The 57,671-nt window shown below is 40.1% G+C and carries 49 protein-coding genes; 21 read left to right on the top strand and 28 right to left on the bottom strand.

Annotated elements, in window-relative coordinates; all coding sequences use genetic code 11:
• Positions 1-43 precede the first annotated feature (43 nt).
• The 7 genes from susR (at position 44) to NXS00_RS20230 (ending at position 15,694) form a co-directional block, all read left to right on the top strand.
• Complete coding sequence (gene susR / locus NXS00_RS20260) at positions 44-1,651, top strand: SusR family glycan utilization regulator (RefSeq protein ID WP_258101098.1); 1,608 nt, start codon at positions 44-46, stop codon at positions 1,649-1,651.
• 432 nt (positions 1,652-2,083) lie between these two features.
• Positions 2,084-5,521 (top strand): alpha-amylase family glycosyl hydrolase, encoded by a 3,438-nt coding sequence (locus tag NXS00_RS20255; protein ID WP_258101097.1) that lies wholly within the window; start codon positions 2,084-2,086, stop codon positions 5,519-5,521.
• A gap of 615 nt (positions 5,522-6,136) precedes the next feature.
• Complete coding sequence (locus NXS00_RS20250; RefSeq protein WP_258101096.1) at positions 6,137-8,128, top strand: glycoside hydrolase family 97 protein; 1,992 nt, start codon at positions 6,137-6,139, stop codon at positions 8,126-8,128.
• 48 nt (positions 8,129-8,176) lie between these two features.
• Complete coding sequence (locus NXS00_RS20245) at positions 8,177-11,170, top strand: SusC/RagA family TonB-linked outer membrane protein (RefSeq protein ID WP_258101095.1); 2,994 nt, start codon at positions 8,177-8,179, stop codon at positions 11,168-11,170.
• 19 nt (positions 11,171-11,189) lie between these two features.
• Positions 11,190-12,764 carry a RagB/SusD family nutrient uptake outer membrane protein gene (locus NXS00_RS20240; RefSeq protein WP_258101094.1) on the top strand — a complete coding sequence of 525 codons (1,575 nt, stop codon included), beginning with the start codon at positions 11,190-11,192 and terminating at the stop codon, positions 12,762-12,764.
• A gap of 36 nt (positions 12,765-12,800) precedes the next feature.
• Positions 12,801-14,243, top strand: a complete 1,443-nt coding sequence (locus NXS00_RS20235; RefSeq protein ID WP_258101093.1) for a SusE domain-containing protein — start codon at positions 12,801-12,803, stop codon at positions 14,241-14,243.
• Between the two features lie 101 nt (positions 14,244-14,344).
• Positions 14,345-15,694: an alpha-amylase family glycosyl hydrolase gene (locus tag NXS00_RS20230; RefSeq protein ID WP_258101092.1), complete on the top strand. Its 1,350-nt coding sequence runs from the start codon at positions 14,345-14,347 to the stop codon at positions 15,692-15,694.
• 1 nt (position 15,695) lies between these two features.
• On the opposite strand, the gene NXS00_RS20225 is transcribed toward NXS00_RS20230, so the two are convergent.
• Together NXS00_RS20225 and NXS00_RS20220 are read right to left on the bottom strand one after the other, a co-directional pair.
• The gene (locus NXS00_RS20225) at positions 15,696-16,292 is read right to left on the bottom strand and encodes a CPBP family intramembrane glutamic endopeptidase (RefSeq protein ID WP_258101091.1); all 597 of its coding nucleotides are present in this window, start codon (positions 16,290-16,292) and stop codon (positions 15,696-15,698) included.
• Between the two features lie 285 nt (positions 16,293-16,577).
• Positions 16,578-17,291, bottom strand: coding sequence for a hypothetical protein (locus tag NXS00_RS20220; protein WP_258101090.1), 714 nt, complete (start codon positions 17,289-17,291; stop codon positions 16,578-16,580).
• Between the two features lie 175 nt (positions 17,292-17,466).
• Between NXS00_RS20220 and NXS00_RS20215 the strand changes: the two genes are divergently transcribed.
• Entirely contained in the window at positions 17,467-18,519 is a 1,053-nt protein-coding gene (locus tag NXS00_RS20215; RefSeq protein WP_258101089.1) for a DUF4407 domain-containing protein, read from the top strand.
• A 10-nt stretch (positions 18,520-18,529) separates the two neighbouring features.
• Here NXS00_RS20215 and NXS00_RS20210 read toward each other — a convergent pair whose 3' ends face one another.
• Positions 18,530-18,823, bottom strand: coding sequence for a hypothetical protein (locus NXS00_RS20210; protein ID WP_258101088.1), 294 nt, complete (start codon positions 18,821-18,823; stop codon positions 18,530-18,532).
• Positions 18,824-19,068: 245 nt separating this feature from the next.
• Between NXS00_RS20210 and NXS00_RS20205 the strand changes: the two genes are divergently transcribed.
• The 9 genes from NXS00_RS20205 to NXS00_RS20165 all read left to right on the top strand — a co-directional run bounded on the left by NXS00_RS20205 (position 19,069) and on the right by NXS00_RS20165 (position 28,652).
• Complete coding sequence (locus NXS00_RS20205) at positions 19,069-19,491, top strand: DUF2147 domain-containing protein (RefSeq protein WP_258101087.1); 423 nt, start codon at positions 19,069-19,071, stop codon at positions 19,489-19,491.
• Between the two features lie 3 nt (positions 19,492-19,494).
• Positions 19,495-20,268, top strand: coding sequence for a hypothetical protein (locus tag NXS00_RS20200; protein ID WP_258101086.1), 774 nt, complete (start codon positions 19,495-19,497; stop codon positions 20,266-20,268).
• Between the two features lie 61 nt (positions 20,269-20,329).
• Positions 20,330-21,655 (top strand): TolC family protein, encoded by a 1,326-nt coding sequence (locus tag NXS00_RS20195; RefSeq protein ID WP_258101085.1) that lies wholly within the window; start codon positions 20,330-20,332, stop codon positions 21,653-21,655.
• Positions 21,656-21,665: 10 nt separating this feature from the next.
• Positions 21,666-22,721 (top strand): efflux RND transporter periplasmic adaptor subunit, encoded by a 1,056-nt coding sequence (locus NXS00_RS20190; RefSeq protein WP_258101084.1) that lies wholly within the window; start codon positions 21,666-21,668, stop codon positions 22,719-22,721.
• A gap of 6 nt (positions 22,722-22,727) precedes the next feature.
• Positions 22,728-25,832 (top strand): efflux RND transporter permease subunit, encoded by a 3,105-nt coding sequence (locus tag NXS00_RS20185; protein WP_258101083.1) that lies wholly within the window; start codon positions 22,728-22,730, stop codon positions 25,830-25,832.
• Positions 25,829-26,725 carry a DUF6268 family outer membrane beta-barrel protein gene (locus tag NXS00_RS20180; RefSeq protein ID WP_258101082.1) on the top strand — a complete coding sequence of 299 codons (897 nt, stop codon included), beginning with the start codon at positions 25,829-25,831 and terminating at the stop codon, positions 26,723-26,725. The genes NXS00_RS20185 and NXS00_RS20180 overlap by 4 nt, the downstream gene beginning before the upstream one ends.
• Before the next feature lie 93 nt (positions 26,726-26,818).
• Positions 26,819-27,886 carry a sensor histidine kinase gene (locus tag NXS00_RS20175; RefSeq protein WP_258101081.1) on the top strand — a complete coding sequence of 356 codons (1,068 nt, stop codon included), beginning with the start codon at positions 26,819-26,821 and terminating at the stop codon, positions 27,884-27,886.
• Positions 27,883-28,056 (top strand): response regulator, encoded by a 174-nt coding sequence (locus NXS00_RS20170; protein ID WP_258101080.1) that lies wholly within the window; start codon positions 27,883-27,885, stop codon positions 28,054-28,056. The genes NXS00_RS20175 and NXS00_RS20170 overlap by 4 nt, the downstream gene beginning before the upstream one ends.
• Before the next feature lie 32 nt (positions 28,057-28,088).
• The gene (locus NXS00_RS20165) at positions 28,089-28,652 is read left to right on the top strand and encodes a LytR/AlgR family response regulator transcription factor (protein WP_258101079.1); all 564 of its coding nucleotides are present in this window, start codon (positions 28,089-28,091) and stop codon (positions 28,650-28,652) included.
• 17 nt (positions 28,653-28,669) lie between these two features.
• Here the strand turns inward: NXS00_RS20165 and NXS00_RS20160 are convergent, their stop codons facing one another.
• A complete protein-coding gene (locus NXS00_RS20160; protein WP_258101078.1) occupies positions 28,670-29,221 on the bottom strand; it encodes a GNAT family N-acetyltransferase in 552 nt (183 codons plus the stop codon).
• 133 nt (positions 29,222-29,354) lie between these two features.
• Here NXS00_RS20160 and NXS00_RS20155 point away from each other — a divergent pair, with 133 nt between their 5' ends.
• Entirely contained in the window at positions 29,355-30,833 is a 1,479-nt protein-coding gene (locus tag NXS00_RS20155) for a TlpA family protein disulfide reductase (RefSeq protein WP_258101077.1), read from the top strand.
• A gap of 184 nt (positions 30,834-31,017) precedes the next feature.
• Here the strand turns inward: NXS00_RS20155 and NXS00_RS20150 are convergent, their stop codons facing one another.
• The 7 genes from NXS00_RS20150 to NXS00_RS20120 all read right to left on the bottom strand — a co-directional run bounded on the left by NXS00_RS20150 (position 31,018) and on the right by NXS00_RS20120 (position 38,105).
• On the bottom strand, positions 31,018-32,232 hold the full coding sequence (locus NXS00_RS20150) for a hypothetical protein (protein ID WP_258101076.1): 1,215 nt from the start codon (positions 32,230-32,232) through the stop codon (positions 31,018-31,020).
• Positions 32,233-32,390: 158 nt separating this feature from the next.
• Positions 32,391-32,975, bottom strand: coding sequence for a hypothetical protein (locus tag NXS00_RS20145; RefSeq protein ID WP_258101075.1), 585 nt, complete (start codon positions 32,973-32,975; stop codon positions 32,391-32,393).
• Between the two features lie 154 nt (positions 32,976-33,129).
• Positions 33,130-34,050: a helix-turn-helix domain-containing protein gene (locus NXS00_RS20140; RefSeq protein WP_258101074.1), complete on the bottom strand. Its 921-nt coding sequence runs from the start codon at positions 34,048-34,050 to the stop codon at positions 33,130-33,132.
• 65 nt (positions 34,051-34,115) lie between these two features.
• Positions 34,116-34,952 carry an SDR family NAD(P)-dependent oxidoreductase gene (locus NXS00_RS20135; RefSeq protein ID WP_258101073.1) on the bottom strand — a complete coding sequence of 279 codons (837 nt, stop codon included), beginning with the start codon at positions 34,950-34,952 and terminating at the stop codon, positions 34,116-34,118.
• A 109-nt stretch (positions 34,953-35,061) separates the two neighbouring features.
• Positions 35,062-35,979, bottom strand: a complete 918-nt coding sequence (locus tag NXS00_RS20130; RefSeq protein WP_258101072.1) for a helix-turn-helix domain-containing protein — start codon at positions 35,977-35,979, stop codon at positions 35,062-35,064.
• A 72-nt stretch (positions 35,980-36,051) separates the two neighbouring features.
• The gene (locus NXS00_RS20125) at positions 36,052-36,948 is read right to left on the bottom strand and encodes an SDR family oxidoreductase (RefSeq protein ID WP_258101071.1); all 897 of its coding nucleotides are present in this window, start codon (positions 36,946-36,948) and stop codon (positions 36,052-36,054) included.
• Positions 36,949-37,112: 164 nt separating this feature from the next.
• Positions 37,113-38,105 (bottom strand): alpha/beta hydrolase, encoded by a 993-nt coding sequence (locus tag NXS00_RS20120; RefSeq protein WP_258101070.1) that lies wholly within the window; start codon positions 38,103-38,105, stop codon positions 37,113-37,115.
• A 161-nt stretch (positions 38,106-38,266) separates the two neighbouring features.
• On the opposite strand from NXS00_RS20120, the gene NXS00_RS20115 reads away from it, so the two are divergent.
• Positions 38,267-39,235: a hydrogen peroxide-inducible genes activator gene (locus tag NXS00_RS20115; RefSeq protein ID WP_258101069.1), complete on the top strand. Its 969-nt coding sequence runs from the start codon at positions 38,267-38,269 to the stop codon at positions 39,233-39,235.
• A gap of 19 nt (positions 39,236-39,254) precedes the next feature.
• Here NXS00_RS20115 and NXS00_RS20110 read toward each other — a convergent pair whose 3' ends face one another.
• The 3 genes from NXS00_RS20110 to NXS00_RS20100 all read right to left on the bottom strand — a co-directional run bounded on the left by NXS00_RS20110 (position 39,255) and on the right by NXS00_RS20100 (position 41,194).
• Complete coding sequence (locus NXS00_RS20110; RefSeq protein WP_258101068.1) at positions 39,255-39,476, bottom strand: DUF4287 domain-containing protein; 222 nt, start codon at positions 39,474-39,476, stop codon at positions 39,255-39,257.
• 101 nt (positions 39,477-39,577) lie between these two features.
• Positions 39,578-40,702, bottom strand: coding sequence for an AI-2E family transporter (locus NXS00_RS20105; protein WP_258101067.1), 1,125 nt, complete (start codon positions 40,700-40,702; stop codon positions 39,578-39,580).
• A gap of 84 nt (positions 40,703-40,786) precedes the next feature.
• The gene (locus tag NXS00_RS20100) at positions 40,787-41,194 is read right to left on the bottom strand and encodes a hypothetical protein (protein ID WP_258101066.1); all 408 of its coding nucleotides are present in this window, start codon (positions 41,192-41,194) and stop codon (positions 40,787-40,789) included.
• A 251-nt stretch (positions 41,195-41,445) separates the two neighbouring features.
• On the opposite strand from NXS00_RS20100, the gene NXS00_RS20095 reads away from it, so the two are divergent.
• On the top strand, positions 41,446-41,820 hold the full coding sequence (locus tag NXS00_RS20095) for a BlaI/MecI/CopY family transcriptional regulator (protein WP_258101065.1): 375 nt from the start codon (positions 41,446-41,448) through the stop codon (positions 41,818-41,820).
• Positions 41,813-43,522 (top strand): M56 family metallopeptidase, encoded by a 1,710-nt coding sequence (locus NXS00_RS20090; protein ID WP_258101064.1) that lies wholly within the window; start codon positions 41,813-41,815, stop codon positions 43,520-43,522. The genes NXS00_RS20095 and NXS00_RS20090 overlap by 8 nt, the downstream gene beginning before the upstream one ends.
• Positions 43,523-43,601: 79 nt before the next feature.
• Here NXS00_RS20090 and rlmF read toward each other — a convergent pair whose 3' ends face one another.
• The 14 genes from rlmF to NXS00_RS20020 form a co-directional block, all read right to left on the bottom strand.
• On the bottom strand, positions 43,602-44,561 hold the full coding sequence (gene rlmF, locus NXS00_RS20085; RefSeq protein WP_258101063.1) for a 23S rRNA (adenine(1618)-N(6))-methyltransferase RlmF: 960 nt from the start codon (positions 44,559-44,561) through the stop codon (positions 43,602-43,604).
• A 249-nt stretch (positions 44,562-44,810) separates the two neighbouring features.
• The gene (locus tag NXS00_RS20080; RefSeq protein WP_258101062.1) at positions 44,811-46,328 is read right to left on the bottom strand and encodes an OmpA family protein; all 1,518 of its coding nucleotides are present in this window, start codon (positions 46,326-46,328) and stop codon (positions 44,811-44,813) included.
• A 263-nt stretch (positions 46,329-46,591) separates the two neighbouring features.
• On the bottom strand, positions 46,592-47,404 hold the full coding sequence (locus NXS00_RS20075) for a formylglycine-generating enzyme family protein (protein WP_258101061.1): 813 nt from the start codon (positions 47,402-47,404) through the stop codon (positions 46,592-46,594).
• Between the two features lie 46 nt (positions 47,405-47,450).
• On the bottom strand, positions 47,451-49,439 hold the full coding sequence (locus NXS00_RS20070; RefSeq protein WP_258101060.1) for a serine hydrolase: 1,989 nt from the start codon (positions 49,437-49,439) through the stop codon (positions 47,451-47,453).
• Positions 49,440-49,788: 349 nt separating this feature from the next.
• Positions 49,789-50,310, bottom strand: a complete 522-nt coding sequence (locus tag NXS00_RS20065) for a hypothetical protein (protein WP_258101059.1) — start codon at positions 50,308-50,310, stop codon at positions 49,789-49,791.
• Between the two features lie 245 nt (positions 50,311-50,555).
• Positions 50,556-50,987: an energy transducer TonB gene (locus NXS00_RS20060; RefSeq protein WP_258101058.1), complete on the bottom strand. Its 432-nt coding sequence runs from the start codon at positions 50,985-50,987 to the stop codon at positions 50,556-50,558.
• Between the two features lie 245 nt (positions 50,988-51,232).
• Positions 51,233-52,057: a hypothetical protein gene (locus NXS00_RS20055; protein WP_258101057.1), complete on the bottom strand. Its 825-nt coding sequence runs from the start codon at positions 52,055-52,057 to the stop codon at positions 51,233-51,235.
• A gap of 258 nt (positions 52,058-52,315) precedes the next feature.
• Positions 52,316-53,083, bottom strand: a complete 768-nt coding sequence (locus NXS00_RS20050; protein ID WP_258101056.1) for a hypothetical protein — start codon at positions 53,081-53,083, stop codon at positions 52,316-52,318.
• Between the two features lie 277 nt (positions 53,084-53,360).
• Positions 53,361-53,804 carry a hypothetical protein gene (locus NXS00_RS20045; RefSeq protein WP_258101055.1) on the bottom strand — a complete coding sequence of 148 codons (444 nt, stop codon included), beginning with the start codon at positions 53,802-53,804 and terminating at the stop codon, positions 53,361-53,363.
• Between the two features lie 162 nt (positions 53,805-53,966).
• Positions 53,967-55,133: a hypothetical protein gene (locus NXS00_RS20040; protein ID WP_258101054.1), complete on the bottom strand. Its 1,167-nt coding sequence runs from the start codon at positions 55,131-55,133 to the stop codon at positions 53,967-53,969.
• A 263-nt stretch (positions 55,134-55,396) separates the two neighbouring features.
• Complete coding sequence (locus tag NXS00_RS20035; RefSeq protein WP_258101053.1) at positions 55,397-55,984, bottom strand: toll/interleukin-1 receptor domain-containing protein; 588 nt, start codon at positions 55,982-55,984, stop codon at positions 55,397-55,399.
• A 78-nt stretch (positions 55,985-56,062) separates the two neighbouring features.
• Positions 56,063-56,206, bottom strand: a complete 144-nt coding sequence (locus NXS00_RS20030) for a tyrosine-type recombinase/integrase (protein WP_258101052.1) — start codon at positions 56,204-56,206, stop codon at positions 56,063-56,065.
• Positions 56,139-56,774, bottom strand: coding sequence for a tyrosine-type recombinase/integrase (locus NXS00_RS20025; RefSeq protein ID WP_258101051.1), 636 nt, complete (start codon positions 56,772-56,774; stop codon positions 56,139-56,141). Before NXS00_RS20025 ends, NXS00_RS20030 begins: the two co-directional genes overlap by 68 nt.
• Before the next feature lie 169 nt (positions 56,775-56,943).
• Positions 56,944-57,339: a hypothetical protein gene (locus tag NXS00_RS20020; RefSeq protein ID WP_258101050.1), complete on the bottom strand. Its 396-nt coding sequence runs from the start codon at positions 57,337-57,339 to the stop codon at positions 56,944-56,946.
• Positions 57,340-57,671 lie beyond the last annotated feature (332 nt).

The following is a 57,671-nucleotide window of genomic DNA, read 5'->3' as shown; positions in this document are numbered from 1 at the left end:
ACTTTTTCATGTGGGAGTTTTCCTTAGCTTTAGGCAGCGATAGTTGAAGAAGTATACCTCGATGCCCAAAGGATTTATTATTATCATATTGCTTGGATTGCAGATTGTAGCGCATGCTCAATTGGCTGACCTTGATGTGCTTTTAGAGAAGAAGGAGCAGTTCGTAGCTCAAAAAGAACAATCCATTTTGATGCTCAAAAAGCGGTTGGCTGCCAACCCTAATGCTTCCCTTGAGTCAAGATTTCAGATTGTAGACAATCTCTACAATGAATACCGCAGTTTCATTTATGATTCAGCGTTTGCTTATGCCAAGCGTTTAATTGATCTGGGGTATGAGATCAATGATCCTGAGAAGATTGGTTACGCTAAAACGCAGATGGGTTTCACCACTTTGTCTGCTGGGATGTTCAAAGAGACTTTTGATACACTCAATACAGTAAAAGTAAGTCAGCTCGATGATAGTACTAAATTGGAATATTATTCACTAATGGCTCGGGCACTTTATGATATCAGTGATTTCAATAGAGATGCTTTTTACTCTGACAACTATGTGGCGATGGCTGACAAGTACATCGAGTTTGCAACAAGCATGTCTGAGCCTGATTCTTACACATTTTTATACCTCAATGGATTGCATAACCTCCGAGTGGAACGCACAGACGAGTCAGTCAGGTATCTGAATAAATTGATGGCCAAAAAGGAGCATTTGACCAATCATGAGTTTGCGATAACTGCCTCTACCTTGAGTTACCTTCATTTGAAGCTTGGTGATACGACTAAAGCAATTAATCTATTGGCTGAAGCATGTATTTCGGATATTGAATCGGCGATCAAAGAAACTTCTGCAATGACCAGTTTAGCTAGTTTGCTTTATCAACAAGGAGATATTGATGCAGCTTACCGTTACATCAATCACTCTATGGAAGATGCGAATTTCTATGGAGCTAAACAGCGTAAAAGTGAAGTAGGAGCGATACTTCCGATTATTGCTTCGGCCAGATTGAATTATGTGGATGGTCAACGAAAAACATTGCTGTGGTATTCCATTGGATTAACTGTCTTAGCGATTTTGACCATCTTTTTTGGGGTAAGTGCCTTCCTCCAGTTCCGAAAGCTTCGTAAAAAGGATAAGGAGATTAGTGATAAGAATATCATCCTGACAGAGAGCAATAATAAGCTTTCTGAAGCGAATAAAATCAAAGAGGAATACCTGGGTTACTATTTCAATATCAATTCAGACTACATCGAGAAAATAGAAAAGTTCAAGCGCTCTGTAGATCAAAAACTCATTCAGAAGAAGTATGACGATATACGTTTTGTGATGAGTAAAATCGACTTGAAAAAGGAACGTGAAGACTTATACCAATCATTCGATAAAGTGTTCTTAAAGCTCTTTCCGGACTTTGTTGAGATTTTCAATTCGTATTTCAAAGAAGAAGATCAAATTATCCTGGAAAAAGATCAATTGCTCAATACCGAGTTAAGGATTTTTGCATTGATCAGAATGGGTGTTTCCGACAGTGATAAACTGGCGAAGATTCTTGGGTATTCTGTCAATACGATTTATGCTTACAAGAATAGAGTGAAGAGCAAATCCATTCTACCGAACGATGAGTTTGAGCGTCGCATCATGGAGATAGAGGCGATCTAGGTTTGTTATTTTTTTACTATTCTGTTTTATCATTAAAAATATGATATAATCAGTCTGATTATTTATAGGTAATTCATGAATATGGCAAAATTTGGGTCAAAATACCCTTATATAGTGTTTATATTTTACTGAATACATAATTCTCCTAACTGCCATTGATTCAGTGGGTTAGGTGTATTTGGGTCTTAATATTTTCTATATTCTACGACTTCATTTTGGGATTGCTTCAGCATGTTGGTTGCTTTGAAGTATTGATTGGTAACCGCGGACCAGTCAATCATTATTGATAACCAAAACCAGATGTGAACATGAAGCAAACAACCAATTACCGAGACTTCAGACAATTGAGCTCAACGTAACTTCCACTCCATTTCACGCAACCCCAAACTCCACGCGTGTATAAAGAAGTATTAACCAATTAACCATTTTCAAATGATGAAAACTCGACCAACTCAACTCGGAGGTTTCCGAGCGAAGAGAGCGATGATTACGGCATTTTTATTGCTGCTTCTATCCCTCCCTCAATTAGTACAAGCGCAGGATCCACCTCAATACGGAACACCATTCAATGGAGTGCCTAATCGAATGGATGCCAATATCTATCAAATGAATTTGCGGGAATATAGCAGTTCCCGAAATATTGCCGGAGCAAGAGCAAAACTGCAACGTGTCAAAGATCTGGGTATCAATGTGATTTACCTGATGCCTATTTTCCCGGTTAGCACGGCTTCTCAGGCTTCAGGGTCACCATATTCCAATACAGATTACAAAGCTGTTGCTCCAGATCTGGGTACATTGAATGATCTACGTGGTTTGGTGCAAGACGCTCACAATTTAGGCATGGCAGTTATCCTGGATTTCATTGTCAATCAAACAGGATTTGATCATCCATGGATCAATCAGCATCCAGAGTATTATTTCCAGGATGGTAATGGAAATATCCAGCAAGCAGGTCCATTTCCAGATGTTGCAGGTATTGATTTGAACAACACAGGAGCTGCTAATGCCATGATTGATGCGATGCGTTACTGGGTGTTTGCAGCCAATGTTGACGGTTTCCGTTTCGACTGGGCAGATCAACCACCGCAGGCTTTTTGGAACACCGCAATCAGCAACCTGCGAAGCATCTCTACTCATGACTTATTGCTACTGGCAGAAGGAAGTAATGAAGGCACACAATCTGGATGTCAAACATGTGGAAACAATCAGCCAGGAGCGCACTATGCTCAGGGATTTGATTACATCTTCGGGACGAACTTCTATTGGAATGTAATGAAGAAAGTATGGGATTCAGGAGAGCCAGTAACTAACCTTGACGGAGTAACAGCCGGAGAATACAATGGTGCTAGCTCAACGCAGTTGGTGACGAGGTTCCTATCCAATCATGATGATTACAATGCAGAGGGTTCTCCTTTTTCATTCTTACAAGGCGGTAGAGCTGGAGTGATGGCTGCTTTTGTACTGGCAACTTATCATCGAAGTGTGCCATTCATTTACAATGGAATTGAAGTTGGAAATACAAATCCACTTCCATATCCATGGAATTCTGGTAACATCAACTGGTCACAGGATTTGACAGTGTACACTGAGATGCAGAAAATATTGAATGCGCGAAATGGCAGCGTAGCATTGAGAAGAGGTCAACCAACCTCTTACATTGATCCAGCTAATACCAATCCGGATGTTTTTGCTTTCACCAAAGAATCTGGTGGCGAGAAAGTGGCGGTTTTGATCAATCCAAGAGGAGGTAATAGATCTTTCACGATTCCTTCTGGCATGGCGGGTACTTATACAGATATTTTCAATCCTGGCAATTCTGTAACGTGGACTGCTGGCCAGAATGTAACTCTTAATGCATACCAATACATCGTTCTGAGTAATGGAAACGTGCCTCAAGTAGACGTGACTGGTGTTGGCGTAAACCCAACTAGTAGTTCCATCATTGCTGGGTTGACTCAGCAATTGTCTGCATCGGTTCAGCCTTCCAATGCAACAAATCAAAGCATGAACTGGAGTTCTAGCAACACCAGTGTGGCAACAGTAACTGCATCTGGCCTGGTAACAGCTATCAGTGCAGGTACTGCTACTATAACAGCAACCACTGTAGATGGAGGTTATCAGGCCTCTGCTAACATCACCGTTAATCCAGCGCCTACCTTTACAGTTCATTTTTATAAGCCTGCTGCGTGGGGTACGAACATCAATATCTATTGGTGGGACGCACAGCCAACAGGATTATTAGCTGATGGGTCCTGGCCTGGTGTGGCTATGACCAATGAAGGAGGTGGTTGGTATAGCTATACGTTTAGTAATATAACATCGACTAATCTGATCTTTAATGATGGTTCTTCTCAGACTGACAACTTGAGTCGAAATGGAACGGATGGATGGTATCAAAATGGAATTTGGTACAACAGTAATCCAGGTGGATGTTCGCCATCTGCCATTACTCCATATGTGAATGTGAATGGTGGAGGTTGGAACCAGTCAAGTACTGCTACCCTGGATGCTGGTGGTTCTTTGACTTTCGGTCCTCAACCGACCGGAGGAAGCTGGAGCTGGTCAGGACCAAATGGTTATTCTGCTAGTTCAAGAGAAATCACTTTGTCTAACATGCAGCCTAGCCAGTCAGGAACCTATACTGCATCTTATACCAATTCATGTGGTGCGGTCACTACGCAAAATTTCTCGGTTACTGTGAATTCCCTTGGTCAGACGCCTTACAATGGAGTGATCAGCTTGCCTGGTACTGTAGAGGTTGAGAACTTCGACAATGGTGCTGATGGAGAGTCTTATCATGATAATGATGCGAGCAATCAGGGAGGTCAATACCGAACAACTGGTGTGGATATCGAAGCATGTTCCGAAGGTGGATATAGCGTTGGTTGGACCAATGGAGGTGAATGGTTGGAATATACAGTGAATGTTGCTGCTTCAGGCAATTATGATATTGGAGTGCGTGTGGCAGGTGCTGTTGGCGGTACTTTGCGAGTGGAATTCGATGGAGTGAATAAGACTGGACCCATCAATGCTCCAAACACTGGAGGATGGCAGTCCTGGCAAACGGTCACTGTGACTAATGTATCTCTAAAGGCAGGCCAGCAAATCATGCGAATCTACATGATAAGTGGTAGTTTTAACTTGAACAATGTGTCAATCACTGCCAGTTCAACTGGTGGAGGCGGATCTGGCTCACAATTCTACATCAAGAATAGATGGCAGGGAACATACCTCTACGATGCAGGAACCAATGTTTCTTATGGATCATTTAGTAGTGCGTCTAACTACAAATGGGAATTGGTGACTGTTGGAAGTTATCAAGCGATTCGTAATGTAGCTACTGGCGATTATATGAATATTGAAAGCCTGAATGGAACTGTACAAAGTACTAATATTGGTACAGGAGCATGGAGTGCACAGTGGGCGATTGAAGATTATGATGGTCATAAACGAATTCGAAACAGATGGCAGTCTGGAGATTATGTGCACGTTGAAAACTTAACAGGAAATGCTCAGCATGGAGCAATTAACGCTGGATGGCATAGTAATCACTGGTCATTTGAATCTGCTTCCGGATCTAGAGTGGATATTGGTTTGGAGACTGTGATGAATAAAAGTGAAGTAACGGTCTATCCAAATCCTGTGATTGAGTCAGTGCAGATTAACATGACTGGATTGTTTGCAAATGAGTTGGTGAACCTGGATGTGGTTGACATGTCTGGAAGAAAGATACACTCAATGTCTTTCAGTACTTCTTCAGATGGGAATCTAAAGGAGCAGCTAGATCTAAGTAGTTTGAAAACAGGTATTTACCATCTGCAGATTACATCTGATGGAGAAAAGATTACTAAGAAGATTATAAAGCGTTAGTATTCTCTTCATATTTTTTTGTTTGATTGATAAACCGAGGCCCTGGGTCTCGGTTTTTTTATGCGCAATTGATTGAAGCTGTTGTAATTTGTGAGGAAGGTACAATATTGGTTTTAAGGCTAATTAATCAACTAAGTCGTATGACAGTCCAGGTGATGTAAATAAATCAATTTGCTCCCTTCAGGGTATAGGGGCAAACAAATTGATTTTCGAATAAGGAAATGAATTGAGTTTTGAGGCTACAATCTTATTAGCGTGGCTGTTTATACTCTGCTTTAAAACCTAATTCTTCAGTTTATAGTCTAAAATCTATCATCTCCCATCTAAAAGAATCCTTAGAAATGTGCTATTCCTTTCTGTAAGTAGTTTCGATAGCTTAATTGGGGTTAGAAATACCTTAATTCAGACTATATAACGTCTATATTTTTAATGATTAAGAAAATATTTAACTGATTGATAATAAGATGTTTAATGTGTTTTAGTGTTAAATATTTTCTATACAAAATGCATGTTTTTTGAAATTCCTTTGCAAGACTGACTCTTTTGTGAAAACGAATTTCTGAGTGATCTAATTCACCCTGATAGCTCGGAATAGTGATGTTTTCAAAACCCTAAATGATGCTAAGAGCAAAGACTTTTGTAGCAGGACTATTGATCCTGATTTTGGCTACTGCATGTTCATCTGAAACAGTAGTGCTTTCTCCTGATGGTTCTATAGAGCTACAGTTCAAATTGGTCAATGACCAGCCCTTCTATCAAGTAAAGAAGGATGGTGCAGTGTTGGTAACTGATTCACAACTCGGTTTTGAAATTCAGAATCAGTCAGCTATTAGAGACAACCTCCAAATCATTGACGTGCAGCAATCAACTTTTGATGAAACCTGGTCTCAGCCCTGGGGAGAGGTGAAGAATATCCGCAATCATTACAATGGGTTGGTGGTCACTCTTCAGGAAAAGTCAAATCTCCAGCGAATCGTTAAACTCAATTTCAGAGTGTTTGATGACGGACTTGGTTTTCGATATGAGTTTCCAGAGCAGGAAAACCTGAAAGACTTTGTGATCACCAATGAGCTTACTGCTTTCAACATGTGGTCTGACTTAAAGGCCTGGTGGATTCCTGCTTATGGAGATGAGATTGACTCAGAGTTTTTGTTTTCGCAAAACAATTTGAGTGAGATCGGACAGAAAGTGCATACTCCATTCACAATGGAAGCTGGAGACAGTTTGTTCGTCTCCATTCATGAAGCTGCTCTGGTTGACTATGCGGGGATGACTTTAAATCCAGTAGGGAAAGAACTTAAATGCGATTTGGTTCCCTGGTCAACTGGTGAGAAAGTGAAAACCAGTGCTCCAATGAAGACTCCCTGGAGAACCATTCAAATTGCGAAAAGCGCTGGTGATCTGATCACTTCATATCTGGTGCTGAACTTAAATGAGCCAAACAAACTGCAAGATTTGGGCTATGTGAAACCTGAGAAATACAATGGTATTTGGTGGGGAATGCATTTGAATAAATACACCTGGAAAAAAGGGCCTAATCATGGTGCCGCTTCTCCTGTAGTTAAACAATACATTGATTTTGCTGCAGCGAATGGTTTGTCAGGTGTCCTTGTGGAAGGCTGGAATGAAGGTTGGGATTATGACTGGAGCTTAGGTCGATTCAACTTTACCACACCTTATCCGGATTTCGACCTTGCGGATTTGAGTCAATACGCCCAAGAGCATAATGTAGGTTTAATTGGTCACCACGAAACAGGTGGCAACATTGAGAACTACGAAAGTCAATTACCGGAAGCTTTTGCCTTTTATCAAAAGCATGGTGTACATAGCGTCAAGACAGGTTATGTGACCAGACAACCATCTGGCGAGTTTCATCAAGGGCAGTACATGGTGCGGCACTATCAGCGAGTAGTAGAGATGGCTGCTGCGCATCAAATAGCATTAGACATACATGAACCAGTAAAAGCAACTGGTTTAAGAAGAACCTATCCAAACCTCATGACCAGAGAAGGTGCACGAGGTACGGAGTACGAAGCGTGGAGCGCGGGTAACCCGCCGGAGCATACGGTGATATTACCATTTACCAGATGCCTGGCGGGTCCTTTAGACTACACTCCTGGGATTTTTGATATCCTCATCGAAGAGCGTCCGGAAAATCGAGTGCATACCACGTTGGCGAAGCAGCTAGCACTTTATGTGACGATCTATAGTCCATTGCAAATGGCTGCCGATTTGCCAGAAAACTACGAAGGTCAACCGGCATTCCAATTCATACGGGATGTGCCGACAGACTGGGAAGAAACTCGGGTACTTAATGCGAAAATCGGTGACTATCTGACCATTGTCAGGAAAGATCGAAACAGTGACGACTGGTATCTGGGAAGTGCTACAGATGAACAAGCGAAGGAATTGTCCATTGATCTAGGGTTCTTATTGCCTAATAGAAAATATCAGGCCGAGATCTATGCAGATGCCGCAGATGCTGATATGGAATCCAATCCAACAGCGATTGAAATTACTTCCAGTACTGTGACAGCCACTGATCAGCTCGAACTCAAGCTCGCTCCGGGAGGAGGACAAGCGATCCGATTCCATTTATTGGAATAATAAGATGACTACAAATTGAATTTCCACCAACTCAAAATAACAATGTAAATGAAACTAACAGACTTGAAAATGATGAAATACATTTTACCTGTATTGCTGATTTTGTCCGTCCTTGGTCTGAATGCCCAGGGAGATATTACCCTTACCGGACAAGTCACAGATGCAGATTCAGGTGAAGGACTACCGGGAGCCACAGTGCTGGTGAAGGGGACGTCCAATGGGACTATAACGGATATGGATGGTAATTTTTCTATCGCCGTGCCTTCGTGGCAAGGGGATGCGGTTATTGCCGTTTCTTTTGTGGGCTTTGTCTCTCAGGAGATTAAAGTGAATGATCAAACAACGATCAAGGTGGCGATGGCTCCAGATATCGCTGCTTTAGATGAAGTTGTGGTAGTGGGTTATGGTTCTGTCAAGAAATCAGATGCTACGGGTTCTGTTGCTGTTGTAAGCAGCAAGGATTTCAACAAAGGTGCTGTCAACTCACCTCAGGAATTGATTCAAGGGAAGGCTGCCGGAGTGACCATCACATCCAATAGTGGCGCACCAGGAAATACTTCTACTATCCGTATTCGTGGAGCTTCGTCGATCTATGCGAGCAACGATCCATTGATTGTTGTGGACGGAGTGCCGTTGAACAACAAAGGAGTTGGAGGAGCACCAAACATCTTATCAACAATCAACCCGAACGACATTGAGACTTTCACTGTCTTGAAAGATGCCTCTGCAACAGCTATCTATGGCTCCAGAGCTGCAGGTGGTGTGATCTTGATTACCACAAAGCGTGGTGCTAGCAAGAAGCTTCAAGTGGATTACAATTTCACAGGTTCGTTCTATACAACACCGAATAAACTAAATGTTTATTCTGGAGATGAATTTCGAGCGCTGATAGAGGAGCAATATGCTGCTGATCATGATGCAAGAAACTATTTAGGAGATGCAAATACCGATTGGCAGGATGCGATTTACAAAGATGCATTTGGTCAGGACCACAACCTTAGCTTGTCTGGCTCTACAGATAATTTGAAATACCGTGCTTCTGTTGGTTACAACAATACCGATGGTGTGCTGAAAACCTACAACTTCGAACGAACAACGGTTGCCTTGGGTCTAGATCCAAGTTTCTTAAACGGCAAGCTGAAGATGCAGCTCAATGTGAAGGGAATGGTGAATAACAACAATTTCGCTGATCAAGGAGCAATTGCTAATGCTGTTGCCTACAATCCGACTTTTCCTATCTACAATGGCAATACTCGCTACCGAGGTTATACTACTTTAACGGATAATCCTGAAAATGTCAATGGTAATCCGATCACACTGGGAACGGCCAATCCGGTTGCACAATTAGCCCTGACAGATAATACTTCTCAGGTATTGCGAAGCATAGGAAATGTAAAAGCAGATTATGAGATCTTGGATGGCTTGGTTGCGACGTTGAATTTGGGATATGACTATGCTGTTTCTGAGGGTCACAACAATGTTGCTGACAGCACGCAGTGGATTTATATTCCCGTACCAGAGGGAGGTAGAACTTCCATTTATGAAAATGAGCGTCAGAATGAATTGCTTGACTTCTATGTGAACTACAAAAAAGATCTGGAAGGGTTGGGAAGTAATCTTGATGTAATGGCAGGTTATTCCTGGTCACATTTTTACAGTCATGATACAGACTCTACCTGGAGTGGTGATAAAACGGTTTTTCAGCGTGGTAATGACTTTCCTACTGAATATTACCTGATATCCTTCTTTGGTCGGGTAAACTATACCTTAAAGGATAAGTATTTGCTGACCGTTACCTTGAGAAACGATCAAACTTCTCGTTTCGGACCGGATCAGCGTTCTGGATGGTTCCCGTCTGTGGCTTTGGCATGGAATATCAAGGACGAGAATTTTATGAAGTCCAGTCCATTATTCTCTGATTTGAAACTTCGATTAGGATATGGTGTCACAGGTCAACAGGATGTGGTAAGCAACGATTATCCTTACATTCCAACGTACACCTTAAGTAATCAAACGGCGCGTTATCAGCTAGGAAATACCTTTTACAATACGCTTCGTCCGGATGGATACGATGCCTACTTGAAATGGGAAACGAATACCACGATCAACGCAGGTGTAGATTTTGGCTTCTTGAATAACCGATTGTCAGGTAGTGTAGATGTTTACCAAAAGGAAACAACTGATTTGCTGAACCTGGTAGATATTTCTCCAGGAACAAACTTCGTGGCAACGCTCATTACTAATGTGGGAGATATGGTCAATCGAGGAATGGAAGTAAACCTAAACTGGATTGCGATAGATGAGGGTGATTGGAGATGGAAATTGAACGCCAATGCTCTCTACAATCAGAATGAAATCACCAAACTCAACAACAGCGATGACCCGGAATATACGGTGAACGAATCTGCGAGTAGCGTAGGTGGTACCACAGATGGAACAGCTCAAGTGTATCGTGTAGGATATCCAATTAGATCTTACTACGTCTATGAGCAAGTTTATGGTGCGGATGGTCGTATGATTCCGAATGCATTTGTTGACAGAAACGGCAATGGGATTATTGATAACGGCGATCGTTACTTATTCCAAAATCCTACACCCGATGTGACATTAGGTTTTAATACCTGGCTGACTTACAAACAATTTGACTTTGCGATCAACGCCAGAGCAAATCTCAATAACTACGTCTACAACAACGTGGCTGCAAATAGTAACTATTACAACCTGTATGATGGAATGGGCTATTTGAGAAACATGTCTACTCAGGCGGATGACACGCAAATAACCGAAGCTGGTGAGTTTACAAGGCTCTCTGATCACTATGTAGAGAATGGGTCATTCTTCCGAGTAGACAACGTGAACCTGACCTACAATTTGCCAGGAGCATTCAATGAACTAATGGATTTTAGTGTGACACTCGGAGTTCAAAACGCGCTACTTATCACCAACTACAAAGGTCTTGATCCGGAGGTAAGCGGAGGAATGGATAACAATTTCTACCCACGCTCCAGAGTCTACATGCTCGGTCTAAAAGCAAGTTTCTAATCCCAAAATGAATAAGATCATGAATAATAAAATAATCATAGGAATGCTCAGTTTACTGATGATCACTTCACTGACTTCATGTCTTGGGGATCTGGATACCGAGCCACTTTCCAAACAAATAATAAACGGTAATAACGTTTTTGATACTGAAGAAGGGTACAAGCAATTCTTGGCTAAACTCTATGCAGGATTGACTTTGACCGGTCAACAGGGGGAATTTGGTGATCCTGAAATTGATAATCCTGATGAAGGAGAAACTTCCTTCTTAAGAACCTACTGGTCCGTGCAGGAATTGACTACCGATGAAGCTTTGTCTTCATGGAACGATCCGAAAATCAATAGTTTATATGAGCAAAATTGGGGTGATCAGAATGCTTTGATATCACTCTTGTATCAACGTATCTATGTCAATATCGCTTTTTGCAACGAGTACCTCAGAGCTGTTGATGAGCGAATTGATGGCTTGAGTGGTGGTTTTCAGCAGGAAGTGATCACCTACAGAGCGGAAGCTGCAACGCTGCGAGCGCTATACTATTATTTCGCTTTGGATCTATGGGGTAACGTGCCTTTCATTTTGGAAGAAGATGGTGTGGGTGCTTATCAACCACAGCAAATTTCACGTGCCGATCTATTCACTTTTATAGAAACCGAATTGCTCGAAGCACTGCCGGATCTGGTAGATGCTGGTCAAAATGAATATGCAAGAGTAGACAAAGGAATGGCGTGGACACTTCTAGCCAAAATGTATCTGAACGCCGGTGTATACACTGGTCAGACTCAGTATGATAAAGCGGTAGAATACAGTAAGCTAGTCATCGAATCTGGAGCTTATTCTTTGGTAGATACATACAGTGATTTGTTCCGAGCGGATAACCATGGCTTGAGACAGGAGATCATTTTCCCTGTTGCAGAAGATGGGGTGAATACCAGAAACTATGGTGGAATGACTTTCTTGATCCATGGAGCAACAGGTGACGGTCCAGCTAATGGTGTCAGCGGAGGATGGTATGGCCATCGCCCTACAACGGCTTTTGTGGAAAATGAGTTTGCTGATGCCAAAGATACGCGTGCCTATTTCACTTCCAATGGACAAACCACCACGACCATCAACAATCCGGTAGAATTTGGTCAGGGATATAAGTGTACCAAATTTCAAAATGTAACTGCTTCTGATGCTCCTGGTCAGGACCTCACTTTCGTAGATACAGATTTTCCAATGTTCCGCTTGGCAGATGTGTACTTAATGTATGCAGAAGCTGTGCTACGAGGAGGTGCTGGAGGAAGTGCGGAACAAGCTTTGATTTATGTAAATGACTTGAGAGCGCGCGCTTATGGTGATGTCTCAGGTAATATTTCTGCTGCGCAATTGACACTGGATTTTATTCTGTCAGAACGAGGTAGAGAGCTTTACTGGGAAGCGCACCGCAGAACAGACCTTATCCGATTTGAACAATTCACAAGTGGTGATCTGAGATGGGACTGGAAAGGTGGTGTCCAGGCTGGGGCTGCTACACCGGACTATTTAGAGCTTTTACCAATTCCATCATTTGACCTTGGTCTCAATCAAAATCTTAAACAAAACGATGGCTACTAATCATCCATCAACCCTTAACAATTAACCAATTTAAAAATGAAAACGATGAAGCAAATTAAACTAATGGCTGCATTGCTGACACTTCTGTTTGTGGTGGCTTGTGGCGATGATAATGGAGGAACTGAAGTGACTGATCCAGTTGCACCAGTAATATCTACTCCAACAGATGGTTCTGCCATAGTGGTGACGGAAGCTAACCTGACATCTAACCTGGAAATTACCTGGGCTGCAGCTGATTTTGGAGCTGAGGTGGCAGTGAATTATGCAGTGCAGCTAGATGCTGAAGGAGGCGATTTTTCAAGTCCTGTTGTGTTAGAGTCTAGTGTTACTGGAACATCCATCACTTTGACTAACACTGTATTAAACTCAGCAATTATCTCTGATTTAGGAATGGAAGGAAACGCTGAAGCCTTGATAGATATCAGAGTAGTAGCGAGTTCACAAGGATTTGAAGATTTGGTTTCAGGTGTTGTAGGTATGAGTGTAACGACTTTCTTGCCGGATCAAACAACAGCAGCTGTCGTAACACTTTCTACTTCGACAATCGCTGTTACTGCTGAGTCTTTAAGTGATAAATTAACAGTTACGTGGACGCCAGCAGTGGTTGGTGCGGGTGATACTATTATCTATTCTGTTCAGTTAGCACTTGCTGGAGAAGGTGTAGATGCTGCCAAAACGGTTGGTTTGACTGGTGGAGTTGAGTATACTTTAAGCCACGAGGCATTGAACTTGTACCTTGATCAGGAATTTGGTCAGGATCCGGAAGCAGAAGTTGCTGTTGAGTTATTCATTACTGCTACTTCAGGCACTGAAACCATCACATCAGAAGCTGCGGCAGTTGCTGTGACAACTATGGCTAGTCAATATTATGGTGATGTAATGTACATGACAGGAAGTTTCACTGATCCAGGATGGGAGCCATGGAACAACGCTGTTGTTTTGAAGCCGATGGATGTAGATGGAACTACTGTTTACGAAGGTTTTGCATACTTCAATGCTGCACATGAAGTGAAGTTTACTGATCAGGCAGGCTGGGATGGAAACAACTATGCTTTTGCTTCTGAAGGCGTATTGACAACTGAAGGTACGGATAACATTCCTGTTGCTGCCGGACATTATCGAGTGGTTGTAGATCCTACTAATCTGACTTATTCATTCACTGAAGTGCAATGGGGAATCATCGGTACGGCTACTCCAGGTAGTTGGGATGCATCAACAGCGATGACTTACAACGAGGAAAACAATAGCTGGGAAATCACGGAAGATTTAATTAACGGGGCACTGAAATTTAGAGCGAACGATGGTTGGGATATCAACCTTGGACCTAGAGATAGCTTCACCAAAAGAGGTGCTTTGGTTCACACGGACGGTGCAATTGACTTTGGTGTTGGAAGTGATGGAAACTATACCGTAAGAATTAGTTTAGATACTTCTGTGAGTCCATATGTGTGGAATTTTGAAGTAATCAGAAATCAATAAGGAGGCCATCAACCTCATAGTTTACAACTAGCATCACCTTGGGAGTTGGATATGAATGGTGTCCGCTCTCAGGGTGTTTTACATAAAAACGAAACAACCCTATGAGATACCTTTTTCTTCTTTTGATCACCATATTAACCTCTTGTCAGGATGATGGATTGACTCCACCAAAACCTTCTGGATCGGGAGCTACAGTCATTGTAGAATCATTCACAAACATTCCATCCATGGAGGAAATGGTAGTATATCAGGTGAATATGCGTGCTATGAGTACGGTAGGGACATTCAAAGGTGTACAAGGTAGATTGGATAATATTGAAGAAATGGGAGCTAATGTCATCTGGCTGATGCCCATCTTTCCTGTTGGGATAGAGAAAGGGATTAATTCACCTTATGCTCCAAAAGATTATGTAGCTGTAGGCTCAGAATATGGGACTTTGGATGATTTGATACGTCTGGTCAATGACGCTCACAGCAGAGACATTGCTGTTATTTTAGATTGGGTTGGTAATCATACTTCCTGGGATCATGATTGGGTAACCAATCACCCTGACTGGTATGCAAAAGATAGCAATGGAAACATGATTCCACCTCCAGGAACCAACTGGACAGATGTAGTGGAGTTAGACTTTACCAATGCTGATTTGCGAGCTGAAATGATTAGCTCCATGCAGTTTTGGTTGGATGATGCAGGAATCGACGGGTTTCGGTGCGATGCTGCAGACTTTTTACCAACTAGTTTCTGGACTCAGGCTTTGAATGAGTTGAATGCATCTTCCGATAAAGATTTGATCTGGCTGGCTGAAGGTGGTGAGACTTCCAATTTTACAGCTGGGTTCGAAATGAACTATGCCTGGAATTTCAATTCAGCCATCCGCAACGTGTTTTCAGAAGGAAGCTCTGCATTGAGTATCATCAATACCCACAATCAGGAATATGCAAGTATTCCATCTGGAGGAGAAAAGTTGCGCTACATCACCAACCATGACGTTTATGCGTGGGAGAGTAGTGTGGTGGATGATTTTGGCACTCAAGGATCATTAACCGCTTTTGTGATCACAGCTTATTTAGGTGGTGTTCCGCTAATTTATGATGGTCAGGAAGTTGCCAGACCAAACACGATTAATTTCTTGATCAATGACCCGATCGATTGGTCACAGAATGCCAGTATTTATAATGGTTATGCAGAAGTGATGTCAGCAAGAAAAGAATTGTCAGCTGTTCAAAATGGAGATATGACCTCTTACAGTACAACGGATGTTGTCATCTTTACACGATCTAATTCTCAACAAGAAGTGTTGGTCATAGCGAACGTTAGAGCTAATCAAGAAGGAATAACTATTCCGACTGAAGTAGCAGGTGATTGGACATCAGCGATATCCAATGAAAGTGTGAATTTGTCTGGAGAATTGACTCTAGACTCTTATGAATACCTGATTTTGAAGCGATAAATCATACCAAATAGAAAATGCAATAGATCATGCCCAGGTTAAAACCAGCATGGCAAAGAACAGCTCCGAGTATCGAACCGGAGCTTTTTTTCATTTGGAAGAAAGCGATACTTACCAGAAACATTCCGATTACCCATAGAAGTGTTGGTACAAAGTAGAAATTCCAATTGCCATTGATAAATACCAATCCAAAGTGGGCGATGTGAGTAAATGCAAAAGCTAGACTGTCTACAATGGATGCTTTTTGATCACCAATAGATTTGGCAAAACTTCCATGAACAACACCCCTAAAGAAAAGTTCTTCTCCAATTGGGCTGAATATCATTCCTGTGATCGCCATGACCAGGAACAGAGTGATTTTATCTGAAGCTGAAATGACCTCTGGAATATTGTAGGACTTACCAATGTATGCATACCAGTTTTGAAAAGAATCCTCATACAACAACTTGCCAATCACATGTAAGAACAAGCTCAAAGCAATCCCGATGATAAAGGCAGCGATGAGCATGCCATATGCATTCGATTTGATTAACCCTATTTGGGCTCTCCCTGCTTTGCTTAAAAATATAAAAGGAACTAGGGCTGATATGATCATCATGGCCCCTATGAAACCATAGTTACTGGTTTGGTTGGCTTGTAAGACCAATAAAAACCTGGGAATGCATAAAGCAAGGATTAAGAATAGCCCAAATTTCCAGTTGAGCTGAAAAAAATTACGCCAAAATGGGCGTAATGAAGAATCAATCATGGCAGTGATCGCTTTTAAAACGCATTCAATATAGCGGTTTTAATTAACAGCTCACAGTACAAAATTTGATAATGTCGAGTTGAAAGGCTTTAAAACAAAAACAGTGAGCTTTTGGGCTCACTGTTTTCTAATTTCTTAATCACAAAGTTTATCATAAAACAGCACGTGTTCTGAGAAGTTGCTCCACCAGAAACGCTCTCCAGAATAAGCTTCTTCAAAGTCTGGACAGTCAGTATACAGTTCAGTTAGAGCGGTATCATTGTAATTCTTTTTCTTAAAGATCTCTGCCCTTTCGCCATCTTTCACTACCAAATAAGAGGTGTCATCTCCACCATCCTGAATCGAAAAACCAGAGACTTCTATTTGAGCAGATTCGCCAGCGTTAGGATTGATGTAAACTTTGATTTTGCTATCGAAACCAGGGTTTAATAACTGCATCAGAGCATATTTGTCTTTCTTAGGAAGTAGTGCCTGATCAAAAATGATCCACTCGCGATTCATGATTTTTTTGAAATCCTGATCCATTAATCGTGGCATATTGGGTGCAGACATGGCACTGGTTCTATTCATGAAGTTGGTTGCTTTTACACCTACCACTTTCACTTCAGCAGCTTTGAATTTGTATTTGTTGCCATCATCATCTTTGATATTGAGTGAACGGATTTGTCCGCCCATCATTAAAGAGCCGGTCATTCTTCCTCGTACGGTATCACCATCTAGAGTGACGGCAAAAACCTCCCTGGCAGTAGCGATCAAGTCATCATCGACTGGAGGCATGAAGTATTGTGAAGGCTGAGCATAAGCAAATGATGCCATGCAAATTGTCAAAAGCGTAAAAATCGATTTCATAAGGTGGATTTTGTTCTAGAGTTTAGATTTTATGATTGTTTGAGATTAAAGTAAATCGGAAATTTTGAGATTCAAACAGTGCTCAGTTACATTATTCGACGAAATTATGTTCGACAGCGATTTGTGTTACTTTTTTTCTAAACAACATCTTTTAACACTCCTCGTTCATAGATTCATGAACAGGTTAAAAGAATTTTTTTGGTTATGCTCAGGTGCTAACCGTCAGATCCTCTCCAATACGCCATCCGAGTCGAGTAAATATGTGGGCATCGGTGCTACAGTTTTCTTTACTGGAATATTTGCAGCGTTAGCTGGAGGGTACGCATTGTATACTGTTTTTGATAGCTATGTGGCCGCTGCTGTTTTCGGAATTCTTTGGGGCTTGATGATCTTTAACCTGGATCGATTTATTGTCTCTAGTATGCGAAAAAATGGAGAGCCAAGACAAGAGTTTTTACAAGTAGCGCCACGATTGGTACTTGCCTTAGTGATATCCATTGTGATTGCGAAACCATTGGAGTTGAAGATATTTGAGAAGGAAGTGAATAGTGAAATAACCTCTATGATTCAGGAAGATTTGGCTTTCAAAGAGATGGTTGTAAAAGAGCGCTTTGTTGAATCTAGAAATAGATTAAATGCAGAAATCGGTAAGCTAAAGCAAGAAATAGATCTAAAGACAGAAAGCAGAAATGAGCTTCGTAGAATCGCTAGAGAAGAGGCTGATGGAACGGGTGGGACAGGCAAAAGAAACCCTGGACCGATCTACCGAATCAAGAAAGAGGATGCCGATCGAGTAGAGCAAGAATTACAAGAATTGATTGCGTCTACTTCTCCAATCATCGCTGAGAAAGAGTTGGCTATTCAAGACTTGAATGCGAGAGAACAAGCAGAATTGACAGCAATAGAAGAAGGTCAGCTCACAGGATTGGCGTCTAGAATGGAGGCATTGGATCGATTGACCACCAAGAGTTCAGCGATCAATCTGGCTAGTTGGTTTATCATGTTGTTATTTCTTGTGGTTGAGACGTCACCGATTTTTGTAAAGCTCGTTTCTCAGCGCGGACCATATGATTATGTACTCAAATCGGAAGAGTACGGATTTGAAGCATTCCACTATGAAGACATGGCTAAGATCAATTCTGAAATCAAGAAACGTTCTTCTAAACTCACTCGAGAAGAGGTGGAGTATGTTAATGAACGGTTACAGTTGGGGTTGGATAGGAGTTAATTATAGTCATTCAATTATTGTCAGCTGGGTATAACGTGATAACATGGTTAGTAGAATCTAATCGAATATATTCTTCCAATCCCTCTTGTTGGATTGTATTCTGAATGAATAAATACTGCTGAGTAAAGTTCTCCTGACAGCTTTCACTCATTGTTGCCAAAACTATCGGTGGGACATTGAAATATGCATTTCCGACTTGTAGAATTGCTGAGCAGATTAACATTATTACAACAACCCCAAAGAGTTGCCATTTGTCAGAAATAGTTGTTGAAGTCTTCTTTTGTAATCCAGTAGCTGAATTCATTCAAATTAATTGTAGCGTTCTTAATTGAATTCAAATCTGGCTCTCTTCCTTATATGTTAAAAGCACTAATTCCTTGAAGCGGACAAATCAACACTTGAAGTGATTCTATAGGTCAAGTCGTTGAGTCTGTTCTTCTAGCTGTGTCCGCTTCACCTTGCTTTGTGCCTGCTTCGCCTGATTTGTTCTTCCTGCAGGCCTCTGATTTCTCGTATTTCGCTGTAGTAAAAACAATGATCAATCGACATATGAGAAACTTTTTGATACTTACGTTAGGAACAGCAGCCTTTCTATTTGGCGCTAAACCACAGAATGACATACGGGGAATATGGCTTACTGAAAAAGGCCAGATGAAGGTGGAGATATACAATGCAGGGACATCCCAAAGAGGAAAAATTGTATGGATGGATGAGCCAACAGACAGTCGTGGAGCGCTGAAACGTGATGAGAACAATCCTGATAAGAAGTTAAGAGAACGAACGCTAATGGGAATGGATATTTTGGAAGGACTCCAGTTTAGAAATGGACAATGGGAAGGTAGTCTCTATGCGGCTAAACGAGGTGTGACTACAGATGTAACCATTCAGAAAACTAAAGAGGATGAGTTGTTAATTACCGTATCCTATAGGGGATTTACAAGGCAGCAAACCTGGAAGCGCTCATCGCTTTAAACCATGAAAAAGGCTCTGGGAATAGTGTTACTTCTGTTGGCGATAAAATCAAATGCTCAAACCACTATCTGGAACAGGCAGCCATTTGAAGAGGCCACGAGAGCAATTGCTGCTTTGGAAAATAGACCATTGGTGATCGATAGTTTGAAAAAGGTGTATGCTAGCAAATGGGTGCTCAGTTTTACATTTGGTCAGCGGTTTATAACCAAAAATAATAAAGCATCAGAACCAGATTATGTAACCACTGCAGACCTCACCAAAAATACTACTTGCTATGGTTTTGGAGTAGGGCACTTTCTTAGATCAAACTGGATGCTTGGAGTTGAATTTGATTTTTTACCTATTACAAAGGTGCAACATGTGAACAATCTTTCTATCAATTCTGGATCCATTAATGTGGATGCTGCAGGAAGTGGAGGTGCTATGTTCAACCTGGGTCTTGTCACAAAACATTATGTACCCTTAGGAGAATTTACAAGAGGATACCTAGGCTTAAAAGGAGGGATCATTAAAGCTGGAGCAGGCGGAGGGTATGGTGGCTTTAGTTCGAGTCAGGGGCAATACAAGGACTTGAAAGTTTTGGTTAGAAATTATGGATACGGAAATCTAACATTGGGTATGTCGATGAGACTATCACCAGTAGCAATGTTTGGTTTGAATGCGGGATACATGCATACTACACGGTCTTCCAATATTGGAGGAATTGAATCTCCTGGCGGCATTACAGCTTCCATGTCTTTACAAATCATTATTGGCGGAGAAAAAGGTCTATACTGAGTGCAAATACTGCTAGAAAGATCATTTAGTCTTCGCGAAAACGCTGAATAATATAATTTTTATGAGATTATTGACGACTTGCATGGCATGGATGTGGCTTTTTAGTCTTCATGCGCAAGAAACCTATTCATTGGCTGAGTGTATTGAATATACACTGAAGAATCATCCCTCAATGGGAGTTTATGAAAACAATGAGCGTATTGCAAGAGCGCAAACTACGCAGAGTATTGCTGGCTACTTACCACAGATAAATGGATCGGCCAATTTCACTGATAATTTGAAACTCCAGACCACCGTATTACCAGCGGGAATCTTTGGGCCTCAACCAGCAGAAGTTCAATTTGGAACCCAATACAATACGGTGGTAGGAGTGGATTTTAGCCAAACCATCTACGATCAATCAAAGATCATCGGGATTAAAGCAGGCAAGCCGTATGAGGCAATGACTCAATTGCAGCAAGAGCTAAACAAGGAATCCTTGATGTACAACACGGCAATTGCCTATTTTCAGGTGCTCATTTTGAGGGAGCAGCGTTCTATTTTGGAGTCCAACCAAAACAAGTTTGAAGAGCTTGTAGCAACCTTATCTACCCAACAAAAACAAGGTGTGATCATGAATAAAGAAGTCGATCGCGTAAAGGTTAGTTTGAATACTACCAATTACCAGTTGGAAGATGTAGTTCGTAAGGAGCAGTTGGCATTAAACTCCTTAAAGAATACCATGGGAATGTCACTGGACCACCCTTTGACTATTCGTGAAGACCTGGACTATGAGTCGTTTTCAAGTTTCCCAATGAATAATGAGCTAGCATTAGAGTATCTAACATCGTTTAAGATAAACGAACAACAGGTTGCTCTACAGGAGATCAATGTGAAGATGCAGCGGGCGAAGTATCTACCTTCACTGAATTTTGTCGGAAAATATGCCTACCAATCTCTAAACAATGACTTTAGTCAGGCTTTCACTGATTGGAACAACTTTTCGTACATAGGTCTTGGTCTCAAAGTACCCATATTTAGTGGCTTAGGTCGCTATAGCAAATTGCATGAGGAGCAATTGATTCTCGAGAATGATCGAAGCAACTTTCTATTGAATCAACGAAACATGCAGCTCAATTTTGAAAATGCGTCTGTCTCAGTTGGTACGGCCTATACATCTTTTAAGAGCAATTGGGACAACCTTCATCTGGCTGAAGAACTACTGGAAGTAACAGAATACCAATACAAACAAGGTGCTGTTGGATTAACTGATTTTCTCAATGACGATACGGCTTATAAAAATGCTCAAAGCAACTATATCAACAGCTTGTACAATTTGATGATCAGTCAACTGAATTATCAAAAAGCACAAGGCACATTAACGGAATTCATCGATACTCTAAAGTAACGTATTAAACATGAAAAAATATATCATTTCTGCGGTGGTCATCGTCCTCTTGATGGTGGCTACAACGATCAAGCTTATTGGAAACAAAAGAGAACTGGATGAGGCGAAGGTGCCTGTGGATCGCACCAAAATACCAGTTGCAGTAAAAGTTGCAACTGTAGAGAAATCCAAATTATCAATTGCTGTAAACTATCCGGCAGTGGTTCAACCAATCGAGGATGCCAGGGTTTTTACACAAGCCAGTGGTATGGTGGAGCAACTTTACATTGAGTTGGGTACTCGGGTTAAAGAAGGTCAGGTTATTGGACAATTGGATGCTGATATGCTAAGAATCAATTTAAGAGATGCACAATTAGCTTTCGGTAAGTCGCTCGATGATTACAATCGAGTAAAAGACCTCTATGATCACAATGCTGCATCAAAAGTGGATATGCTCAATGCTAAATACAGTCATGATAAGATAGATAATCAAATCAGATTGTTGGAAAAACAGATTGAGAACACTTCAATCAAAGCACCAATCAGTGGAGTAGTACATGCCAAAATGGTGAAGGAAGGCGAATTTGTTAATCCGGGTACTCCAATTGCCTTTATCTCTAATGTGTTTACACTTAAGGCTACGGTTTATGTTAACCAGGAACTGGTATATCAATTGACAGAAGGAGATCTGGCGAAAATCACTACACCTATATTGCCAGAAAAGGTATTCGAAGGTAAAATTGAATTCATCAGTCCAGTGGCAGATGCACATCACAACTACCAGGTCGACTTGCTTCTAGAAACTAGCGACCATCGATTAAGAGGAGGGTCAGATGTGCAAGTTTCTTTTCAGACTTATTCTGCTGAGGAGGTACTTCAAATACCAATGTCGGCGCTAGTTACTGATGCCGAAGAGCCCTATGTTTTTCTTGTTGAAGGAGGAACGGTTGTAATGAGAACTGTGGAAACCGGTCTGGTAAAAGGTGACGATGTGGAGATCATAAAGGGTTTGTCTGAAGGCGATCACATTGTGACAACTGGTCAGATCAACTTGAGAGAGGGAAGTATTGTAAACATAATCGACTAACCTGCCATGTCATTAACTGAAATTTCGATTAATCGACCATTACTGATCTGTACAGTATTTGTAGGGTTGATCTTGTTTGGGATCATTGGATATACCAATCTAAATTATAACCTGCTTCCCTCTTTTGATACAGGCAATCTAAGTGTTCAAACGGTTCTTCCTGGTGCATCTCCTCAGGAGATTGAAAGTAAGGTTACTAAGCCGATAGAAGAGGTGATCAGTACAGTGGAGGGAATTGATATCATGACTTCCAGCTCTTTACAAAACGTCTCGGTGATACAACTAATGCTGAAGTCAGGAGTGGATGATAAAGCTGCTCAACAAGATGTGGAGCGAAAGATCGCACAGATCAAATCAACACTTCCAGTTGATATACAAGAGTCTGTTGTCAATCGGTTTAGTACGGATGATTTTGCAATACTTAATATCTCTGTGACTGGTACCATTTCAGATCAGGAACTTTATGAGTTGATAGATAAAGAGGTAAAACCCAATCTAAGCAATGTGATGGGAGTTGGCGATATCAATGTAATAGGTGGTCAACAGCGAGAAGTGAAAGTGTTGTTGAAAAATGATAGGCTACAAGCTTATAAACTTTCACCAAAGCAAGTCTATCAAGTCGTGGCGGGCAATACTGCTTCTGTTCCTGGTGGTAACGTCGTTAATGATCAGCAAAACCTATCCATTACAATGGATGCAGATTATTCCAGTGTTGCATTGCTTAAGGGCCTGGTCATTCGTGATAATGGCATGGGCAGTCGAATCATGTTAACCGACGTGGCGACGATAAGTGATACTCAGGAAAAGATCACTACACTCAATAGAATCAACGGAAAATCGGCTATTGGTTTGCAGGTGTTTAAAACAGGTGACGCCAATGCTGTGGAGGTTAGTAAATCAGTGAAGGAGCGGTTGGTAGAGCTTAAAAACCAGCATCAGGATATTGGATTAGACTATGTGGTGGCATTGGATCAATCCACCTATACCTTGCATTCAGCGGATGCAGTGATGGAAGATTTGTTTCTTGCCATCTTGATTGTAGGTGTGGTGATGCTGTTATTTCTTCATAGCCTACGAAGTTCTGTCTTTGTATTAATTGCCATTCCATCGGCCATGATCCCCACGTTTATTGCTATGAGCCTGTTAGGCTTTTCACTGAACCTGATGACTTTGCTTGCATTGTCACTAGTTGTTGGAATTTTGGTGGATGATAGCATTGTGGTGTTAGAAAACATCTTCCGACATCTGGAAATGGGCAAAGACAAGCGTACTGCTTCATTGGAAGGGAGAAATGAGATAGGATTCACAGCAGTTGCCATCACTTTGGTGGATGTGGTAGTGTTCTTCCCTATGGCCTTTGCTGGTGGACTGATTGGTAATGTATTAAAAGAGTTTGCCCTTGTGGTAGTTATCTCTACTATGATGAGTTTGTTGGTGGCGTTTACGCTCACTCCAATGATGGCTTCCCGATTTGTAAAATTGGAGCATCTCACTAAATCATCTTTCTGGGGTCGGATGATGCTGGGATTTGAAGGCGGAATTAATCAAATGAAGGCTGTTTATGGGCGGTTGTTGCATTGGACCCTTTATCATAAGCGATATTTTTTCATATTGGTGGTATTACTTATGATAGGGTCCCTTGCTTTGATTCCAACGGGTTTTATTGGAGCCTCTTTTGCAGGAAATGGAGACCGGGGAGAATTGACCATTCAGTTGGAAACAGCCACTGAAACTCCCATCAGAGAAACAAATCTCATCGTACGAGAAGCGGAGCAAAGAATTCTCGCCTTTCCAGAGGTAAAAACGGTTTATACACTTGTTGGAACACAAACGGGGGCGAAGGGAAAAACCGAGAACATTGCTGAGCTATCCATCGCGATGATTGATAAAAATGATCGGGAAATTTCTGCGGATGCGTTTGGGGTGTTGGCTAGAAATGAAATAGAGAAAATTCCTGGAGTGCAGGTTACGGTTATCCCAACAGGAATCACAGGTAATGTGAATTCACCAATTCAAATCGTCATCTCAGGGACCAACAAGGATGATGTCTATCAATCAGCTAGTAAAGTCAAAAGTATTGTAGAAAAAACCGCAGGATCAGATTATGTACGATTCAGCACTAAAGGAACCACTAGCCAGGTGGAAGTATCTCCAGACCGAGACAAAATTGCCTTACTTGGCCTTTCACTGACAGATGTGGCTCAGTCCATTCAGTTGGCATTTAATGGGAATGATAACATCGACTTTATGGATGGTGATGATTCATATAACGTTCGGGTAGAGTTAGACCCTGCAGACAAACAAAGCATCGAAGATATCAAACAGCTTGCAGTGATCAATCGCAATGGTCAATTGATCCAATTGGGGCAAGTCGCTAAAGTTAAAGAAGTCACTGGTCAGTACATCATTCAGCGTACCAACAGGCAAAGTTCTGTTTCAGTTACTTCATCTGTAGTGGGAAGACCATCTGGCGATGTGGTGAAGGATATTCAGAATGAGGTTGATGCATTGGACCTGCCAACGGGTGTTGTAGTGGATTTTCAGGGTGAAGCCAAAAACCAGCGTGAGTCTTTTCAAAGTCTGGCTTATTCATTGATTATCGCACTGGTATTAGTTTATATGGTCATGGTGAGTTTGTATGAGAGTTTGGTATATCCTTTTGTGGTCATCTTTTCCGTGCCGGTAGCGATTATTGGAGCCCTTTTGGCCTTGGCACTTACTATGAATCAGTTGACGATCTTCAGCATCATTGGGATGATCATGTTGCTTGGTTTAGTTACCAAGAATGGTATTTTGATTGTCGACTTTGCAAATGAACTGAAGGCCAAAGGTATGCCTGTTGTGGAGGCATTAGTTGAAGCTGGACGTGAACGATTAAGACCAATTTTGATGACCACCTTTTCTATGGTTTTAGGGATGATTCCTTTGGCCATTTCGCATAGTGCTGGATCGGAATTTAAGAATGGAATGGCCTGGGTCTTGATTGGCGGGATGACCAGCTCATTTTTACTTACGTTGTTTTTGGTCCCATCCGTTTATTTGGTGATGGAGAATCTCATTGAACGATTTGGTCTAAAATCCAAACAATCACCTCAACTGCAGGAGTCATGAGTAAACTCAACTTAATAGCCATGCTGCTACTGATGTCGTGCTCGAGCATAGCTGCGCAGGAATTAAAACTTGCTGGGATAGAATATGCCAATTATCCGAAAGTTAACTTGAAAGATGATGCCGATGGATTTGAGGCCTCGTTTCATGAATTTGGAGGATTTGTAGGGGCGCCAATTGTGCTGATGGATAAGCAGCTTATTCTTGTCAACGGTCTGAGTTATGGAATGGTGAAGAGTACTTTAGAGAATCCTCAGCTAGGTATAGAATCAATTCAAACGTATCATCGGATTTCATATTCCATGGTGAGTATAATAAAAGTAACTGAACAATGGATGTTGATGACTCGACTTGCGCCAACACTGGCTTCTGACTTTGACCAACCATTAAGTGAAGATGATTTTATGATGTTGGGGTCCGTTATAGCGAGCAAAACATTAAATGAAGGAGTCAGAATTGGAGGGGGAGTGGTTTATACAACAAGACTTGGAAGGCCGCTTTTGTTACCCATGTTTCAGTACGCATATAAGAAGGATAAGCACCATTTTAGCATGTTTCTACCCGCATTTATTCATTACAGTTACGTGGTTGGAAAGGACGCTCATTGGACTTTAGGAATGAAAGTGACACCAAATGGAGCCAATTTCAATGCTTATCAGGATACGTTTGCTCAGATAGAAGTAGATAAGTTGAATTATGTTCGGGTTAATATTGGTCCTGAGATTACCTATCGTTTAACTGAAATGTTGCGGTTGGAACTCGCAGGAGGGTTGAGTACAAAGCGGATGTATAAGTATTTTGATAATCAAGGTGATGGCTATAATTATAATTCCAATAGTGGAGGTTTTTTTAAAGTAGGACTTACTGTAGTCCCACCTGATATGGGTAAGAAATAGAAGAGACTTAACCGAGTGGTTAAGCTAGTTAGAAGGCGGTTTCAATCCCGACAGCTCGTCTGTCGGGGTTAATTTGTAAATTTCACTTATTAAATGATCAACTGGTTCATGAGCCTGGATTCCACATCAAAGAAGTTACTCTATAAAGCACTCTATACCTCACCATTGATGGCGGTACCAAGTATCTCACCGATATTGGTGAGATTTGAGATTCCGTTAGACATTTTTTTGTTTGCATTTGTCACACAGAGCTTCCTGGTGTTCCTTATTTGGGCAATCAATATTTGGATCATTCCAAGGTCTTTGGCACGATTAAATGAGCGGCAACTCGTGCTTTGGCGCTATGTGGTAAGTTACGCCTGTGCGCTGTTTATTTTCATCATCGTCCGTGAAGTGATGATCTCCTGGATAGAAAGTGATTCATCACCAATTGAAGTTGTTAACCTTCCAAGTAAGGACCGCCCGATTCCTTATTATATGATCGTTCTGAGTTTCTCCATCAATTCAGTAATCTTGATTATTATGGACCTGGTGACTATTCAGGAAAAGAAGGCCATTGCTGATCTGGAAAACTCGCAATTGAAACTCAAAAATGCCGAGATCATCAATATGGAGCTCAAGCAACAATTGCATCCGCACTTTCTCTTCAATGCGTTGAATATGTTGAAGAATCTTATTCGAAAGGAACCAAACCTTGCAGAAGATTATCTGATTCGACTGTCCAATTTCCTTCGAGTTTCTATATCTGCTTCCAAGTCTAATACAGTATTACTCCAGGATGAATTGAATTTGTGTATTGACTATATGGAAATGCAGAAAACGAGATTTGGAAACACTTTGGATTATGCTATACATATTCCTGAAGAGGTAGTGTCTGCAGGTTTTGTGCCTATTTTTTCTATTCAATTATTGCTCGAAAATGTGATCAAACACAATGCGATGTATAAAGATGCACCGCTTCAAATTCAGGTGGTATATGATCAGAAGGAGCATCGTGTACAAGTAACAAATAACATTCAAAAGCGTGAAACGATGGAAGACTCCACAGGTATGGGATTGGATAATTTAGCGGAGCGCTATCAACTCATTTCCGGGGATTCTATCAAGATCGAGTCTGATGAGAAGGTGTTTTCAGTTAGCATAAAAGTTCTTTCCAAATGAAAGTAGTGATCATAGAAGACGAGCCATTAACAGCCGAGGATTTGAGTAGTGCAATCCTGGAAGTGGATGCCTCTATAGAAGTAGTCGCGATGTTGGAATCGGTGTTGGAATCCGTGAGCTATTTTGAAGAAAATGAAGCTCCCGATCTAATTTTAGTGACATTCAGTTGAGTGATGGTTTGAGCTTTGAGCTCTTCAAAAAAGTGAAGATAGACGCTCCAGTGATTTTCTGTACGGCATATGATGAGTATGCTATTCAGGCTTTCAAGGCAAATGGAATTGACTACATCATGAAGCCTTTTAGTCGTCAGACGGTAGCAGAGGCTTTGAAGAAATTTGAAGAACTGAAAAATCGCTTTTCTAGTAGTCCAAGGTTTTCTTACGATACCATTTTAGACTTATTGGGAAAGAAAGAGAAAAGTACACAAGCATCTGTTTTGGTGTACTACAAGGATGAGATCTTTCCTGTGAAGATGCATGATGTGGCCATGTTTTACATTCACAATGAAGTTACACATCTCAAGACTTTGAAAGGAGAAGATTATTTGTTGGATGACAACCTGGATAAGCTTGATCAGGTAACTGGCAGTGAGTTTTACAGAATCAACCGTCAATACCTGGTTAATCGTCAGGCCATCAAATCCGCATCTCGCTTTTTCGCTCGTAAACTGATTGTGAGTTTGACCATCAATCACAAAGAATCGATCATTGTGAGTAAGGCCAAAGCTACTTCATTTTTAAGTTGGTTGGAGGGGAGTGGAGTTTAACATAGAACCAAAACTTACTAACCTAATTCTTTCCACATCTCATAGGCATCACCAAATAAGTTGTTTCCAAGGTCAATATGAATGAGTTTTCTTTTTTGGTATCCACAGCTTTCATAGAGAGGTACTCCACTTAGTGTAGCAACCAGCTCCAGTGATTTGAATTCCTTGGATTTAGCTTCTTCTTCACAAATGCGAAGTAGTTCCCGGCCAATTCCTCTCCGTGTAAAATCTGGGTGTACAAAGAAGGCTCTTATCCTTGCAGGATCTACTTTTGGATTAAGTTCCGCAGGTTCGCCTGCAGTTTTCATGGTGCTGTCATTGCCAAAAAGCAGATTGCGTTTGCTCCAGCCACCACAACCGACTATTTGATCTGTATCTGTTGTAGCTACCCAATAGGTCTCATCCTTGATGAGTTGCGGGTCTACTGTCCAGATATTCCCAACAGATGCCTGCACAATATGTTTTTCATAAAACTGACCATTGATTACATCAGAAGAAAGGCTGATTAAATCAGCTAGCACTGGAGCATCCGATAATATTGCTTTACGGTAGGAAAGGGCTTGACTCATTATAATTTTAAAGTAGCACTTTCTAATAATTGTACAAAGGTTTAATCGGGGATATTTTCTTAAGGAAGTAATTCGTGTATGAGTATATTAAAGAGGTATTGGTTATATTAGTTAATTAACTCTAAAGCCAATAATGAAAAATACATTTGCTCTTCTCACATTAAGTTTAGTATTTCTATACTCCTGTATACCTTCTGGTGATAGCGCAGAGGTGACAATCATTAATGGGCAATTTCTAGGAGATTTTCCTGATAGCATTGCTTATACTGTTCCAATTGATGGGGCTTGTAGTTTCAAATTTTCTGAATATGTGCCGATAGATCCGTCAGGGAGTTTTCAAGTCAATGTAACCATCCAAAAGCCTGCATTTATTAAAATATTTAGCAGAGGAGTAGGAGGTACTGTTATTGCTGAGCCAGGAAAAACATATGATGTAAAGCTGATTAAGGATGCAGAGCTAGACTTCATAGTACAGGAACCATATTCCTCAGTTCATGAGGCTTATGAGAATTTAGCCCCACCAAGTCATATTCAAAGAGCTGCTAGTAAGTTTGATGGAGATACGACTGTTGAGCTTGTTGCTAAAGCAATTGAGGATTCTAGAATAAAAGAATTAGCTGTATTTCTGGAACTTAAGGAGAACGGGGATATCTCCGAAGATGTTTATAGTTTAATAGAGCTTGATAGAAACGTGTTTTACTCATCCATTAAGGCTACTAAGAGCTTGCTCAAGTTTTATGAAAACTCTGGGAGCGAGGATGATTTGTTTACAACTGGTTGGAAGCAAATGTGGCAAGATGTTTGGCAGGAACAAAACCCCAACCAATCTGACTTGAAAAGTTCAAGCTGGTACTATGATCTGGTAGATAATTATGTTGAATATAAGACATATGAATCTTACAATTTTGATTTAAGTAAATTTAGAGAGGATCAAATTCGAGATAGTGTCCACACCCAAGTTGTTAGAAAGTCAACCGAATACTTAAATAATGGAGCATTGGAATTTTACCAGGCGGCTTACTTATACTATGCAGCTATTCATGTGGATTACGAGAAAGAGTTGATTGGCTTGTACCAAAATTTTATAAGTCAATATCCTACAAGTGAATATACTAAGCATGTTGAGCCGCTCATTTCTCCTGTTATTGCATATCATGAAAAATTGGCTCAACCTATGGGTGATGGGATAGCATTCGTTGATGATTTTGAAAATATCAATTCGCTCAACGAGCTAATAAGCCATTTTGCTGGACAAAAGGTTTATGTAGATGTGTGGGCTACATGGTGTGGGCCTTGCAAAGAAGAGTTTAATCATAAAAAAGAACTCAGTGCACTATTGAGTAAATATGGTATTGAGAGCTTGTACATATCAATCGACACTCCCAGTAAAGAAAGGCAATGGAAAGAAATGATTAAATTCTATGAATTGAAAGGAAAGCATATCAGAACCAATGAAGCTTTAAGCAAGGATGTTCGTGATTTATTTGATGATGGTGGCTCGATTATCATTCCCTGGTATTTGCTATTTGATGAAGAAGGTCATTTAGTCAAGAAGTTTGCGAGTAGGCCATCTGAGTTGGATAGTCTTGAAAATGAGATTGTGGTTATGTGAATAATAATTAGAGTCAGGCGTGTGTTTCGTCCCTTAATGAATCTATTTCAAATCAATAGAACGGCTAAATAAGTCAGCAGCTAGTGCCGGATTATTAAAGTAAAATACAGTTTTCCCATGGTCATTACAATAGAGCTTATTTATAATGAAGTTATCTAATTGCATCAATTAGAAACTAATTGCTCTATTCTGATTTTGGGTAGAATCGGGCCAAAGCAGCTGTTTCTTCATAATCTAAATTATAAACCGAGCCTATTTGATAGATGCTGCCATTGTGTTCAAAGAAATTACTCATGTTTCCAAACGCCTTAGCAGTAACAGACCATTCTTTAGTTAGCGTGTTAAACTTATAATCTACCAGATGATGGGAAATATATAGGTCATTACCGATTACAAAAGAGTTCACATCAATGGTGTTGTAATCAGGGATATCTTCTCCGGGGTATTGAAATTGCTCTATAAAATCTCCAGTCACTGCATCAACTTTAGCTAAATACCCGTTTCGTGTTACTCCTAAGTAAAGCTCATCATTGATTACCTGCGCAATTGGTGCTCCAGATTCTATATTATTAATGAAAATAATATTCCATTTCTTAGCTAATGGATCATACTGATAGACATATCCACTTCCGCTATAGATATAGGCTGTATTATTGTAAGTATAAGCGGTTTGAAACTGTCTCCTAAACATTCCATAGCCCTCAATAGTGTCAGTATTAGCCGTCCATTGCTCATTTTCCCATATATAGGTAATATATTCTGAAGTACAGCTGGATGTGTTACCATTTACTTCTCTGATACAGTTTCCTATATAGCCATTGTTACCAAGTTGAAAGCCAACCCACCTGTTGGTTTCAATTGGTAAGTTCTCGGATTCTCTTAAAGCAAATGATGACATATCAAGAGCATACATTTTATATGAGGCATCATAGTTGAGACCAGGAAGATAGGTCGTGTTATTGATGACTAAGGGAACAATACCCTCAAGGTTAGGAGCAATTCCGAATGATTTTTCTATTCGCCAATAATCTCCGTTAGGCGCAGTTGACAAGTATATAGGGTCGATAGCAATCGGCTCACCTTGCCGAGAGGTAATACTGGTTCCAATGGATAAAAAATGGGGTTCAGAGATGTTAAAAGTATGAGTTAACCTTATGGTAAAATCATCTATTGTCTCAATTTCTCCTAGTTCTTCGTCTGGATTCGTCGTGTAGAAAACTGCATCTTCTGCGGTTAGGCTTCTGTTAAAAGTTATTGTGGAAGTAATGGTGATGGCTCCAATACTACTCTGTATTTCTTGATCAATGTTTTGCAAAGTAAGTGCTGGGATTTCCGAATCTTCCTTACAACTGGTTAAATAAATAAGTGAAGAAATGGTCAATAAAGAAAGCAGTCTCATTAATGGCATTTTAGTAGAATTTAGCTGGTTAAAGAATGTTAGGGTAAATATAGTTCAGTTGCAGACAATAATGTTAAGATAAGCCTGAGTCTATGATCATGGATTGTTAATCGATTCTATGTTTTACACCTGCATATTAGGTCAACTACTTTAACCGTTTACTTCTTCCTTTTTGGTGGCTTACAAGATTTGCAATAGTCTTCCAAAAGGTATATTTCTTCCAGGACTTTTTGACGTTCCAGGGCTAAAAGCTCTTGCTCTAAACCCACATTGGTTAATTTAGAAACTCTGGCATTCTCAGCTTGTAGCTCTTGTTGCAATTTGTTGAATATTGGTTGAAAGAATGAAGCACTTGAAAATGCACCTTTTTGTTCATATAACTCTTTTCTGAATTTTCGAGCATATAACTCGGTTAGATCAAAGTGATATTGGCCATAATGAACCATTTTAAGTACAGTAGAGCTATCAGGGGCCACTATGACTGATGCGTCTTGGTAAAAATTAACGGATACTTTTGAATTGAAGTTTTTTGTGAACATGAATTCATAGTTACTCATTTGAAAGCCGAATTCCATGTTTGCACCACTCGCTATACTGTATGATTTTAAGTCACTGTTAATCTCTGTTTCTTTAGATCCAAAGTCTTGAAGTGAAAGCTCATATTTTGGGTTCCACTCCACAATAGTTTGGCCAAATGAGACCAACGGCAGAAGAAAGAATGAACATAGTACTAGTCTAATCATCACATATAAAGTTTGCATACAATAATAGATAATTCATTGAAAGAGGATTCTATCAACGCTTTATTAAACTGAAAAACCTTTTTTGGATAGTTATTAGTTGACTTATGTCAGGAGTAAATGAGTTAGTAAATCAGAAGAGTTCGTGTAATTTGATTTAGTTAAATGACCTTCTAAACTCCAATGGTGATAGGTCTGTTTTGGTTTTGAAAAACTTGCTGAACGACTGGGAATGCTCGAATCCAAGCTCAAAGGCCACTTGTGCAACGGATAGATTGGTAGTAGATAGCAATTCTTTGGCTTTTTCAATCAGCTTTAGATGTATGAGCTGTTGGGTGTTTTGGCCAGAGAGAGAACGCAACATGTCACTTAAGTAACTGGGGGAGAGGTTGAGTTGATCTGCCAAATACTGAACAGTAGGTAAACCGCCTCGAAGCGACTCACTGCTATTAAAATAGTGATCTAAGATTTCTTCTAGCTTTTGAAGTAAGTCATTATTTGCACTCTTTCGAGTAATGAATTGACGTTTATGGAAGCGTTTAGCGAAACTCAGCATCAACTCAATCTGGGATATTACCACTTCCTGACTGAAATCATCAATACGACTCTCCAATTCCGTCTCGATCATTCTGAAAATGGACAGGACCGTTTCTTTTTCTTGCTCTGAAAGGTGAAGTGTTTCGTTGGTGGCATAAGAGAAGAAGCCATACTGATGAATTTTCCTAGCCAAACTATGTCCCAGAAAAAAGTCAGGATGAATAAGTAATGTGTACATGGAGCAGTCAGTACCTTCTTCATAGTCACTAGCGCCAATAATCTGGAATGGTGCTGCAAACAGTAATCCTCCACCGTCAAAATCATAATACTGCTGACCATATTTCATCTTGCCGGCCAGAAGAGGCTTGTAGGAGATTTTGTAAAAGTGAAGCACATGAGAACCGGAAGGTGGATTGATCTCAGGATATCTAGTACCATTGATCAAACTGATCAACGGATGCTGAGGTTGTGGAAGTCCAAATTCACGATGTGCATCCGCAATGGATTTCATCTGAATATCTGCTGTTAACTCTTTCTTCATGAAGGCTATGTTAAAGTGACCAACCGATCAGAATAATCCTAATCGGTTGGTTTTGGTTCCATTTTTTATCCTTGGGCGGCAGCTGAAATAGTGTCCCATTCTTCCCACGTTTTCAAACGCTCTTCATAGGCAGCTTTAACACCTGGAAGATTATGAATTCCGAGATGGAAGCGTAAAGGTGGATTTTCTGCATCTACCACTTTGAATAAAGCTTCAGGCGTTGCCTCAGGATTGCCTCTTTCCAGGTTTCTGATATTCTCGATAAAGGCAGACTTATAATCTGAATATACTTCCATTCCAGCGGTAAACTTAAGTGATTCTGCACTGCCAAACTCTGTAGCATATGCTCCTGGCTCGATGATGGTAACCTTAATTCCGAATTGGGCTATTTCTGCCGCAAGGCTTTCATGAATTGATTCGAAAGCCCATTTGGAAGAACAATAGTATCCTATTACCGGGAAACTGATATGTCCCAGGTTGCTGGATGTTCCCAGAATGTGACCAAATCCTTGCTTTCTCAGTAGAGGAAGTGCCGCTTGAATAACTTCCAGCGGACCAAAGACGTTGGTTTCATACATGGCTCGTACATCATCCGTAGAAGCTTCCTCTATGGTGCCAACTAGAGAATACCCGGCATTATTTAGGACAATATCTAACTTGCCAAAATGGTTGAAGGCTTTTTCAAGTGCAGGTTTGATTTGTTCTTTTTTTGTAACGTCCAACTCCAGTGTTAGTACCTGATCACCATAGCGTTCCTTGAAGTCTGCAACGCTGGTGAGGTTTCGAGCTGTAGCTGCTACTTTATCTCCTCGTTTAAGTGCTGCTTCTGTCCAGACTCTTCCAAATCCACGGGAAGTCCCGGTTATAAACCAAACTTTAGCTGTTTTATTACTTGTTTCCATACTTGTTTCATTTTTGTTGATGAAGCAAAGTTGGAAGTCAGTCTCATGAGAAAAGTAGCCGAATTGCGGGACTTTGTAGTCAGATTAAGGAATTGATAGTAAGCCTTGATTAGTTAAACGATTTCCTGAATTCAAGCGGAGAAATATTGGTTTTAATCTTGAACAAACGACTAAAAGATTGCGGTTGCTCAAAGCCCAATTTGTAAGCGATTTCACTAACTGAGAGCTCTGTGGTGGTCAATTCTTCTTTTGCCTTTTCAATAAGCTTTTCATGTATAAGTTGTTGTGGACTTTGACCTGTAAGTGTCTTAAGTAACCTTCGTAGATAACTTGGAGATATGCCCAAATCCGCCGATAACTGTTGCACAGCAGGTAAACCATTTGAAGCTAGATTTTTACTCTGGACATACGATTCAAGAAGATTTTCAATTCGAACCAGTAATTCTCGATTTACTTTTTCACGGGTAATGAACTGACGTCCATAGAATCGATTTGAGTAATTCAGAATTGTTTCTAATTGTGAAATAATGATCGACTGGCTGAATGAATCAATGGATGTTAAATATTCCTCTCGCACATTGTTCATGAGTTGTTGAATTCTGGATTCTTCATCTTCAGAAAGAAACAGTGCCTCATTGGCGGAATAATGGAAAAAATCATATTGCTTTATTGCTGTTGCCAAAATTGTGTTCCATAGAAAATCTGGGTGAACTAATAGAAGCCAACCTTCTGGACCTTCATTGTTTTGATCAATTTGAATGGTTAATATTTGTCCCGGAGCAGTGAAAAACATTACTCCATTATTGAAATCATATTGATACTCTTGCTGGCCGTATTGATACTTATGATTCATCCCGCGCTTAATCGAAATCATATAGAAATCGAAAATCATGCTGTGTGTACCTGGAGCCAATCGATGGAATTGTTTTCCTAGTTCTATCACGCTAATTAGCGGATGTTTTGGAGAATTAAGTCCCCTTAAGGCATGAAATTCAGCAATGGTTTTTATTCGTTGAGGTGATGCCATATTCTTATAAGGTAATCAAATGCAGACTTAGAGGCTGCATTTGAATATAATTCCGTCTATACCGTAATGTATCTACTTTTGAAAATAAAAGCCGTTATCCAGATCTTCTAAAAGGGAAGGATGTGACGGTTTCCATCCAAGTGTCTTCTGGGTAGCTTCACTGGAGGTGAGGTTGTTAAACATTGCGAAATGAGTAAACCACGTAAAGTCAGCTTCTGCTTCTTCTGTAGTTACTGATTTTACTTCAACATCCAATCCTTTGGCGATTTTATCTGCGATGAGTCTAAACGGCACTCCCTGATCATCTACTGCATGAAAACGTGTGCCGGGTTCAGTAAGTTTCTCAAGAGCTAATCTAAAGACAATGGCAGCATCCATACGATTGACCGCTGGCCATTTATTGAGACCTTCGTTGATCATTGCAGATACACCTTTTTCTCTAGCCATATTCACCAATATAGGAATAAAGCCATGTGCATCACCAACACCATGTACAGAAGGAGGGAGGCGTACTGCGGCGACCTTTACTCCTTTGGAGGCCAGTGTGTCGACAGCCAGTTCGGTGGCTGTTCTCGGATTAGGCGAGCTTTGAACTCGATCTTTTTCTGTCAATATTCCATCTCTGGAAGCCACTGCAGTACCTGAGGTCACCAGGAAAGGTTTGTCTGTTCCAATTAATTGCTCCCCCATTGATTCTATGGCTGCCTTGTCAATCGCACAGACTTCAGCAAAGCGGGTAAAATCATGAATAAAACCAAGGTGGATTGTTCCATCAGAAGCGTTAGATCCTGCTTTCAAACTTTCTGTATCATTTAAGTCACCTCGATGTACTTCAGCTCCTGCTGCCTTCAACTTCTCTGCTGCTTCCTCATTGCGAGCGAGTCCCAAAACCTGATGTCCATGTTTTAGCAACTCCTGTACTACCGCTGATCCAATGAAACCAGTGGCACCTGTTACAAATACTTTCATAATGTCTTCGTTTTTGTTAGGACAAAATTCTCAAAGACCATCAAGCTACTTGTGACCAAAACGACCCATATTGTAACCAAATGAGTCATTAGTTAAGTAAGCCACGAAAAAACAAACAGCCACTAAAAGTGGCAGTTTGATGAAGTGTATTGAATTATGGATAATTATTGGAAAAGGTATTTCTTCAATTCAGCTCCAGCATGGTCGAGCATGGATTTGGTGGTTGGAAGCTCTGCCAGGAAGTTCAACAAGCCAAAATCGTGAATCATGCCATTGTATCGTACGGTGGTTACCTGTACTCCTGCCTCATCCAGTTTTCGTCCATAGGCTTCGGCTTCATCTCTAAGGATGTCATTTTCAGCAACTTGAATTAAGGTAGGAGGAAGACCTCTGAGTTGTTCAGTGCTAGCGTTTAAAGGAGATGCGTAAATGGTATTTTTCTCCTCAGGATTGGTGGTGTACTGATCCCACATCCAGCTCATTATGGAAGTAGTTAGGAATCTATCTTCACCGTAATTTTTATATGATTCTTGCGTGAAAGAAGCATCTGTAACAGGCCATAATAGTATTTGTGCTTTAATCATCGGACCATTTTTCTCCTTAGCTTTCAAAGCCGTTACAGTTGCCATATTGCCACCAACGCTGTTACCAACTACAGCTAATCTTGATCCATCTACATTGATCTTCTGACCATTTTCAGAAACCCATTTGGTGGTAGCATAAATTTCGTTAATCGCTGTTGGGTAATGTGCTTCAGGTGAAGGTGTGTAGTTTACAAATACGGCCACTGCTCCGGATCTCACTACCAGATCTCTGACTAGCCTTTTGTGAGTAGGAAAATCTCCTAAGATCCAGCCTCCACCGTGAATGAATATGAATACTGGTAAAGTTCCTTTGACACCAGCTGGGCGAACGATATTTAACTTGATGGAATGTCCATCTGCTTGAATGGTTTTTTCTGATTCTTCTATTCCAGAAAGATCTACCTCAACTGCATTTTGTGCTCCGATTAGAACCTGACGGGCATCCTCTTTTGAAAGGGTTTCTAGTGCTGGACCTCCAGAAGTGTTTAAAGCTTTGAGAAATTCTCTTGTTCCTTTGTCCAAATGTTGATCGGTCAGATAATTTTTGACTTGTGCTGTTACTAAGTTGCTCATGATACTAATGATTAAAAGTGTGATGAATGATTTCATGTTTTCTTCAATTATTTATGAGCAATTTTACGACGAGGGTCTTTTGAAAATTGATATATTTGATTAATGAAATTATATGATTATAAATATTATTTATAATAGTTAATCATGATATCAACTAGAATATGACTCTTCAGCAACTTCGATATATCGTTATTTTGGATCAGGAGCGACATTTTGCCAATGCTGCTGAAAGATGTTCTGTCTCACAGCCTGGATTGACTATCCAATTGAAGAAGCTGGAAGAAGAAATAGGATTGATGATTTTTGATCGATCCAAAGTGCCATTGAAACCCACACCTTTGGGGAAGGAAATTGTAGAATTGGCTAAGCGTGTATTGCATGACGTAGATAGCATCAAAGATTTTGTGGTGACACAGAAGAGTATGCTCACTGGTACCCTGACCATGGGGGTAGTTTCTACTCTTGCTCCTTATCTAATTCCAATTAGCTTAAAGGCTATGAGGCAGGCACTTCCGAAAGTGAAGTTGATTATTAGGGAAGCTACTACTGTAGAGCTGATGAATAAATTGGAGATAGGAGAGATTGATGTGGCACTGATGGCTACACCGACCGGAAACTCCAGGTTGAAAGAATATCCAGTATTTGATGAGCCTTTTGTAGCTTATTTGCCTGCCCTGCATGTGCAATCTCAACGACCCTTTTATACTTTGGATCCAGAAGATGTCAATAAGCTTTTGATCTTAGAAGATGAATATTGCTACAATTCTCAGTTGCTGAACATTTGCGAGCTCAAGACCAAATCCTCTTCAAATTTCTTGTTCGACATTAATTCCATTGAGACCTTGAAAAATATGGTGAAATCGAGTCATGGATTTGCCATCATTCCATGGCTTGCACAATACGGACAAAGTCCTTCAGATCAAGTGTTGAGTAAGCCGTTTGAAGGATCACAACCAGTACGAGAGATTAGTTTGGTGACTTCAGATACGTTTTCGAGAAAATTACTTTTAGAAAAACTAAGCAAAGCTATTTGGGAATCCTTGCCATCAGAATTAAAGAATCTGAAAGATTACCGTAAAATCCGATGGAATGATTCGCCCTATTGGGCAAAATCTTCAAAGCAGATTTGAACAAGATTAGTACCTTATATTAATCTGTTTTCTTCCCCTTAAGCAAAGCATAAATAGCCATAGCATGACCATGACCAAATTCGAATTCTGTTTTTAGCCAATCGGTGATTTGAGCAGCTTTTACTCCATCTGCAATTTTCCCATTATGAGTAAAACCTTTACTTTCTGCCATCTCCTTAAAATCCGAAGGAGTCTTGCCTGTTTTTGCCTGGATGTTATCTAAGTATGCTTGAAAGGACATAATTGTTCCACATTGAATTATATGACAAATTAAATCAAATCTTGATATTCCCATAGGGGGTGATGTAGAATCATCGATGGGGTTATTGCGAACATCAACGATTATTTACTGATTTTGCCTTTAAGCTTATCGATGAATTTGAAAGTGGATGTTTTGTCGTTTGATTGGTCTGCCATGAGCTCCGCAATTGGTTTGAGCTCTTCGTAGTTTTCACAAAAGACTTTGAAAATGGCCATGAAGGGAAGAAATAGGATCATTCCCGAAATACCCCAGAGCATGCCTCCAGCAATTAAGGAAATCAAGGCAGTCATTGCGTTGAGATTCAGATTTCCACCTACAATTTTAGGACTAAGGAAATTACCTTCTAAAGTTTGTACGAACCAGAATACGATAATCACTCCAAGAGGATACCAATAACTATCATACGTCATGAACGCATACAGCGTAGGTAGTAGTCCACCAAGGAAGGTGCCAATGTATGGGATGATCGCTAAAATGGCGGCAAGGAAACCGAAAAAGAAGGCGTAATCAATTCCTACAATCAATAAACCGATTGTATTTAGTGTGCCTAAAATCAGCATAAGTAAGCCCATGCCTGTTAAGTATTTTTGACCAACTTTTTGAGCCTGCTGAAGAGTGCTTCTAAACTGAGATCTGCTGTCTTGTGGTACTGTTTTCGTAAGTCCTTTGGTGAACGCTTTATGATATAACAAAATCAAAAAACTGTAGATGATGGTCAGAAAAGTGAAACTCAAAAGTGAACTCGTGAAGCTAATGGTGTTAGATACCATCGGCATTCCTTTTTTGTTGAGCGTTTCTAGTAGCTTTTCCTTGATCTCTTCTGACTTTAAGTCTGGAATGAATTGGACTTTCTTATTGACAAATTCCATCAGGTTGACATACAGGTCATGAAGTTTCTCCGTAAACGCTCCATAATTGCTGGCAATGTCAATGATTTGAGAAGAAAAGAAGAAAATCAATGCAGCAACAATAATCACCACACTTAGCATCGAGGTAATGATCGCCCATACAAGAGGAAATCCTTTTCTGGTCAAAAACCTGACAATAGGATACAAGGTTATGGCAATGAGTAAAGCGTAAGCCAATGGAATGAGAAGCTTACTAGCTATGGATAATATGAACACAAACGCAATGAGAGTTCCCAATGCGAAAAAAGTATTCTTGAAGGACAGGTTCATGGTTTTCATATCAGGATAGATAACCATGAACTGTTCACTAAGTTTGATTAGTGGATAAAAAACATGTTTGCTTTTTAGAAATGTCAGATGTTTCTAATATGGATAAGTACTTTAATTGGTCGCGGTAGAATGCTTTTTAGTCTTTGCTAAAAGAAATAAGCAAATGGAAAGCAGAATGGTAACAGGTGTAAATGCCACCTTTTCAAAGTCATTCTCTGACACAAGGTTGCCAAGTGTGTTGAGAATAAATAGTCCCATCATCACCCAGAGTAAAACTCTGCTCACTTTCGATGAAAGAACGGGTTTGATGAATTGTGCATGCATTAAAATGATCCACAGAAATGCCCCATTTAAGCTCAATGATATAGCTTCAAATGTGATCATGTCCTCATGACTGGATAAACGACTTCCCCACACTATATCGTATGGAATGACAGATGTCAGGATCAATACATGAAAGATGATGAGTAAGGAGAAAATTACAATTAGGATAAATTCAGCGATGCGTGAAAGAGTCATTTAGTTAAGTTTTTGATCCTTTTACCATACGACAATGGAAGATCTGTGTTACAAATGAGTGAGTTGATTTGATGTTTCTGAAGAAAGGGTTGTAATGGCTATATAGTTGATAGTCAGGTTTTAGTGTCTGTTTCGGAGGCATTTTATTAATGGTTTGAACTTAAAATTAAATTATAAAACTTAATAATAAGTTGATAAACTTAAAATTAAGTTATACTATTGTATAGCTGATTAATATAAACTCGAAAGCAATGATTACACTCACTAAGGCAGAAGAGAAGATCATGATGATTCTCTGGGATATTGAAAAAGGGTTTATCAAGGATATACAAGATCAATATCCCGACCCTAAACCTCCATACAATTCCATTTCAACGATTGTACGGGTGTTGGTGCAGAAGGAGATTGTAGGTTATACGGCTTACGGTAAATCTCATCAATACCATCCGTTGATTGAAAAGGAGGAGTATAGTAGCGGGCAGCTTTCACGGCTAGTGAAGGATTATTATGACAATTCACTGAAGCAGGTGGTGAGTTTCTTCTCAGAAAGTAAGAAACTGGATAAGAAGGAACTAGAAGAAGCTATCAGAATGCTTGAGGAACTAAAATCTCAAAAAGATGAGTAAAGTAATCCTATATCTATTGGAGGCCAGTGCTTCGCTGATTGTGTTGTATAGCATGTATCAGTTGGTGCTTAATAAGCTGACCTTTTTTAGTTTCAATCGCTTCTTTTTGATAGGTATTTTAGTGTTTTCGTTAGTGATTCCGCTTTTGAGTATTGACTTGTGGCCAACAGCCAATCCTGTCGTGGATCAACCAGTTGTCCAGCTAAGAGATATGCGATTGGCATATTACCAGGCATTTGAAGATTGGGATTTTGTAAGAGGTGGTACGGCTGAGTTGATTGGTTCCAGCCCTTCAGAAGCAAGTACTTCGGTTAATCTTAAAAAGATATGCTTAAGCACTATTTTGATCATTTACCTGGTAGGAGTAATCGTGCTGGTAAGTCGAACTCTTTGGACTTTTGTTTGGATCCGAAAACTTAAAAATGACCATCCATATGAGGTTATAGGAGGAGTCTTAGTGGTCAAAGTGAGATATCCAATTCCTCCATTCTCCTTTTGGAAGGCCGTTTTTGTTCATGAGGAATCACTTCAGGATGAGTCGTTTCAGCAGATTTTAGCGCATGAAAAAACACACATTAATCAGCATCATTCAATCGATTTAATTTTTGTTCAACTGATAGCCGCATTTCTCTGGTTCAATCCAGTGGTTTGGCGACTTATCAAATCTTTAAAAGCAACGCATGAATACATAGTAGATAAGCAAATGATTAACCAGGGTTATTCCTTAGTTGAGTATCAAACCTTGCTATTGAGACAATTGATCAGCAACAACTCATACGGGTTGGTACACAATTTCAATTTATCATTTATTAAAAAACGAATAACCATGATGAAATTAAAAGAATCTGGAATGGCCGGAAAGGCCAAAGTTGTAGCTGTTTTTGCAGCGGTGTTAGTATTTAGTTTGGTAGTTGTGCAGTGCAACTCCAAACTAGAAGAATCAGAAGTGTTGTTGGAGAGTCCTTCCCTCATGGCACCTCCACCGCCACCAATTGAATTGCCGCAGGTGGCAAATAGTGGTCAGTATAGGTTTGATCTGGACTTGTCTAATTCAATGACATTTGCCATTGATGATGATGTCATCAGAGTTAATGGGCAGGTTAGCAGTCTGGAAGATGCTCAGCGAGCCATTAATGAGCCTGGAATAAACGAAAGAACAATTATGGTTCTTTATGTTAATAAAAATCAGAAAATGGGACTGGTCAGAGACCTTCAGGATGTGTTTAGAAAGAATAATCGAAACAAAATTATATACAAAGGCATAGGTGGAGACGGTCAGGCCTTAGACATGGCGATAATGTTACCTCCGCATCCAGATAGTCCAGAGGGAGCTGACTGGCCAAAAATTGACGATGAATTCGCAAAGAGGACTGGGACTGAGATTTTGAAGGTTAAAGTCAGTGACAATTTAGGGATAGATAATACAAAGCTGGTTACTGATATGGTAAGCAAACATCTGGAAGCTGGTGATGCAAACTATGTGGTGTCATACAAGTCTGAAGATAGTGATAGCTATGGCGACTTCTTTTCTAATCTGTTTTATATCAATCAAGGATTTAATCAGATCTATGAAGAGAGGGCTCAGAAGCTTTATGATAAAAGCTTTTTTGAAATTGACAGAAAGGCACAGGGTGGCAATGAACAATATAATGCAGTTCGTGAAGGTATCCCAAGAGCCATTTCCATTGCGGAAAGAGATTAACCAGTAATGATTGACTAATAGACGTAAAGGCTCCATTTGGAGCCTTTACTTTATATTCTAGTTAAAGAAGAAATTCAATTTATTTCCATCTGTTCAGTTTCCATTGCTTCTGCTGTTCTTGAGTTAAGAACGTCCAGGTAACCAGGCGGCTGACTTTGTTTCCCTGTCCCATTTGGATGGACTGTACCTGCTCAGGTTTATACTTGCTAAGTGCCTGGTACACTGATTTGACATTGGAGTCTTTAGAGACCAGGGTAGAGTACCACAAGCATGATTTTGCAAACTTGCTACTCTGTCGGACATAGTTCTGGATGAATTGTACTTCTCCACCTTCACACCATAATTCGTTAGGCATCCCGGCAAAGTTGAGTTTTGGCTGCTTGATATTCTTACCAGTTAGGTTTCTTACCTTCCTGGTTGATGCCTCCATAGCTTCTTCTGCAGAGCTATGAAAAGGTGGGTTGCATATCACCACATCAAAGCGATCCTTTGGTTGCAATACGCCATACAGGGTGTCCGAAGGCTCTGGCTGGTGTCGTAACTCCACGCGTTCCTTGAGATGTGGATTTTCATCAATGATTTTCTGAGCTGATTCTATTGATTTGGAATCAATGTCTGATGCAACAAATGTCCAGTCATAGTCAGAAACACCAATGATCGGATAAATTAGACTTGCTCCTGTTCCGATATCCAGGCATTTGATATGCGAACCAGCGGCTAGTTTGCCAGAGTTGTCGCGAGAGAGCCACTGAGCAATGTGATGGATATAATCTGCTCGTCCAGGAATGGGAGGGGTCAGGTAGTTTTTAGGGATGTCCCAGTAGCCGATACCATATTGTGATTTAAGCAGTGCTGTATTGAGTGCTTTTACACTTTCTGCATTCGCAAAATCAATAGTGTCTTCACCTTTTGGGTTTTTACGCAAGTGATTGCTGAGCTCTGGATAAGCAGATGTTAGTGCATCAAAATCATAGGATCCCTGATGTTTGTTACGTTTATGTAATCCTGGTGCCTGCTTTTTTAGATCCTTCTTCTTCATTTCACTTGCTTCTAATGAGATGCAAAGTTATGAAGAGTATGGATATGGTAGAGATAAAGTTGATTGATGATGAATAATCTTTTGATCTCTGATAAAATGCACTAAAAAGCAGAAATGGCTTGATTTGACAATGGATATCGCTAGCCCACTCTGCTTAACCTTTCAAGTATTTTAAAAGTATCTGATTCAGATGTTCATTACCAACAATTAAGTAAGCCTATTAGGCTTAGCAACTGCTATCAGCCTTAGTTAAAGAGTTATTAAAATTTCAACACGTCGGTTACTTTCCGAATTAGCTATGTTTAGATCAATAGGATATTTATTTCCGACTCCTTTTGATTTAATTCGGTCCTTATCAATTCCATTTACCACGAGCCAATGGGCAACTTCATTTGCTCTTTGTTTAGACAGTTTAAGGTTATATTCATCATTACCTACATTATCCGTATGTCCTGTAATTTCAATTTTAGTTTCAGGAGATGCATGCATGTATTCAGCTAATCGACGAAGTTCATTGAAGGAATTTGGATTCAGTTGGTGGCTATCAAATTCGAATAGAATATTGCTCAGTGTTATTGTATCTCCAATAGTGAATTCGACTGGGGCATTTGTAGGTTCTGTTTCAACGAAGACATTTGAAGTTTCGCACCGGCATTCGGTGCTGTCGTTAGTTTCATATAACTCGATATCATCCAATAAGTAATATGCTGATTCATTAATGTTTAATGGACTTCTATATCTGAAGGAATGTGGCCTAATGTTTAAATTGTCGGTAGATGCAAATCTTCCAATCGTCAGATAGTGCTCACTTCCAGTAGCTATGAAGTTTGAACATAAAGTGCCCCAAGTATTTTCATAGAGCAGATCATCGGTAAAAGAGATGCTTGCCGAGTCTAACGATTTTGTGTTTTCAAAAGCGATAGCTTTTTCAGAAAATAAAACACCTAATTTGTTTATTGAAAAGCCTGAATTTATTGATAGCCGAACTCTGATTTTGAAACAATAAGTTTCACCTTTTTGTAGCGGCTTCAAAAGTTTTGTTTGTAAAGTTTCTGTATAGTCTGGCGATAAATAATATTGATTACTTCTTTCTCCCAAATAGAGCATTAATCCCACATATCCATCATTAGTTTGTTCTATTGATTGAAAATGGCGTGGTACACCTTCGACAGATCTAAAGGAGTTGTAATAGTCAGGTGTTGCTTTATCTGGAGAATACCAACCTGGAATTAGTGATTCTATCTGATCATATCCATTATTAGCAAGAAATATCGGCTTGAAATAATACCACTCAAAGCTAGAGTTTGAAATAAGTTGATTGGTCTTTTGGGATATGTTCATAATGACTGAATCAGCTGAAAATTCACTCTTAATCACTTTCCCAATCAGATTCAATCCCTCATAAATATCAACCTCTGAGTGAAACAATGAATCGTTTCTATACATCTCTGTTAGATAAAGAGCTCCATCCTGATTGTAATATTTCCAAATTCCTTCTTTTAAAATATCAGTTTGACAGTTGCTTATTTTTTTCGTGTAGTGTCGGATTTCTTTTAAGTTTCCATTTTGATAAAATGATCTCCATTCGCCAAACTTCTTTTTTTCATTGACAATTATTTGAGGATGGTTGGGATCGTTCGCTTGACATTCAATGTACTTGCCTTTGAATCGTGGTTGACCGTTTGAGTAGAAATCTTTTGCAGAATAAATGTTTGGGTTGCAATTCGATAGCAAAATGGTCAAGGTAAAATAAGCAAAATATTTCATGGAGTCTTTGCTGATATCGACCAGCTATCGCGCGTATGTCCGCAAATGGTGATTACACTAAAATAGTGAAATCTTTCGTGTCCGGCAACGGGAAGCTCATAACGCCTGCCTGCCGGCTAGGCAAGTTCTCAAAATCAAAAACTCACGCAAGCTGAAGCTTCCAAAAAGCACAAAACTATCTCGGTGGCAGACTCACGGGCGAGTTTAAATACAATTTGTGGAAAGGACATAAGCACATGCCTTATACATATCCTTAGCTGTTGTTATTTCTTTGAGTTTGTTGCTACCCTGAATCCTAAATCATCAATTTTAAAAGAAAAGGGATGACTTCTTCTTCGAGTTGTCGCCATGACGCTTCTTTCTTGATCGCACCAGCCACCACCACGAAACACGCGATAAGAGCCGTAAACTGTTTCATCGTATATATCGGAGCACCATTCCCAAACATTCCCTAGCATGTCATGAAGTCCCCATTCGTTAGGTTTCTTTTGTCCAACTTCCTGAGTCTGATTGTTAGAGTTGTGTTTAAACCAGGCAACTTCTTCAACATCTCCATGCCTAATGTTTTTAGTTCCAGCTTGGCAAGCATGTTGCCATTCTGCTTCTGTCGGGAGTCTAAATCCATTTGCTAGTAAATTCATTGTTACTTTCTCTGAATCTAAATCAACCTCATAACATTTATCCTTATCTGTTAATTCGGATAGGGTATTACAGAACTTCACAGCCTCTATCCAAGAAACTGTTTCTACTGGTAATCGGTCACCTTTGAATGTTGAAGGACTTTCATCCGTTACTGCTTTATAAATTTCTTGAGTTGTTGGGAATTTGCAGAGTTCAAATGAATCTACATCAATGCACCAAGCTTCATTTGTTCGGTCATCCCTCATTTTGACCGATCCTTTCGGAATGGTAACAAGCAAATTGCTTAATGATGCTATATCAAATTCTGAGTTTATCATATTCAATGTCACAAAAACAGCTAATGACCAACTAAAATAAGTATGCCTGCCTGTCGGCAGACAGGCGTCCAAGTTGCTAGGAGCTGTAAAGAAATTCAGTTCGTAATGTCCTTTCAAATCGCTCTGTTCGCAAATTCATTTTAGTGTGTGTTACCACAAGTTTTTATTCCGATTCAACTAGTTTTTCCAACTGCATCATATCCTCAAAAAAATTATCTTGAGTATCGGAGACTATTGGAGAGTTAGCTAGCAGCGCAATGACAATTTCCTGATCTGGAAATATAACCAATATGGAACCGGAAGAAGGTAATTCTCCTGTATGAAACCAAATTCTTTTGTTATTAATATTTTCTTCTACATACCACCCTAATCCGTATCCCACCGTTCGCCTATCAGAAGTCATTTGGTCTTGAAAAATGAGGCTTTTCGTTTCTTGACCCAGGAAATAATCTTGGGTAATTGCCAGTCCGAATTTAGTCAGATCATCACTTGTAGAAAGTAATCCTCCCGTAGAGTAGGAGTAGCTTAAGTCGTAAGGAGTTGCCTCCTCACCGTTCAGGTAATAAAATTTACTCTTATGAGCTATCACACTGTCTGCTACATCCCCATACGTGGCGTGCATCCCGAGGAGATCCCAAATGTTTTGCTTCATATAACTCAAGTAAGGTTGTTGAGTAATGTTTTCAATAGCAGCACCTAAAAGTATATAACCATAGGATGAGTATAAGAACTTCGTATCTGGATTCACTTGCAACGAGTCATTTTTAAAAATGGATAAGGCATCGTTTAAATTGCTGTAGTGCTGTTGGATAAAGATCTCGTCCCAGCTTTTTCCATAATAATGTCGGATACCACTTAAATGACTGGCCACTTGCCTTACAGTAATGGGGTATTGTTTTTCGGGGAATGTGGGTACATAAGTCTGAATGGATGTGTCCAGGTCTAACAGGCCTTGAGCATGTAACTGCATAATGGCTGCAGACGTCATGGTTTTTGAGATACTGGCAATACGAAATTGTGTCTGTCGGTCTACAAGGATATTAGCGGCTTTATCTGCGTAACCATAGCCTTGAGAAAAAACGATGGTGTCTGTTTTACCTATCGATAATTGAAAACCTGGTGTGTTGTATTTATTCTGAAAGTCTGTAGCCCATTTATCGATTTTGCAAGCCAATGCATCACACGGTGATTTCTTAGTTTCAGATTCTCCTGTAGATGGGTAATTTGATAATGTCACTTTTGCCGAAAGGATACCGGAAGATGTTTTCCATTCACCAAAACTATTGGAGCGATAATAACACTTGAACTGCTCACGGTCTTTCTTTGTTTTGCTTACCCCAAACACTGTTCCGGCAACTACCGTGCTTACGCGGGGGATGGTTACCTTCTCATGGTTGATAATTACCGTGTCGTATGAAACCCTGTCAGGATACATTTTCATGTATTGCTCATATTTAGAGGTCACATATTCCCGATCGTCCTTATCCATGATCCATTCAAATACCAGAAAAAATTTATCTTCCTTGACGATTTGGGTATCCTTTATCTCGAAATCCAACCATCCCTTTTTGATGTCTGATGTCACTAGTGCCTGGTGTGTAAGTATGTCTACTCCTGGCTTTTTGGTTTGACTGTTTACCGACATGATGCGCATCCTTACCTTAAATTCAGGGGATAAATTTTTTGCAATATATAAGGATGCCTCATTCAGAAATGTCAGGTTTTTATCATCGGATTTATCGATTAGCAATGCCATGGCACTGCCAGCCGAGAGAGTGTCATAGTGAAGTTGCCCGGATAATAATAAGCTCTTACCATTTCCCAGTGTAACTGATTTCTTTTTTTCATATTTGGCGACTATTTCTACTTCGCTTAACTCCAGCACATTTTCGTTGAGTGAAATCACTAGGTTATTTGAAGGGTTGGGGATCGAAGAAACGGGAAATGATTTTCTGATGTATCCTACAGAGGAAAAAAGCAGGTCCTGATCGGAATACTTTAGAGGTATCTTGATGGAAAATGAGCCATCTTCATTAGAAATTGTTCCAACTTCAGTGTTTGCAATTCCAATGTTGACGTATGGAATAGGCTGTTTGGTTTGATTATTTATAACGCTCCCTGAAATCAATGTTTGGCATTGCCCAATTGCCATTTGGCAATATAAAGCGAATAGAAGTATGAATTTTGTCAATGGTATATGTGGTATCGCCCAGATATGGCGTTTGACTGCCGGCATAGGCAGACTGAGGCTCTGGACTTATTTAAGTTCTGATAAAGGTAGTTTATCTGTCGCGCCTGGCCAAGGGGTGCTTTCAAAGCCTGCCTCGCCGGCATGGCGGGTATCAAAGAGGCACTGCGTTAAGAAAGAGAAAAATCCTGCGAGCTGAACTCACAAAAAGCCTTAACAATATCACGGCAGCAGATGAGCGGAGAAGGCAAGGAGAGAAGCCAACTAGCAGCACGTTGCACATGCATTTCATACATAATGTTATGTATCTTAATTATTCACCTGTGTGTATCCAGATGTAGTTCGTTCCGTCCCAAGTTATTAGGTTATAAGAACTCTCACTTGATGAAACCTGAATTGCAACGTTCGAGAGAGCTACTGTTTCACTTCCTTCAATGTCAAAATCCGCAGTGAATGTTGTTCGTTCAGCCGTCTTCTCTCGATAAACTTTCCAAACCTCCATCCAGTGGAAATTGTCCATATCGTTGAAAGTTCTTCCGGCTCCAAGAATGTAATATGTTCGGTCTTCACCATGTTGGATTAGAATTCCTTGCTTGTTCGTAGATGGTTCGGATATACAAATGGCTACATCCAATTTACCCTGTCCGTTGAAATCTGCTTCTAGGTAAAATGGGTTCAAGTCTTCTTTAATGTTGAATGTTAATTCAGATGAAGTTGCGCTGTTCTTAAAAGAGTTCGGAAGTTGTTCGAGTATTTCGAAGGAAGCGTCCAGGGATTGAGCGTTCAAGTTTGCCCAAAATAAGAGAGTTCCGATAAATGTTAATACAAAGCGCATATGATACATAACGACCAGCTATCGGGCGTATGTCCGCAACTGGTGAATAGCACTAAAGTAGTGAAATCTGCCGAAGCTCACAACGGTTCCAAATGGCACTGCGTTCCAAAAGTCAAAATCTCCTGCGAGCAGAAGATGATAGAAAGCACTGCCGTTTCTCAGCGGCAGATTCACGGTCGAGTTGCACTAAAACTAGACAGAAAGCACTGAGACATATGCCCCGATCAGCGTCTGTTAGGCACCTGTTATTTTAGTCCGTCAAAAGCTATTGGCAGAATCATTTTCGTTCGTACTGGTGTTCCCATTTGTTCACCGGGTTTCCAGTTAGGCATTAGACCAATTATGCGCTTTGCTTCTTCATCGCAGGAAGGATGAAGTCCTCTCATGATTTCGATGTTCGTAATACTTCCATCCACTTCTACAACGAAAGCAATGAAAACTTTCCCGACTATCGTTTCCCGTCCAACTTGCCAATTGTTGTTTCGTTCAATGAATGTCCGTAATGAATCCTGCCCCCCAGGAAATACTGGCATAGTCTCCACTGGGTCAATTATTTCAACAAATGCTTCGGTCGTATCGGTTGGGATTGAGTCAATAACAATTCTTAGACTGTCAGTTTGAGCGTTCAGTTGCAGTGAGAAGATTAATAGGGTTAATATTTTTAAGAGTTGTCTCATGCTCAGTGGCGGAATGGTGCCTAACGCCAAGCTAGCAGGAGTGCGCCCCGAGCTTGGCAAGTTCGGATAAAACTAATGAATCTGCCGGTGCTTCCAAAGTTTGTAGAAAGCAGTGCCTTCTGAAGTGAAAAACTCCCGCAAGCTGAAGACAGTAGAAAGCACCACACTTTCCCAGCGGCTGATTCATGGTGATGTTCGCACTGAAGATTGTAAATTGGCAGTTGGCGCATTCGTGCTAGCGATTGTTAAGTGTATTTTATCGTTGAGGGATGAAATTGGTTAACCTCTGAAGTTAGTTTTTCGACTGTTTTCTTTGTTGATGTAGGAATGTCATCCCACAAATTCATGTAGTTCGATAAAGCGAAACAAATCACTCTGATACCATCGTAGAGGTCATATAAAATGGATTCTTTTTGCTTTTCTTCATATGCGCGGTGAACAAGATAAAAAGTCAAGTCCCCAAAGTGTTCAAATTTTGAGAACTGAGAATACAAGTCGAAGGATCTTCTCAACAGGTCATATTCTGTTGAAAGTGGATTAGAGATTTCCGAGAACATCTTGAAAGTCAAGGTATAAGGAGAGGTTCGAATAGGTTTAAGCTTAGGTTTCCCATCAACCTTGAAGTACTGTTTTTTAGATTCCTTTATCAGTCGGATGTTGTCATCCACTTCCTTGTCGCTCCAACCATATGCTTTACGTGCCGCTTTATTGAGGGAATCAATCATATTATCAACATGATCAAAATAAATACGAGGAATTAGTTCAGCTCGCTCTTCATCTGTTTTACCTCTTTTTATGACATATTCTGCTAAAATTATATCTGAAATAGCTGATCTGAGAAGAATAAAAAGTGATGAATTGTAGTTGCTCTTAAGTTCAAAATTCCTCACAAAAATGTTGGAGGCTTCAAGAGTTGAAACCGTTTTGTGTATCAGAGTGTAAAAGAATCTTTTCGGTTCGACAACATAGTCCTCAAGTTCGATGATTTTCAAAACAACGTTGTTGAGGTAGTTCGTTGTGAAATTTAGAATAGTAGATGAAAATTTCTTAAAGTATTCTTCTTCGTTCAAGATTCTGAGTGAGTTTGAATGGGTGCCTAATTACACTTAACCTAGCTATCCGCCGTGTGTCTGGAGCTAGTAGATGGCACTAAAGTAGCGGAAGTGCACCACAACCACTACGGTAACTATAAAAAATGCGTTCCACAAGTAAAAGTCCAGAACCACAGGCGTTTGTAAAAGTGATGAAGTTTCAGAAGGTGCACTTCCGTGGGCAAGTACCGAAGACGCTGGCAAAGAGGCAGTTTGGCACATAACCGATAGTGTCTGTTACCCACCATATTCTTTCCAGATGCGTTTGAATTTTCGGTTGGAAAGTTGGATAACTATTACTCCGTTCACAGCTCTGGCTCCATATAGCATTGTTGCCTGTTCTCTAGTTATGTATTCAATAGCAGTTGCCTCAACGAACAGAAATGATTTCAAAATTTCATAGTGTTCAGCTACATGCCCGTTCACAACCAGCAATGGCTTTGGATTTACCTCTCTGTTGTCACGAATTCTTATTTCTGAAGTTGTAGCAGCGGCATTCTGGTTTATTTTTTTGTAGACAGTTGAATCGACAGGAGTTGGCTCATACTCCAAAACATCAAAGACCAACGAGTCCACAAATTTGAAAAGCTTCTGTTCTTCCAAATCATCAAATCTAAGAACAGTTAGTTGCTTAATGTCGAATGGATAGCGTTCAACTCTGCTTTCGGTCAATTCGATCACTTTGAGCTGGTCAAAAAGTTGTCCTTTTCTTTTGAGTTGAATCACTTGTCCAAAGTCTCTTTTCTTTATTATAAGTTTTTCTTTATCTGTTGACCAACGTTCTCGACCTGGTTCGGTGCATAAGTAAGTCTCGATGAACTTGAAACTACTCTTCTCAGTTCGCCATTTAATGATGTCACAAGTTTCGATATTCATCCAGCGGTTGATGTCCAGATGAAATTCAATAGAATCCGCCTTGTAGTAGAGACTATCTTTATTGTTTGTCTGCCAATCGCCTTCTAAGTCTGTTCGCTTTATTTGTGCGTTCAGATTCAGAGTTGACACTAAGCAGGCAAAGGTTAGTATATAGAATAGCTGTTTCTTCACGATGGTGGGTAACGCCTAACTATCGGTTTGTGTGCCCACAGTTGGCAAGTACAGCTAAAATAGCGGAAGTGCACCACACGCACTACGGTAACTATAAAAAACTGCGTTCCACAAGTAAAAAGCCAGAAGCACAGAAGCTTCTAAAAGCGATAAAGTTTCAGAAGGTGCACTTCCGTGGGCAAGTCCCGATGAAGTCAGCAAGGAGGCACTTTGGCACATAACCGATCAGCGCCTGTTATGTTCTTTTTGGATTTTGCTTGCTCTTTTCCTCCTGTTCACGAATGTTGTTGAGAAATTCCCTCATCTTATCCAACAAGGCAAGTTGTTTATGTCCACAATGCGAAATGTGTTCATCTCGATACCAAATGTATTGTTTGTCGACAAACATGCTATTTTGTTCCTGCTCCCTTAGCTCTTCGTATTCACGATTAAACTCCTTGATGTTCTCCTTCAGATGTTCGCAAAATTTGGAAATGAACTCTTTGTTGTCACGAAACCTGATGACAGTGTTGTCTAGAAAAAGTAGATGTTCCTCCTTCTGATTTTGAAGGTTAATCATTTTATGAATTTCAGTGAATTGAATTCCGCTTCCTTTAATCTGTGTCTTGAATTTTAGCTTGAGAATTCCGCTGAGAATCTCATATATTTTTTCCGTGTTGCGTTCGTCAAAGTAAGACATAGTTTTAGAAGTTCATAAGAATAAGACTAGAGGCACCAATGGAACATAACAATTAGCTAAGCACAGTCGGCTTAGCCTTTCAAATATCTCAAATGTATCTGATCTCATTGCCCTTTGCAAACAACTTAGTAAGCCGATTGGGATTAGCGCCTGTTATGAGGCTTACTGTATGAAGTGTCCACAAAAATCTCTTAGGGTAATATCTTTCCTGTTTTCTTTGCCAAGTTTACCAGCGATTCTTTTTAAAGCCCAAGATACAGGCACAGTAGCGGTAGGCAATAGAGTTGCAATTAAAGAATTGGTGACTTCATAGGTCAACATACTGCCTCCAATAGCTAATCCACCTGGAATGAGTAAATCTGTAATTACTTTGTTCGAATTAGTCTTTTCGTTTAGTTTACTAACTATTGGCTTCAATCTTTCATCGGTATTATACTTAAATTCTTTTTGGAATTCTGCATTAGAGCTAATTTGAGACCTACCTAATGTTTCATTGATTATTGAGGAGTATTCTGAACGCCACTCGTTAAATGCATTTTCATTTTTTCGTAGACTAATAATATCATCAATCGTTGGATTTTGTATTCCGGGTATTTCATATGAGAAAGAAGCTTCAGCAATTAACGACTGGCGACTGGTGGACTTAAGATGCTTATCTAGTCTTAATTCTTCAGTCATAATGTTCTTTACATCTCGGTTAGATGAAATAGGCATTACATCAAGAATCTCTATTAAATGACCCCAGTTTAATACCTCTTCACGAATTAAGTTAAGTGGGTTTTCATGATAGCTTTTATCTTTTGGTGTATTCCCCAAGATTTCATTTAGTTCCAAACGTGCTCTAGTTTGAACGACCGAAGAAAGTGTAAGAAATGTTTCCGGAAAAATTTCAATTGCACCTTGAGTTATCGGCTTTTTAAATCCTAAAAGGAATTCTAGCGCTTTTTGAAATGAGTCCCTGAATTGGTCAAGTTGCTTATAACCTAACCTTAGTTCACCGGTTAATTGGGCATACATTATAGTCGGGGCTAGAAAGTCGCTCAATGGATCCGGAACCATTATCTTGTCAAAGTATAATAGCAGTGCTTTATAACTATTAGAAAGTTTCTGAAAGTCGCTACGGTCAGAGGGAGGTATTATACAGTATTGATAACTCTTATTATTTAATTCGGTGGAGATGTCTTCTGGGTCATTTGTCGTGTAAGGCTCAACTAGGTCATGAACAAAATGTAAAATATGTTCCTCAGGAGCCTTTGATAATCTTCGAATTGATTCCAATGTGAAATCATCTCCCATATAATTTTGGAAGCAAGTAATTGTATTTTTCATCTACTTATGCCTCATAACACTAAGCTAGCAGGAGTGCGCCCTGAGCTTAGCAAGTTCCGATAAAACTAATGAATCTGCCGGTGCTCACAAAGCTTGTGGAATGCACTGCGTTTAGAAAGGTGAAAAAATCCTGCCAGTAGAGATGGTAGAATGCATAGCCATTTCCAAGTGGCTGATTCATGGCCTACGCGGTGCGGTGAAGTTCGCACTCAAGTATGTGAAATGGCCGTTGGCGCATTCGTGCTAGCGACTGTTACCTACCGTTACCTTTCGTCTTCTTCGTCCGAGGAGTTAGATAGGGATTCAATCAATTTAATTCCTCCATAAAGAGCAAGACCAGTGGTGATTGTTTGGAAAAACACTTTACCTGCAGCTTCTTGCTTGATTTTTTGAACAATGGCGTAAGCGTTCGATAGTAAGCTGTGAATCAAAAATCCGTTAGATTGTAGGCTCTCGGGTTTGCCGTTCAAAGTTATATACTGAGTTATGTTAGGAAGGAAGTTACCTACATGAGTTCCTTCTTGTACAAATACAACAACAGGTTTCTTCGCCATGTACGCCATTCCAGCTTCTACATGAACCATTTCTGAAAGACCATAAGTTTGTTCACCTGTTTTCAAGTCTCGTTGAATATATCTGGGAGTTGCCACAATTACGACAAAGTCGGCTTTTGGAATGTTCGCCCGCATATGTTCGGCCGTGTTCACAGGTGATGCTGAAAACCGTCCAACTGTCCCAAAGGGATTTATTCTGTGTCTCCTAAGAATTTGTTCGATGTAGTTAATAAATGGTCTGTCCTCGGTTCGGAGGCTACAGCTAAGAAAAACATTGGCTAAATATTCCTGGTTCATTCGTTTCGCAGTGAGTATGGTAGGTTACATCTGGCTAACAAGTACCATATACGTTATCCGATATTCAAATATACCCTTTCAATCCATCAAATCAAGCGGACTCTTGATCTCTTCCAGGTTCTTTGTGGATACATGGGCATATATTTCGGTTGTCTTAGGATTGGTATGACCTAGCAGTGTCTGTATATATCTTAGGTTCGTACCAATTTCTAATAAATGCACGGTCCGCCGCTGCGGTCGCAAAAGAGTGTCGCAACGTATGTGGCACAACCTTTTTTCGGATTCCTGCCTTGCTAACAGCCCTATACAACACTTTGCGCACACTTCCCGCAGTATACATGCTTTGATTTGGCCCTTCAAAAAGGTATTCCTTAGGTCTGTATTCCTTAAAATAAGCCCTCAAAACCACTAGAAGTTTTGGTGAAAGCACAGTAATCCTGTCTTTCACGCCCTTTCCTTCTCGTACCCAGATTCGCATTCCATGAAAATTAATATCTCTGATTCTAAGTTGAATCAACTCCCCAACCCTCAACCCAGCAGAATAAATGGTCATCAATATTGCCCGGTGCTTCAGATTATCTACATGGTCAAAAATGGATTTTACCTCGTCCAGACTTAGAACTTGCGGTAGCTGCTGGATTTTTTTAGGTCTCTCCAGTTCTATATAGGCACGATCATGACCTAGCACTTTCTCTAGGTAAAATTTTAGTGCATTGATACTTTGGTTTTGATAGGACCGTGAAATGTTTTTGGTTTTGATCAAATGAACATGGTACTGCTGAAACTGCAATTGGTCCAATTGATGCAAAGGAGTGGGATATGCAAACTTCAAAAACTCCCGAAACCTGCCTTAACTAATTGAATAACAGCTTACAGTCAACAATAAGTACCTATTTAAATGGATAATATGTGCTACTAAAAAGAACGAAGATGAAGTCTTAACATTAGTCAGGTGCTATTTAAACCTCCTGACTCTTCAACGGATGTCTGAATAGAATCAATCCATGAAGTATTCCAAAGACCAAATAGATCAATGCTATAATGGTAATTGCCATGGGTAATTCCGTGTTGGAGAGTGTTTCTTTGATTAGCGCCAGTCCTCCAATCATGAAGTGAGCAAAATTTGCTAGTGCGATAGGTTTATTGTAAATACCACCTATGAGACTATGCTTGACCATCCAGTTCAGCATAGCTAAGGATACATACAATGCACCAAGAAGTTGCAGGATAAGAAGAAGAGCAGGCGATAGTGCGATAGTTAAATTCACAAGAATCCAATCAGGAGCAAAGGTGAAAGCAACTCCAATTGTACCAAGAAGAATGGCATTTGCGGATAGGATAAGTTTTGTATTCATAGAGCTTTGTTGATATGTTTTGCTCTTTGGACTCGGGTTAGCGTTATTTATTACACTTTCATTGGAGAATTTTATTTTGAAATAAAAAAGGGGCTGTCTCAAAAAGTGTCATTTCGACTTTGGAGAAATCCATCTTAAAATTTAACATATTGACAATCAAATGAGTAAGATTTCTCGTTACCTCGAAATGACAAATGAAAGTAGCTTTTGAGACAGCTTCTTCTTATTATTCGTATCGAAGATTATTGGCCGGGTTCATCCGCGCTATCTTATTGGTCTGCAAGTAGATCGCCACAAAGCCAATCAGTGAAAGCGAGATTATTCCCAAAATG

It is taken from the genome of Marinoscillum pacificum (assembly GCF_024714495.1).
GTDB lineage: Bacteria > Bacteroidota > Bacteroidia > Cytophagales > Cyclobacteriaceae > Marinoscillum > Marinoscillum pacificum.
The sequence above is the reverse complement of the archived record's forward strand: the minus strand, read 5'-3'. Positions and strand labels throughout refer to the sequence as shown.

Excerpts from the sequence above, each read along its gene's own strand:
- NXS00_RS20255 (WP_258101097.1), top strand. The coding sequence starts at position 2,084 with ATGATGAAAACTCGACCAACTCAACTCGGAGGTTTCCGAGCGAAGAGA.
- NXS00_RS20250 (WP_258101096.1), top strand. The coding sequence starts at position 6,137 with ATGATGCTAAGAGCAAAGACTTTTGTAGCAGGACTATTGATCCTGATT.
- NXS00_RS20245 (WP_258101095.1), top strand. The coding sequence starts at position 8,177 with ATGAAACTAACAGACTTGAAAATGATGAAATACATTTTACCTGTATTG.
- NXS00_RS20240 (WP_258101094.1), top strand. The coding sequence starts at position 11,190 with ATGAATAATAAAATAATCATAGGAATGCTCAGTTTACTGATGATCACT.
- NXS00_RS20235 (WP_258101093.1), top strand. The coding sequence starts at position 12,801 with ATGAAAACGATGAAGCAAATTAAACTAATGGCTGCATTGCTGACACTT.
- NXS00_RS20230 (WP_258101092.1), top strand. The coding sequence starts at position 14,345 with ATGAGATACCTTTTTCTTCTTTTGATCACCATATTAACCTCTTGTCAG.
- NXS00_RS20225 (WP_258101091.1), bottom strand. The coding sequence starts at position 16,292 with ATGATGATCATATCAGCCCTAGTTCCTTTTATATTTTTAAGCAAAGCA.
- NXS00_RS20220 (WP_258101090.1), bottom strand. The coding sequence starts at position 17,291 with ATGAAATCGATTTTTACGCTTTTGACAATTTGCATGGCATCATTTGCT.
- NXS00_RS20215 (WP_258101089.1), top strand. The coding sequence starts at position 17,467 with ATGAACAGGTTAAAAGAATTTTTTTGGTTATGCTCAGGTGCTAACCGT.
- NXS00_RS20210 (WP_258101088.1), bottom strand. The coding sequence starts at position 18,823 with ATGAATTCAGCTACTGGATTACAAAAGAAGACTTCAACAACTATTTCT.
- NXS00_RS20205 (WP_258101087.1), top strand. The coding sequence starts at position 19,069 with ATGAGAAACTTTTTGATACTTACGTTAGGAACAGCAGCCTTTCTATTT.
- NXS00_RS20200 (WP_258101086.1), top strand. The coding sequence starts at position 19,495 with ATGAAAAAGGCTCTGGGAATAGTGTTACTTCTGTTGGCGATAAAATCA.
- NXS00_RS20195 (WP_258101085.1), top strand. The coding sequence starts at position 20,330 with ATGAGATTATTGACGACTTGCATGGCATGGATGTGGCTTTTTAGTCTT.
- NXS00_RS20190 (WP_258101084.1), top strand. The coding sequence starts at position 21,666 with ATGAAAAAATATATCATTTCTGCGGTGGTCATCGTCCTCTTGATGGTG.
- NXS00_RS20185 (WP_258101083.1), top strand. The coding sequence starts at position 22,728 with ATGTCATTAACTGAAATTTCGATTAATCGACCATTACTGATCTGTACA.
- NXS00_RS20180 (WP_258101082.1), top strand. The coding sequence starts at position 25,829 with ATGAGTAAACTCAACTTAATAGCCATGCTGCTACTGATGTCGTGCTCG.
- NXS00_RS20175 (WP_258101081.1), top strand. The coding sequence starts at position 26,819 with ATGATCAACTGGTTCATGAGCCTGGATTCCACATCAAAGAAGTTACTC.
- NXS00_RS20170 (WP_258101080.1), top strand. The coding sequence starts at position 27,883 with ATGAAAGTAGTGATCATAGAAGACGAGCCATTAACAGCCGAGGATTTG.
- NXS00_RS20160 (WP_258101078.1), bottom strand. The coding sequence starts at position 29,221 with ATGAGTCAAGCCCTTTCCTACCGTAAAGCAATATTATCGGATGCTCCA.
- NXS00_RS20155 (WP_258101077.1), top strand. The coding sequence starts at position 29,355 with ATGAAAAATACATTTGCTCTTCTCACATTAAGTTTAGTATTTCTATAC.
- NXS00_RS20150 (WP_258101076.1), bottom strand. The coding sequence starts at position 32,232 with ATGAGACTGCTTTCTTTATTGACCATTTCTTCACTTATTTATTTAACC.
- NXS00_RS20145 (WP_258101075.1), bottom strand. The coding sequence starts at position 32,975 with ATGATTAGACTAGTACTATGTTCATTCTTTCTTCTGCCGTTGGTCTCA.
- NXS00_RS20140 (WP_258101074.1), bottom strand. The coding sequence starts at position 34,050 with ATGAAGAAAGAGTTAACAGCAGATATTCAGATGAAATCCATTGCGGAT.
- NXS00_RS20135 (WP_258101073.1), bottom strand. The coding sequence starts at position 34,952 with ATGGAAACAAGTAATAAAACAGCTAAAGTTTGGTTTATAACCGGGACT.
- NXS00_RS20130 (WP_258101072.1), bottom strand. The coding sequence starts at position 35,979 with ATGGCATCACCTCAACGAATAAAAACCATTGCTGAATTTCATGCCTTA.
- NXS00_RS20125 (WP_258101071.1), bottom strand. The coding sequence starts at position 36,948 with ATGAAAGTATTTGTAACAGGTGCCACTGGTTTCATTGGATCAGCGGTA.
- NXS00_RS20120 (WP_258101070.1), bottom strand. The coding sequence starts at position 38,105 with ATGAGCAACTTAGTAACAGCACAAGTCAAAAATTATCTGACCGATCAA.
- NXS00_RS20115 (WP_258101069.1), top strand. The coding sequence starts at position 38,267 with ATGACTCTTCAGCAACTTCGATATATCGTTATTTTGGATCAGGAGCGA.
- NXS00_RS20110 (WP_258101068.1), bottom strand. The coding sequence starts at position 39,476 with ATGTCCTTTCAAGCATACTTAGATAACATCCAGGCAAAAACAGGCAAG.
- NXS00_RS20105 (WP_258101067.1), bottom strand. The coding sequence starts at position 40,702 with ATGGTTATCTATCCTGATATGAAAACCATGAACCTGTCCTTCAAGAAT.
- NXS00_RS20100 (WP_258101066.1), bottom strand. The coding sequence starts at position 41,194 with ATGACTCTTTCACGCATCGCTGAATTTATCCTAATTGTAATTTTCTCC.
- NXS00_RS20095 (WP_258101065.1), top strand. The coding sequence starts at position 41,446 with ATGATTACACTCACTAAGGCAGAAGAGAAGATCATGATGATTCTCTGG.
- NXS00_RS20090 (WP_258101064.1), top strand. The coding sequence starts at position 41,813 with ATGAGTAAAGTAATCCTATATCTATTGGAGGCCAGTGCTTCGCTGATT.
- rlmF (WP_258101063.1), bottom strand. The coding sequence starts at position 44,561 with ATGAAGAAGAAGGATCTAAAAAAGCAGGCACCAGGATTACATAAACGT.
- NXS00_RS20080 (WP_258101062.1), bottom strand. The coding sequence starts at position 46,328 with ATGAAATATTTTGCTTATTTTACCTTGACCATTTTGCTATCGAATTGC.
- NXS00_RS20070 (WP_258101060.1), bottom strand. The coding sequence starts at position 49,439 with ATGGCAATTGGGCAATGCCAAACATTGATTTCAGGGAGCGTTATAAAT.
- NXS00_RS20065 (WP_258101059.1), bottom strand. The coding sequence starts at position 50,310 with ATGCGCTTTGTATTAACATTTATCGGAACTCTCTTATTTTGGGCAAAC.
- NXS00_RS20060 (WP_258101058.1), bottom strand. The coding sequence starts at position 50,987 with ATGAGACAACTCTTAAAAATATTAACCCTATTAATCTTCTCACTGCAA.
- NXS00_RS20045 (WP_258101055.1), bottom strand. The coding sequence starts at position 53,804 with ATGTCTTACTTTGACGAACGCAACACGGAAAAAATATATGAGATTCTC.
- NXS00_RS20040 (WP_258101054.1), bottom strand. The coding sequence starts at position 55,133 with ATGAAAAATACAATTACTTGCTTCCAAAATTATATGGGAGATGATTTC.
- NXS00_RS20035 (WP_258101053.1), bottom strand. The coding sequence starts at position 55,984 with ATGAACCAGGAATATTTAGCCAATGTTTTTCTTAGCTGTAGCCTCCGA.
- NXS00_RS20020 (WP_258101050.1), bottom strand. The coding sequence starts at position 57,339 with ATGAATACAAAACTTATCCTATCCGCAAATGCCATTCTTCTTGGTACA.